This is a genomic window from Kribbella sp. NPDC050124 (assembly GCF_044460355.1).
GTDB lineage: Bacteria > Actinomycetota > Actinomycetes > Propionibacteriales > Kribbellaceae > Kribbella.
Genome location: NZ_JBITJU010000022.1, coordinates 55,804 through 111,298 on the forward strand (window position 1 = coordinate 55,804; position 55,495 = coordinate 111,298).

55 protein-coding genes (2 of these 55 running past the window's edge) are annotated in these 55,495 nt (G+C 68.8%); 30 read left to right on the plus strand and 25 right to left on the minus strand.

The window, feature by feature from the left end; genetic code table 11:
• On the minus strand, positions 1-799 hold the beginning of the coding sequence (locus ACIBL3_RS35865; protein ID WP_396358330.1) for a type 2 lanthipeptide synthetase LanM family protein. 2,147 nt of this gene lie to the left of the window's left edge; 799 of the gene's 2,946 nt are visible here — the first part of the coding sequence; the start codon lies at positions 797-799; the stop codon falls past the left edge of the window.
• A 270-nt stretch (positions 800-1,069) separates the two neighbouring features.
• Here ACIBL3_RS35865 and ACIBL3_RS35870 point away from each other — a divergent pair, with 270 nt between their 5' ends.
• Both ACIBL3_RS35870 and ACIBL3_RS35875 read left to right on the plus strand, forming a co-directional pair.
• Positions 1,070-2,140, plus strand: a complete 1,071-nt coding sequence (locus ACIBL3_RS35870) for an MsnO8 family LLM class oxidoreductase (RefSeq protein WP_396358331.1) — start codon at positions 1,070-1,072, stop codon at positions 2,138-2,140.
• Between the two features lie 22 nt (positions 2,141-2,162).
• Entirely contained in the window at positions 2,163-3,623 is a 1,461-nt protein-coding gene (locus ACIBL3_RS35875; protein WP_396358332.1) for an NAD-dependent succinate-semialdehyde dehydrogenase, read from the plus strand.
• Between the two features lie 645 nt (positions 3,624-4,268).
• On the opposite strand, the gene ACIBL3_RS35880 is transcribed toward ACIBL3_RS35875, so the two are convergent.
• From ACIBL3_RS35880 to ACIBL3_RS35895, 4 genes are read right to left on the minus strand one after another with little or no spacing between them, the layout of a single operon-like run.
• Positions 4,269-6,701 carry a glycoside hydrolase family 2 protein gene (locus tag ACIBL3_RS35880; RefSeq protein WP_396358333.1) on the minus strand — a complete coding sequence of 811 codons (2,433 nt, stop codon included), beginning with the start codon at positions 6,699-6,701 and terminating at the stop codon, positions 4,269-4,271.
• Between the two features lie 50 nt (positions 6,702-6,751).
• Complete coding sequence (locus ACIBL3_RS35885) at positions 6,752-7,360, minus strand: SGNH/GDSL hydrolase family protein (protein ID WP_396358334.1); 609 nt, start codon at positions 7,358-7,360, stop codon at positions 6,752-6,754.
• Complete coding sequence (locus ACIBL3_RS35890; RefSeq protein ID WP_396358335.1) at positions 7,357-8,454, minus strand: Gfo/Idh/MocA family protein; 1,098 nt, start codon at positions 8,452-8,454, stop codon at positions 7,357-7,359. The genes ACIBL3_RS35885 and ACIBL3_RS35890 overlap by 4 nt, the downstream gene beginning before the upstream one ends.
• On the minus strand, positions 8,451-9,200 hold the full coding sequence (locus tag ACIBL3_RS35895; RefSeq protein WP_396358336.1) for a sugar phosphate isomerase/epimerase family protein: 750 nt from the start codon (positions 9,198-9,200) through the stop codon (positions 8,451-8,453). Before ACIBL3_RS35895 ends, ACIBL3_RS35890 begins: the two co-directional genes overlap by 4 nt.
• A 276-nt stretch (positions 9,201-9,476) precedes the next feature.
• On the opposite strand from ACIBL3_RS35895, the gene ACIBL3_RS35900 reads away from it, so the two are divergent.
• A complete protein-coding gene (locus ACIBL3_RS35900) occupies positions 9,477-10,490 on the plus strand; it encodes a LacI family DNA-binding transcriptional regulator (protein WP_396358337.1) in 1,014 nt (337 codons plus the stop codon).
• Here the strand turns inward: ACIBL3_RS35900 and ACIBL3_RS35905 are convergent.
• The 3 genes from ACIBL3_RS35905 to ACIBL3_RS35915 all read right to left on the minus strand — a co-directional run bounded on the left by ACIBL3_RS35905 (position 10,487) and on the right by ACIBL3_RS35915 (position 13,809).
• A complete protein-coding gene (locus ACIBL3_RS35905) occupies positions 10,487-12,580 on the minus strand; it encodes a molybdopterin-dependent oxidoreductase (RefSeq protein ID WP_396358338.1) in 2,094 nt (697 codons plus the stop codon). The two genes, ACIBL3_RS35900 and ACIBL3_RS35905, sit on opposite strands and share 4 nt — an antisense overlap.
• Before the next feature lie 35 nt (positions 12,581-12,615).
• Positions 12,616-13,128 carry an AAA family ATPase gene (locus ACIBL3_RS35910; RefSeq protein WP_396358339.1) on the minus strand — a complete coding sequence of 171 codons (513 nt, stop codon included), beginning with the start codon at positions 13,126-13,128 and terminating at the stop codon, positions 12,616-12,618.
• A gap of 81 nt (positions 13,129-13,209) precedes the next feature.
• Positions 13,210-13,809 (minus strand): TetR/AcrR family transcriptional regulator, encoded by a 600-nt coding sequence (locus ACIBL3_RS35915; protein ID WP_396358340.1) that lies wholly within the window; start codon positions 13,807-13,809, stop codon positions 13,210-13,212.
• Between the two features lie 79 nt (positions 13,810-13,888).
• Here ACIBL3_RS35915 and ACIBL3_RS35920 point away from each other — a divergent pair, with 79 nt between their 5' ends.
• The 3 genes from ACIBL3_RS35920 to ACIBL3_RS35930 are packed head-to-tail and all read left to right on the plus strand — an operon-like array spanning position 13,889 to position 15,526.
• The gene (locus tag ACIBL3_RS35920) at positions 13,889-14,188 is read left to right on the plus strand and encodes a 2TM domain-containing protein (protein WP_396358342.1); all 300 of its coding nucleotides are present in this window, start codon (positions 13,889-13,891) and stop codon (positions 14,186-14,188) included.
• Between the two features lie 40 nt (positions 14,189-14,228).
• Positions 14,229-14,870, plus strand: coding sequence for a Pr6Pr family membrane protein (locus ACIBL3_RS35925; RefSeq protein WP_396358343.1), 642 nt, complete (start codon positions 14,229-14,231; stop codon positions 14,868-14,870).
• Between the two features lie 5 nt (positions 14,871-14,875).
• A complete protein-coding gene (locus tag ACIBL3_RS35930) occupies positions 14,876-15,526 on the plus strand; it encodes a hypothetical protein (protein WP_396358344.1) in 651 nt (216 codons plus the stop codon).
• A 166-nt stretch (positions 15,527-15,692) separates the two neighbouring features.
• Here the strand turns inward: ACIBL3_RS35930 and ACIBL3_RS35935 are convergent, their stop codons facing one another.
• The gene (locus tag ACIBL3_RS35935) at positions 15,693-16,319 is read right to left on the minus strand and encodes a transglycosylase family protein (RefSeq protein ID WP_396358345.1); all 627 of its coding nucleotides are present in this window, start codon (positions 16,317-16,319) and stop codon (positions 15,693-15,695) included.
• Positions 16,320-16,772: 453 nt separating this feature from the next.
• Here ACIBL3_RS35935 and ACIBL3_RS35940 point away from each other — a divergent pair, with 453 nt between their 5' ends.
• Positions 16,773-17,372, plus strand: coding sequence for a DNA-binding response regulator (locus tag ACIBL3_RS35940; protein ID WP_396358346.1), 600 nt, complete (start codon positions 16,773-16,775; stop codon positions 17,370-17,372).
• Here ACIBL3_RS35940 and ACIBL3_RS35945 read toward each other — a convergent pair.
• From ACIBL3_RS35945 to ACIBL3_RS35965, 5 genes are all read right to left on the minus strand, one after another.
• Complete coding sequence (locus ACIBL3_RS35945; RefSeq protein WP_396358347.1) at positions 17,351-17,584, minus strand: hypothetical protein; 234 nt, start codon at positions 17,582-17,584, stop codon at positions 17,351-17,353. The two genes, ACIBL3_RS35940 and ACIBL3_RS35945, sit on opposite strands and share 22 nt — an antisense overlap.
• 368 nt (positions 17,585-17,952) lie before the next feature.
• Positions 17,953-19,014, minus strand: coding sequence for a sulfate/molybdate ABC transporter ATP-binding protein (locus tag ACIBL3_RS35950; RefSeq protein ID WP_396358348.1), 1,062 nt, complete (start codon positions 19,012-19,014; stop codon positions 17,953-17,955).
• Positions 19,011-19,784, minus strand: coding sequence for a molybdate ABC transporter permease subunit (gene modB / locus ACIBL3_RS35955; protein WP_396358450.1), 774 nt, complete (start codon positions 19,782-19,784; stop codon positions 19,011-19,013). The genes ACIBL3_RS35950 and modB overlap by 4 nt, the downstream gene beginning before the upstream one ends.
• Before the next feature lie 29 nt (positions 19,785-19,813).
• Positions 19,814-20,590 (minus strand): molybdate ABC transporter substrate-binding protein, encoded by a 777-nt coding sequence (gene modA, locus ACIBL3_RS35960; RefSeq protein WP_396358349.1) that lies wholly within the window; start codon positions 20,588-20,590, stop codon positions 19,814-19,816.
• Positions 20,590-20,985, minus strand: a complete 396-nt coding sequence (locus ACIBL3_RS35965) for a molybdopterin-binding protein (protein WP_396358350.1) — start codon at positions 20,983-20,985, stop codon at positions 20,590-20,592. The genes modA and ACIBL3_RS35965 overlap by 1 nt, the downstream gene beginning before the upstream one ends.
• Before the next feature lie 100 nt (positions 20,986-21,085).
• On the opposite strand from ACIBL3_RS35965, the gene ACIBL3_RS35970 reads away from it, so the two are divergent.
• Both ACIBL3_RS35970 and ACIBL3_RS35975 read left to right on the plus strand, forming a co-directional pair.
• Positions 21,086-23,125 (plus strand): acyl-CoA dehydrogenase, encoded by a 2,040-nt coding sequence (locus ACIBL3_RS35970; RefSeq protein ID WP_396358351.1) that lies wholly within the window; start codon positions 21,086-21,088, stop codon positions 23,123-23,125.
• A complete protein-coding gene (locus tag ACIBL3_RS35975; protein ID WP_396358352.1) occupies positions 23,118-23,744 on the plus strand; it encodes a hypothetical protein in 627 nt (208 codons plus the stop codon). The genes ACIBL3_RS35970 and ACIBL3_RS35975 overlap by 8 nt, the downstream gene beginning before the upstream one ends.
• Before the next feature lie 598 nt (positions 23,745-24,342).
• Here ACIBL3_RS35975 and ACIBL3_RS35980 read toward each other — a convergent pair.
• A complete protein-coding gene (locus ACIBL3_RS35980) occupies positions 24,343-26,856 on the minus strand; it encodes a bifunctional FO biosynthesis protein CofGH (RefSeq protein ID WP_396358451.1) in 2,514 nt (837 codons plus the stop codon).
• 115 nt (positions 26,857-26,971) lie between these two features.
• Between ACIBL3_RS35980 and ACIBL3_RS35985 the strand changes: the two genes are divergently transcribed.
• Together ACIBL3_RS35985 and ACIBL3_RS35990 are read left to right on the plus strand one after the other, a co-directional pair.
• On the plus strand, positions 26,972-27,526 hold the full coding sequence (locus ACIBL3_RS35985; RefSeq protein WP_396358353.1) for a TetR/AcrR family transcriptional regulator: 555 nt from the start codon (positions 26,972-26,974) through the stop codon (positions 27,524-27,526).
• Positions 27,527-27,670: 144 nt separating this feature from the next.
• Complete coding sequence (locus ACIBL3_RS35990; protein WP_396358354.1) at positions 27,671-29,515, plus strand: FtsX-like permease family protein; 1,845 nt, start codon at positions 27,671-27,673, stop codon at positions 29,513-29,515.
• On the opposite strand, the gene ACIBL3_RS35995 is transcribed toward ACIBL3_RS35990, so the two are convergent.
• From ACIBL3_RS35995 to ACIBL3_RS36010, 4 genes are read right to left on the minus strand one after another with little or no spacing between them, the layout of a single operon-like run.
• The gene (locus ACIBL3_RS35995) at positions 29,498-30,004 is read right to left on the minus strand and encodes a DUF2867 domain-containing protein (RefSeq protein ID WP_396358355.1); all 507 of its coding nucleotides are present in this window, start codon (positions 30,002-30,004) and stop codon (positions 29,498-29,500) included. The genes ACIBL3_RS35990 and ACIBL3_RS35995 overlap by 18 nt on opposite strands.
• Positions 30,005-30,014: 10 nt before the next feature.
• Entirely contained in the window at positions 30,015-30,566 is a 552-nt protein-coding gene (locus tag ACIBL3_RS36000; protein ID WP_396358356.1) for a TetR/AcrR family transcriptional regulator, read from the minus strand.
• Between the two features lie 34 nt (positions 30,567-30,600).
• Positions 30,601-31,812, minus strand: a complete 1,212-nt coding sequence (locus ACIBL3_RS36005; RefSeq protein WP_396358357.1) for an MFS transporter — start codon at positions 31,810-31,812, stop codon at positions 30,601-30,603.
• Positions 31,809-32,255 (minus strand): MarR family winged helix-turn-helix transcriptional regulator, encoded by a 447-nt coding sequence (locus tag ACIBL3_RS36010; protein WP_396358358.1) that lies wholly within the window; start codon positions 32,253-32,255, stop codon positions 31,809-31,811. The genes ACIBL3_RS36005 and ACIBL3_RS36010 overlap by 4 nt, the downstream gene beginning before the upstream one ends.
• A 144-nt stretch (positions 32,256-32,399) precedes the next feature.
• Here ACIBL3_RS36010 and ACIBL3_RS36015 point away from each other — a divergent pair, with 144 nt between their 5' ends.
• Complete coding sequence (locus ACIBL3_RS36015) at positions 32,400-33,497, plus strand: ScyD/ScyE family protein (RefSeq protein ID WP_396358359.1); 1,098 nt, start codon at positions 32,400-32,402, stop codon at positions 33,495-33,497.
• Here ACIBL3_RS36015 and ACIBL3_RS36020 read toward each other — a convergent pair.
• Both ACIBL3_RS36020 and ACIBL3_RS36025 read right to left on the minus strand, forming a co-directional pair.
• Positions 33,475-34,083: a DUF998 domain-containing protein gene (locus ACIBL3_RS36020; RefSeq protein WP_396358360.1), complete on the minus strand. Its 609-nt coding sequence runs from the start codon at positions 34,081-34,083 to the stop codon at positions 33,475-33,477. The genes ACIBL3_RS36015 and ACIBL3_RS36020 overlap by 23 nt on opposite strands.
• A 67-nt stretch (positions 34,084-34,150) precedes the next feature.
• Positions 34,151-35,398, minus strand: coding sequence for a glycosyltransferase (locus ACIBL3_RS36025; protein WP_396358361.1), 1,248 nt, complete (start codon positions 35,396-35,398; stop codon positions 34,151-34,153).
• A gap of 38 nt (positions 35,399-35,436) precedes the next feature.
• On the opposite strand from ACIBL3_RS36025, the gene ACIBL3_RS36030 reads away from it, so the two are divergent.
• The 3 genes from ACIBL3_RS36030 to ACIBL3_RS36040 all read left to right on the plus strand — a co-directional run bounded on the left by ACIBL3_RS36030 (position 35,437) and on the right by ACIBL3_RS36040 (position 36,740).
• Positions 35,437-35,916: a MarR family winged helix-turn-helix transcriptional regulator gene (locus ACIBL3_RS36030; protein WP_396358362.1), complete on the plus strand. Its 480-nt coding sequence runs from the start codon at positions 35,437-35,439 to the stop codon at positions 35,914-35,916.
• Complete coding sequence (locus ACIBL3_RS36035) at positions 35,909-36,370, plus strand: methyltransferase family protein (protein ID WP_396358363.1); 462 nt, start codon at positions 35,909-35,911, stop codon at positions 36,368-36,370. Before ACIBL3_RS36030 ends, ACIBL3_RS36035 begins: the two co-directional genes overlap by 8 nt.
• A 70-nt stretch (positions 36,371-36,440) precedes the next feature.
• The gene (locus tag ACIBL3_RS36040) at positions 36,441-36,740 is read left to right on the plus strand and encodes an MTH1187 family thiamine-binding protein (RefSeq protein ID WP_396358364.1); all 300 of its coding nucleotides are present in this window, start codon (positions 36,441-36,443) and stop codon (positions 36,738-36,740) included.
• On the opposite strand, the gene ACIBL3_RS36045 is transcribed toward ACIBL3_RS36040, so the two are convergent.
• Together ACIBL3_RS36045 and ACIBL3_RS36050 are read right to left on the minus strand one after the other, a co-directional pair.
• Positions 36,737-37,570, minus strand: a complete 834-nt coding sequence (locus tag ACIBL3_RS36045; protein ID WP_396358365.1) for a hypothetical protein — start codon at positions 37,568-37,570, stop codon at positions 36,737-36,739. The genes ACIBL3_RS36040 and ACIBL3_RS36045 overlap by 4 nt on opposite strands.
• A gap of 33 nt (positions 37,571-37,603) precedes the next feature.
• Positions 37,604-38,347 carry an SDR family oxidoreductase gene (locus ACIBL3_RS36050; protein ID WP_396358366.1) on the minus strand — a complete coding sequence of 248 codons (744 nt, stop codon included), beginning with the start codon at positions 38,345-38,347 and terminating at the stop codon, positions 37,604-37,606.
• Between the two features lie 100 nt (positions 38,348-38,447).
• On the opposite strand from ACIBL3_RS36050, the gene ACIBL3_RS36055 reads away from it, so the two are divergent.
• Positions 38,448-39,293: a helix-turn-helix transcriptional regulator gene (locus tag ACIBL3_RS36055; RefSeq protein ID WP_396358367.1), complete on the plus strand. Its 846-nt coding sequence runs from the start codon at positions 38,448-38,450 to the stop codon at positions 39,291-39,293.
• On the opposite strand, the gene ACIBL3_RS36060 is transcribed toward ACIBL3_RS36055, so the two are convergent.
• Complete coding sequence (locus tag ACIBL3_RS36060) at positions 39,269-40,153, minus strand: bile acid:sodium symporter family protein (protein ID WP_396358368.1); 885 nt, start codon at positions 40,151-40,153, stop codon at positions 39,269-39,271. The genes ACIBL3_RS36055 and ACIBL3_RS36060 overlap by 25 nt on opposite strands.
• Positions 40,154-40,315: 162 nt before the next feature.
• Between ACIBL3_RS36060 and ACIBL3_RS36065 the strand changes: the two genes are divergently transcribed.
• The 4 genes from ACIBL3_RS36065 to ACIBL3_RS36080 all read left to right on the plus strand — a co-directional run bounded on the left by ACIBL3_RS36065 (position 40,316) and on the right by ACIBL3_RS36080 (position 45,188).
• The gene (locus ACIBL3_RS36065) at positions 40,316-41,578 is read left to right on the plus strand and encodes an RICIN domain-containing protein (protein ID WP_396358369.1); all 1,263 of its coding nucleotides are present in this window, start codon (positions 40,316-40,318) and stop codon (positions 41,576-41,578) included.
• A 20-nt stretch (positions 41,579-41,598) separates the two neighbouring features.
• Positions 41,599-42,669, plus strand: coding sequence for a WD40/YVTN/BNR-like repeat-containing protein (locus tag ACIBL3_RS36070; RefSeq protein WP_396358370.1), 1,071 nt, complete (start codon positions 41,599-41,601; stop codon positions 42,667-42,669).
• A 63-nt stretch (positions 42,670-42,732) separates the two neighbouring features.
• Positions 42,733-43,551, plus strand: a complete 819-nt coding sequence (locus tag ACIBL3_RS36075) for an endonuclease/exonuclease/phosphatase family protein (RefSeq protein WP_396358371.1) — start codon at positions 42,733-42,735, stop codon at positions 43,549-43,551.
• Positions 43,552-43,802: 251 nt separating this feature from the next.
• A complete protein-coding gene (locus ACIBL3_RS36080) occupies positions 43,803-45,188 on the plus strand; it encodes a C40 family peptidase (protein WP_396358372.1) in 1,386 nt (461 codons plus the stop codon).
• Between the two features lie 110 nt (positions 45,189-45,298).
• Here the strand turns inward: ACIBL3_RS36080 and ACIBL3_RS36085 are convergent, their stop codons facing one another.
• A complete protein-coding gene (locus ACIBL3_RS36085; protein WP_396358373.1) occupies positions 45,299-45,787 on the minus strand; it encodes an inorganic diphosphatase in 489 nt (162 codons plus the stop codon).
• A gap of 50 nt (positions 45,788-45,837) precedes the next feature.
• On the opposite strand from ACIBL3_RS36085, the gene dacB reads away from it, so the two are divergent.
• The 10 genes from dacB to folB all read left to right on the plus strand — a co-directional run.
• Positions 45,838-47,202: a D-alanyl-D-alanine carboxypeptidase/D-alanyl-D-alanine-endopeptidase gene (dacB, locus tag ACIBL3_RS36090; RefSeq protein WP_396358374.1), complete on the plus strand. Its 1,365-nt coding sequence runs from the start codon at positions 45,838-45,840 to the stop codon at positions 47,200-47,202.
• A gap of 40 nt (positions 47,203-47,242) precedes the next feature.
• Positions 47,243-48,334 carry a zinc-dependent metalloprotease gene (locus tag ACIBL3_RS36095; protein ID WP_396358375.1) on the plus strand — a complete coding sequence of 364 codons (1,092 nt, stop codon included), beginning with the start codon at positions 47,243-47,245 and terminating at the stop codon, positions 48,332-48,334.
• Complete coding sequence (tilS, locus tag ACIBL3_RS36100; RefSeq protein WP_396358376.1) at positions 48,306-49,370, plus strand: tRNA lysidine(34) synthetase TilS; 1,065 nt, start codon at positions 48,306-48,308, stop codon at positions 49,368-49,370. The genes ACIBL3_RS36095 and tilS overlap by 29 nt, the downstream gene beginning before the upstream one ends.
• A gap of 4 nt (positions 49,371-49,374) precedes the next feature.
• Positions 49,375-49,926, plus strand: a complete 552-nt coding sequence (hpt, locus tag ACIBL3_RS36105) for a hypoxanthine phosphoribosyltransferase (RefSeq protein WP_360517698.1) — start codon at positions 49,375-49,377, stop codon at positions 49,924-49,926.
• 173 nt (positions 49,927-50,099) lie between these two features.
• A complete protein-coding gene (ftsH, locus tag ACIBL3_RS36110) occupies positions 50,100-52,136 on the plus strand; it encodes an ATP-dependent zinc metalloprotease FtsH (protein ID WP_396358377.1) in 2,037 nt (678 codons plus the stop codon).
• Positions 52,137-52,197: 61 nt separating this feature from the next.
• Positions 52,198-52,770 (plus strand): GTP cyclohydrolase I FolE, encoded by a 573-nt coding sequence (folE, locus tag ACIBL3_RS36115; RefSeq protein ID WP_396358378.1) that lies wholly within the window; start codon positions 52,198-52,200, stop codon positions 52,768-52,770.
• Positions 52,771-52,900: 130 nt separating this feature from the next.
• Entirely contained in the window at positions 52,901-54,043 is a 1,143-nt protein-coding gene (locus tag ACIBL3_RS36120) for a S1 family peptidase (RefSeq protein WP_396358379.1), read from the plus strand.
• A 110-nt stretch (positions 54,044-54,153) separates the two neighbouring features.
• Complete coding sequence (folP, locus tag ACIBL3_RS36125; RefSeq protein ID WP_396358452.1) at positions 54,154-54,951, plus strand: dihydropteroate synthase; 798 nt, start codon at positions 54,154-54,156, stop codon at positions 54,949-54,951.
• Positions 54,948-55,436, plus strand: coding sequence for a nuclear transport factor 2 family protein (locus tag ACIBL3_RS36130; protein ID WP_396358380.1), 489 nt, complete (start codon positions 54,948-54,950; stop codon positions 55,434-55,436). The genes folP and ACIBL3_RS36130 overlap by 4 nt, the downstream gene beginning before the upstream one ends.
• Positions 55,433-55,495: the beginning of a dihydroneopterin aldolase gene (folB, locus tag ACIBL3_RS36135; RefSeq protein ID WP_396358381.1), read on the plus strand. Its footprint extends 351 nt past the window's final position; only the first 63 of its 414 coding nucleotides appear in the window; the start codon lies at positions 55,433-55,435; its stop codon lies off the right edge, out of view. The genes ACIBL3_RS36130 and folB overlap by 4 nt, the downstream gene beginning before the upstream one ends.

The following is a 55,495-nucleotide window of genomic DNA, read 5'->3' on the forward strand; positions in this document are numbered from 1 at the left end:
CCAGCCCGGTCTTGTCGTTCAGCCAGTGGACCAACTCGTTGAAGTGGCTGTGCAGGTCGAGTGACCGCGGCTTGTAAACAACACGTCGCCCGTCCGCAAAGGTCAGTGTGGCCGTGGACCGCCCGCCCCGGTGAGGATCACCCGCGGGGTCGATGTCGGTCAGAGCACCGGGATCACGGCCGTCCAGCAACCCCGTGACCAGCGACTCACGGTCCTCGGCGAGTCGTGCGAGCAGTTCGAGGTGACCCTCGACGCCCTGCCGGCACGACTCGCCCAGGACCCGGGCCAGCACCGGGTATGCGGCCAGGAACTCCGCCAGCTCGCTCCCTCCCACGAGCCGGCGGGTGAAGTCCAGGAAACGTTCTGCCGGAGTGTCACCGGCCAGCTCGCCACGGTCACGGGCACGGGCGAGTTCCAGCACCAAGGTGCGCGAGGCAAGCTTCACCAGCCGCAGTCCCAACCGGTGCAGGAGCTGCTCCGCCAGTACGCCGGTGTGCCCGGCGGCAGCGAGGTCGCGACGCGCGGAGTCGAGCAGGGGCTCAAGGCAACGTACAAGCGCCTGCCGCCAGTCGGCGAGCCCACCCGACGCCCCGTCAGCCCCACCTGATGTGTGGCCGCCGATGGCATCGGTCCCTGCGGGGCTGCGACCGGCGGCAGGCGCGGTCTGGGTGGTGCTGCGCTCGACATACTCGGCCCAGGCGGGGGCAGAGGTGGTCAGCTCGTGCGGGCGCATGCCCGCGGACCACCAGGCTTTACGCTGGTCGATCCGGGCCGGCCCGGCAGTCGCTGAGTTGAGCACGCGGACAGGCTGCCACCGGCAACCATCCCCAGACATGGGTATCCGGCCCCCATATTTCGCCGTGCAAGTGCGGGTTCACAGGGAGTGATGTGGTTGCCCCGGCATCCGGCAGTCGGCGGGAACGATGCCCGACCGGCCAACAGCGCGGCAAGATGTCCGAACCCCCATTTTCGAAGCCCGGCGCGCTGACCGGGAGGTAGGTGTGCACCGGTCTGAACATGGGTGCCGAACACCCATGTGCGAAGTCGCCGGCGCTGCCACGGTGGGCACGTGCTCTCCGTGACTCCTGGACTACCCGTCTCAGCGCACTCGGTGCTCGACGTCGTACCGCAGCTGCCCGGTCAGTCGGCTGCGGCCGCGCTCCGGGAGACTGCGGAGGTCGCACAGGCTGCTGACGACCTCGGATACCGCCGCTTCTGGTTAGGGGAGCAGCACGGTGTCCGAGGCGTCGGTAGCGCGACGCCGGCCGTGCTCGCGGCAGTCCTGGCCGCGCGCACTGACAGGATTCGGCTGGGGTCGGGCGGCGTGCTGCTGACCACCCACCAACCGCTCGTGGTCGCCGAGCAGTTCGCGGCGCTGGCAGCTGCCTACCCGAGCCGAATCGACCTCGGCGTGGGGCAATCGGACGCGGTGTTGCCCAGTACGGCGGCCGCGCTCGGCGAAACCGCGCGAGAAGCGTTCCCGCAGCGGCTGGACGAGTTGTGCCGTTTCCTGCGTGACGCTCTACCTGGGCGTGCACCGGTTGGCGACGTACGGCTCTCGTTGGCCGGGTTGCCGCCACCGGTGTTCGTGCTGGCCGACCAGCCGGGTGCCGCGGCGGCTGCCGCCGTACGGGGGCTGCCTCTTGTGGTGGCGCATCACCAGGCGGCGGCAACGACGGCTGCAACGGTGGCGGCGTACCAGGACCAGTTCAAGGCGACCGCGCCGACCGTGAAGCCGTATCTTGCTGTCACGGTCGCTGTGGTGGCCGCCGACTCCGACGAGGACGCGATCGTCCGGTTCGCGGAGTACGTGCGTGTGAAGACGCGTCTGGCATCCGCGGCGCCCCGAGCCACTGCGGCCGAGCTGATGGACCTGCTGGATCCGCCACTCACGGGCAGGGAGCGCAGCAAGGCTGAGCGGCTGCTTGACGACTCTGGTCACATCGTCGGCTCACGCGCCACAGTGGTGTCCGAACTGGGCAGACTCGTCGCAGCCACTGGCGCCGACGAGGTCATGCTGGTCCCGCTGGCCTTCGACGGTCTCGTGCGGTCAGCCATCCTGCGCACGATCGCGGGCGGTCTCACCGGCACGGTCCGCGCTGTTCCGCGTCACGCCCCGCCACTGATCGCCACAGCCTGAACGTCGTACCTATGGTGGGTACATGACGAGCGAACAGGAAGTCGTTGCGACGTGTCCGACCGAGCTGTTCATCGGAGGTAAGTGGCAGGCGGCCGCGGGTGGTAAGACCCTGGCAGTCGAGGACCCAGCCACCGGTACGGCGTTGTGCGAGGTCGCCGATGCGAGTCCGGCAGACGGTGTGGCCGCCCTGGACGCGGCCGTTGCCGCGCAGGCGGAGTGGGCTGCCACCGCACCACGAGAACGTGGCGAGATCCTCCGCCGTACCTATGAGCTGATGACCGAACGGGCCGACGACCTGGCGTTGCTGATGACGCTGGAGATGGGCAAGCCGGTCGCCGAGTCGAAGGGGGAGATCGCCTACGCGGCCGAGTTCTTCCGCTGGTTCGCCGAGGAGGCGGTCCGGATCGACGGCGGCTACCAGGTCGCTCCGAACGGCAAGGGCCGCTTCCTGGTGATGCGGCAGCCGGTCGGCCCGTGCCTGCTGATCACGCCGTGGAACTTCCCGGCCGCGATGGGTGCCCGCAAGATCGGCCCGGCCGTGGCCGCAGGCTGCACGATGGTGATCAAGCCGGCCGCGCAGACGCCGCTGTCGATGCTCAAGCTCGCCGAGCTGATGACCGAAGCCGGCCTGCCCGCCGGCGTGCTGAACGTGATCACCACCAGCGACTCCGGCGGCGTGATGGAGCCGCTCATCCGCGACGGGCGAGCCCGCAAGCTGTCGTTCACCGGCTCCACCCAGGTCGGCCGCAAGCTCATCGAGCAGTCAGCTGAGCAGGTGCTGCGGACCAGCATGGAGCTCGGCGGGAACGCGCCACTGCTCGTGTTCGCCGACGCCGACCTGGACAAGGCCGTCGACGGCGCGATGCTGGCCAAGATGCGCAACGGCGGCGAGGCCTGTACGGCGGCCAACCGGATCTACGTGCAGTCGTCGATCATGGACGAGTTCGCGCGCCGGCTGTCCGACCGGATGGGCGCCCTGAAGGTCGGCCGCGGCACCGAGGACGGCGTCGACGTCGGCCCGTTGATCGACGCCACCCAGCGGGACAAGGTGAAAGACCTGGTCGACGACGCGGTCGGTCTGGGCGCCCGGGTGCTCACCGGCGCATCGGTTGCGTCAGGCAACGGATACTTCTACCCGCCGACCGTGCTGGCCGACGTACCGAAGACCGCCCGGCTGCAGAAGGAGGAGATCTTCGGCCCGGTCGCACCCCTGACCGCCTTCGAGACCGAAGAGGAGGCGGTCCGGATGGCGAACGACACGGAGTACGGCCTGGTCTCCTACCTGTTCACCAGCGACCTGACCCGCGCCCTCCGCGTCTCCGAGCAACTCGAAACCGGCATGATCGGCCTCAACCAGGGCATCGTCTCCAACCCCGCCGCCCCCTTCGGCGGCGTCAAACAATCCGGCCTCGGCCGAGAAGGCGGCACCACCGGCATCGACGAATTCCTGGAAATCAAGTACATCGCCATCAACATCGACTAACCACCCCACGCGCCCGCGGGTCGAGCGCTTGCTGTGGTTGGTGAGGCGGACTGTGTGGGGGCCCGCGCACCGCAGCGGCTTGTCGCAGTGCTGTGGTTGGGGCGGCGGGCTGCGGGGAGTGGTGTCGGGCGACCTGGCCACGAGTGGGTGCCTTGCGGAGATACTGGTGGGCTTGCACAGGTTATTTCGGCTCTTGTGTTGGATGTGTGGGTGATGCGGGCGCGTCGGGTCAGCGTGCAGCTCGACAGGTAGTGCACCGCGACACGCCGTACACCCCGCAGACGCCCACGCTCAAGTGCACTACCCAGCCCCGGACACCACCTGTCCAACCGCCCTCTTGCCCGATGCCGGCCCCAAGTGGTGCGACAGTCACCGAAGGGCTGGGACAGACGCCGGAGGGTTGGGCAGCCGCCGGGGGCGTGCAAGCCCACGATGGTCTAGGTCAGCCCCCGAAAGTTGTCCCTTCCTCAGCGCCGCCGTGGGTGCGGGCGGGCGCGACGCGGGCCCCTGTGCAGCACGCGTGAGCTGACACCACATCCGCACTCATCACAGTCCGACTCACCCGCCACAGCATGCTGTCACCCGGCGGGCGACAGCACACTCACCCGGCGGGCGACAGCACGCACCCACCCCGCGCGGGTGGGGTTAGCTGACCAGGTCGTTGGCTGAGCGGAGGACCGGCACGCCGACCGCTGTCGGTGCGGACGATGCGGTGACGTGGAACGTATGGGACTCGCCCGCTGACAGCGTGATGAGGCAAGAGTCCACCCGCGCCGCCGGGTCCAGGCGATCCGGGAACAGCGCCAGGTCCTTCGTCAGCGCAATGGCCGTCACGGTCACGTCGTACCCATCGGCCGTCGGGACAACCGATGCGGCATAAGCATCGCCCCGGAGGCGCAACGCCGTGTCCTCGACGAAGTACCAGTACGCCGTGCTCCCGTCCGCGCCCCGCACCTCGAGATACTCACCCCCAGGATCACCCGGCTTCGTAACCGACTCCGGGAGCGAGCTGATGATCGCGGACCGCGGCTCGACCTCGAGGACGAAAGTCTCCCGCGCAAAGGTATCCGAGCCACCAGTCGACCGACGCGTCACCGTGACCTCGGTCGACCACACCGAATCCGTGTCGTTGTGCGCGGCAACCACCAGCTCGTTGTCCCGCGGTTGCACGGTCAGCAACCGTTCGGCGTACACCCGCTTCAACGCGAACCACAGCGGCTTCCGGATCCCGTGACCGTCAACCGCGGCCCACGACACCACCGGCCAGTTGTCGTTCAGCTGCCAGACGACCGCGCCGGTGTTCAGCGGATACAGGCTGCGGAAATGCTCGATCCCGAACACGATCGCCCGCGCCTGGTTGAGCTGCGTCGTCCAGTGCCAGTCGTCGATGTTCGACCACTTCGGCAGGTGCTCACCCAGCCCGCGCTCCAGCTTGAGGTTGCCCTCGAACGCCTTCTGGTGCACGAGCATCTGGTCGCCGTACGGATCCAGCGGCTCGTCGTGCACGACCGACGTCAGCGTCGACCACGCCGGCGGACCCTGGAACCCGAACTCCGACACGAACCGCGGCTTGTACTTGCGGTACGTCGTGTAGTCCACCTGGTTCCACACGTCCCAGATGTGCATCGTGCCGTGCCGCTCGTCGTTCGGGTGGATGAACTGGTCGAACGAGTACGGGCTCCCGTGCGAGTACGGCGTCCGCGGGTCGAGCTCGGCCACGATCTTCGGCAGTACGTCGAAGTAATAGCCCGCGCCCCACGCCCGTCCGGCCAGCGGCACCCGCCAGCCCCACTCGACGTATCCCCAGATGTTTTCGTTGTTGCCGTTCCACACCGCGAGGCTCGCGTGCCGGCTCAGCCGGGTGACCGCTTCCCGGGCCTCGGCCTCGACCTCGGCGGCCAGCACGTCGTCCTCCGAGTACGCCGCACACGCGAACAGGAAGTCCTGCCACACCAGGATTCCCAGCTCGTCGCAGATGTCGTAGAAGTCCTCGCTCTCGTAGATCCCGCCGCCCCACACGCGGAGCAGGTTCATCCCGGCATCGACCGCATCCTGGATGCTGGTCTGGTACGTCGACCTGTTGAGCCGGGTCACGAACGCGTCGTCGGGGATCCAGTTCGCGCCGCGCACGTAGATCGGCTTGTCGTTGACCGACAGCACGAACTGCGTGCCGTCCTTGTCCGGGTCGACGTTCAGCGAGACGTTCCGGAACCCGACCCGACCCTGCCACTCATCACCGTGCACGCCGACGGTCACGTCGTACAACGGCTGCTCGCCGTGCCCGCGCGGCCACCAGCGATGGACCGCGTCGATTGTGGACGTGACCTCGACCGTCGAGCTGCCAGCGGTCACAGGAAGGTCGGAGGTCGTCCCGCCGACCTCGAGCCTCACCACAACGTCGTCGGTAAATCCATCCGCCCAGGCGAGCTCGACGTGCGTGTTCAGTACGCCGCGGTCGCCGTCGACACTCGCCAGCGGACGGACCGAGGAGATCCGGACACCCGACCACGACTCGATCCGGATCGGCCGCCAGATCCCGGCGGTCGCGACATCAGGTCCCCAGTCCCAGCCGTAGTTGCTGGCCATCTTCCGCAACGCGTTGTACGGATGCAGGTTCGTGTGCGGCCAACCCCCGTATCCGGACTGTACCTCCTCCGCCGCCGTCACCGGCCCGGCGAACTCGATCACCAGTTCGTTGCCCTCGGCCACCAGCAGCCCGGTCACGTCGAACCGGTACGACCGGTGCTGGTTCGCCGTCCGGCCGAGCTCCCGCCCGTTCAGCGTCACGGTCGCCACCGTGTCGAGCCCATCGGCGACAAGCTCCTGTACGGCGTGGCCGTCAGCAGCCCAGTCGAACGTGGTCCGGTAGCTCCAGCTCGTCCGCCCGATCCAGGCCAGCGCGGACTCGTTGTCGCCGTCGAACGGGTCCGGGATCTCCCCCGCCGCAAGCAGATCGGTGTGCACCTCACCCGGGACAGTGGCCGGAATCGCCTTACCTGCAAGGGATCCTTCGAGCGCCTGCACCGTCCAGACGGCGCCGCCCTCGGTGGTCAGCGGGACTGCATTCACTGATGTCACAGGAGCTCTCCAAAGTGAACCGGTTTAGTTGGCGCACAGCGGCGCGCGTTTCAATCTTCCAGTACGACCTGTCGCCACAGGTCGGCAATCGCCCGGTGCCCGGCAGCCGTCGGGTGCACCCCGTCGTCGGCCAGTGCGGCCGCCCCAACACTCGACGCTTGCCGGTTCAGCGAGATGTCGGCCGGCACCAGGATCGCGCCGTACTCGACCGCCAGCTTGCGGACGACCTCGAGCTTGGGATCGAGGTCCTCCCGCCAGCCGCCCTGCCCGGCCTTCACCGGCAGCAGGAACGGCTCGATCAGTACGACGGGACACGTGAGCGGATCCAGCAACGCCCGGTACGACGCCTCGAACGACTCGGCCGTGGTCGGGTCGTCCTCGTCGTACCGGCGCCAGGTGTCGTTGATCCCGATCAGGATCGACACCAGCGACGGCTCGTGCGCGAGGACGTCCGTGGACCAGCGGGCCGCCAGGTCGACCGCCCGGTTGCCGCTGATCCCCGCGTTCACGATCCGCGGGCGTCGTCCCGCGAGATCGTCGTACAGGTCGCGCACGTACCCGTTGCCGAGGCCTTCGGGGTCGGTACGGCGACCGCAGTCGGTGACGGAGTCCCCGGCGAACACGACGGTCCGCCGGGGATCCAGTAGCAGTGAGGTCACAGGGTGGCCGCGTGGACGTCCCAGTCGGCCGGCAGGATCTCCGCGACCTCGACCGTGCTGGTCACGTCGACGAACGCGCCGGTCTCGATCGACTCGGTGATCGAGGCCATCACGTCGACGATGTGGAACGCCAGCGCGCCGGTGGCCCGGTGCGGCCGGTTCTCCCGGATCGCCCGCGCCATGTCCAGCACGCCGGTGCCGCGCTCGGCCGACGCCTCGGTGTTCGCGACCGTCTCCCAGTCCTCGGCGCCGCGGCGACGGATCTTGATCTCGCCGTCGAACCGGTTGGGGTCCGGTACGGCGAGGGTCGCCTCGGAGCCGGTGATCTCGACGAACCCGCCCCGCGACAAGGGCGAGTCGAAGCTGAAGATGCTCTGCGACGACTGCCCCGACTCGAACCGCGCGATCGTGCTGACGTGCGTCGGCACGGTCACGTCGAAGTCGGTGCCCGCCAGCGGGCCCGATCCGATCGTGCGCTTGTCCCGCGACTTCGAGCCGAGCCCGGCCACTGCCGCGACCGGCCCGAACAGCTGGACCAGCGTGGTCAGGTAGTACGGGCCGATGTCCCACAGCGGGCCCGCGCCCTCCTGGAACAGGAAGGCCGGGTTCGGGTGCCAGGACTCCGGGCCGGGGGACTGCATCAGGGTGAGCGCGGTCAGCGGCGTGCCGATCTCACCGCGCTCGATGATCCGCCGGGACTCCTGCAGCCCCGGCCCCAGGATGGTGTCGGGCGCGCAGCCCAGCCGCAGGCCGGCGTCCTTGGCGGTCGACAGCAGCTTCAGGCCGCTGTCCTGGTCCAGCGAGAACGGCTTCTCGCTCCACACATGCTTGCCAGCGGCAACGGCTGCCAGCGCGACCTCGACGTGTGCGATCGGGATGGTCAGGTTGACCACGATCTCGACGTCCGGGTGGCTCAGCACGGCCTCGGGACCCCCGTGGGTCCCGATGCCGTACTGCTCCGCCTTCTCCTTGGCCGCCTCCGGCCGAAGGTCGCCGATGGCGACGACCTTCAGGTCGGGGAAGCTCTGCATGCTCTTGATATAGGCGTCGGAGATGACCCCGGCGCCGATCACACCTACGCCGACAGCGGTCATGCCGGTGCGCCCTCTCCGGTGAGGAACTTGTAGCTGCCCTCGACCGCGTCGAAGATCTCGCCGCTGAAGTCGTCGAGCTCGACCACCCGCAGCGCGTTCGGTACGGCGGCCAGGATGTCCGCGACCGCGATGGTGCCGTCGCCGACCGCCACCTGGGCCTTGTTGTCCAGCGTCCCGTCGCCGTCCTTGACGTGGATCGCCTGCACCCGGTCGCCGAACTTGGCGAGCAGCGCCGGTACGTCGGCGCCGCCGACGGCGGCCCAGTAGGTGTCCACCTCGAGGATGACCTCGTCGGACAGGTTGTCGACCAGGATCTCCAGCGCGTGCACGCCGTCGACCTTCGACTCGAGCTCGAAGTGGTGGTTGTGGTACCCGACCGTGATGCCGTGGTCGGCGGCCTCGGCGGCGGCCTTGTTCAGCGCCTCCGCGGTGGCCTTGATGTCGTCGGCGGCCTGCCAGCGGGCCGGGTCGACGAACGGGTCGATGACGGTGCTGATGCCCAGCCGCTTGGCGGCGGCGTAGATCGGTGCGCTGTCCTCGCGCAGCAGGCCGGCGTGCGTGGTGGGCGCCGACAGGCCGTACTTGGGCAGCGACTCGGCCAGGCGGTCCGCGAAGGCGGTGACACCGAAGGGCTCGACCTTGGTGTAGCCGATCTCCGCGATCCGGGCCAGGGTGGCGTCGAAGTCCTCCTCGAGCTTCCCCCGGACCGTGTACAACTGGAGGGACAGGTTGTCCACTGCGACCATGGTTTCTCCTCGTCGCCCGGCGCTTCGCCCGCTGCCCTGGACTCCGCGCCGAACTTGATTGCCGAACCGGTTAAGTAACGACGGCAACCGTATCCCACCGGCGCCGCTCCCCACCACCCTCAGCCCAACCACTGGGCGGTCACCACCGGGTTTCGCGATTTGATCAGATCATTACTCTCTGCGGCCAATCAATGACACGGTGTAGAGCGCGGGTGCATACTGGAGGATTCCGGATCGGCCGTCAGCGGTCCGGTCGCCCTAGTTCAGGAGGCCGTTGTGGCCCGAGTCACCATCACGGAGATCGCCCGTCGGGCAGGCGTCTCCAAAGGCGCGGTGTCGTACGCGCTGAACAACCAGCCGGGGGTCTCCGAGGCCACCCGTGCACGTGTTCTGAAGGTCGCCGAGGAGCTGGAGTGGGTGCCCAACCGGGCCGCCCGGCAGCTGTCCGCGGCGCGCAGCGAGACGTTCGGGCTCGTTCTCGCCAGGACCGCGAAGACGCTGAGTGAGGAACCGTTCTACATGGGCTTCGTCGGTGGCGTGGAGTCCGTGCTGGCCGGCAAGTCGTACGCGCTCGCCCTCCAGGTGGTGGCGAGCCTGCCCGAAGAGCTGGCGACGTACCGGAAGTGGGCCGCGGAGCGCCGGGTCGACGGCGTGATCGTGGTGGACCTGCGGGTCGACGACCCGCGGATCCCCCTGCTGCGAAGACTCGGGCTGCCTGCGGTGCTGGTCGGCCACCCGTCCTTGACGGACGGGATGGCCTGCGTCTGGACCGACGGGACGTCAGCGATGAACGCCGCGGTCGAGCACGTCGCCTCACTCGGGCACCGCAGGGTCGCCCGGGTCGCCGGTACACCGGAACACGGCTTCGTCTGGATCCGGGACAAGGCGTTCGCGGCCGCGAGCCGGCGACTGAGCCTGGAGACCGAGGTGGTGCACACCGATTTCTCCGCCGAGGAAGGCGCCGCGGCGACACGTGCGCTGATGGGCGCCGACCCCCGGCCGACCGCGATCATCTACGACAACGACCTGATGGCGGTGGCCGGCCTGGGGGTCGTCCAGGAGTTCGGACTGCGGTCGCCGTACGACGTCACGCTGGTCGCCTGGGACGACTCGACGCTCTGCCGGCACACGCATCCGACCCTGAGCGCGATGAGTCACAACATCGTCGCGTACGGCGCCGAGGTCGCCAGCCGCCTCCTCGACCTGCTCGAAGGCGCGCGACCACAGGCGCACCTGTACGCGACCCCGCTCCTGATCGTCCGCGACAGCTCCGGACCGCCACCCACCTAACAGGCGGTCACAGTCACCGGTACGCCGTTCACCGCGGCAGTGCCCGCCACGGTGTCGGTCAGCTCGGCGTCGGTCACGTCGTTGGCGCTCGGCCCGGCGACCTGGTTCGCGACCGACAGCCGGGCGCCCGGCCGGCCGTGCCCGAACCCGTGCGGCAGGCTGACCACGCCCGGCATCATGTCATTGCTCGCAGCAACCTCTACCGCGACGCTGCCGGCCGCCGAGCTGACGTTCACCAGCTGGCCGTCGGTGAGGTCGCGCTTGGCGAGGTCGTCGGGATTCATCAGCAGTTGGTGCCGTGGCTTGCCCTTCACCAGCCGGGCCGAGTTGTGCATCCAGGAGTTGTTGTTGCGCAGGTGCCGGCGGCCGATCAGCAGCAGCTCACCGTCATTACCGGTCGCGAGCGCCTCCAGCCGGGGCAGGTCGTCCAGGATCATCCGCTGGGCGAGGTCGATCCGCTTGGTCTTGTGGTGGAGCGCCCCCGGCAGCGCGGGCTGGAGCGGTCCGAGGTCGAGCCCGCCCGGCGACTTCCGCAGTTTGCCCAAGGACAACCGGTACGGCCCGATCCGCAGCCCGAGGTCGACGATCCGCCGCGGCGTCAACCGCAGCCGCGCCGACGCCAGCGCCTTCCGCCGGCTCATCGGTGCTCGGCTCAGCAGTCGCAGTCCGAGGTCGCGGAAGATCTCCCAGTCGTGCCGGGCCTGCGGCGGCTTCGGCAGTACGGCGTCGTTCCAGCGGGCCGTGTTCCGTACGGCGAGCTGGTGGAAGATCACGTCGTAGTGGTCCCGCTCCAGCGGCGGCGCCGGCGGCAGGATCACGTCGGCGTGCCGGGTGGTCTCGTTGATGTACGGATCGACCGCGACCATGAAGTCCAGCGAGTCGAGGGCCTCGTCGAGGCGGCGCCCGTTCGGCGTGGACAGCACTGGGTTGCCTGCGACCGTCACCATCGCCCGGATCCGGCCGTCGCCGGGCGTCAGGATCTCCTCGGCCATCGTCGAGACCGGCAGCTCACCGCCGAACTCGGGCAGCCCGCGGACCCGGCTCTTCCAGACGCCGACGTGCCCGCGACCGAGACCGAGGAGTGGGTTCACGGCCGGTCGCGGGAACATCGTCCCGCCGGGGCGGTCGAGGTTGCCGGTGATGATGTTCAGCACCTGGATCGCCCACTGGCACACCGCCCCGAACTGCTGCGTCGAGACCCCGACCCGCCCGTAGCAGGCGGCCCGGTCGGCGGTCGCGAACTCGCGCGCGATCCGCCGGATCACGTCCGCCTCGATGCCGGTGATCCCGGCCGCGCGCTCCGGCGTCCACGCCTCGACCGCTTCCTCGACCGCCTCGAAGCCGTCGACGTACGACGCCGGCCGAGCATGGCCGTCCGCGATCACCTGGTGGATGAGCGCCAGCAGGAACGCCGCGTCGGTCCCGGGCCGGACGAAGTGATGCTCGTCAGCGACCGCGGCCGTCTCGGTCCGCCGCGGATCGAGGACGACGACCTTGCCGTCACGCTTCTGCAGGTCCTTGAGCCGCCGGTGGAAGCCGGGCGCCGTCATCATGCTGCCGTTGGAGGCGAGCGGGTTGGCGCCGAGCATCAGCAGGTACGACGTCCGGTCGATGTCCGGGACCGCGACCATCAACTGGTGCCCGTAGAGCAGGTACGACGCAAGCATGTGGGGGAGCTGGTCGATCGAGGTGGCGCTGAACCGGTTCCGGGTCCGGAGCTGCTTCACCATCGTCGGCATGTGGGTCAGCGCGCCGAGGCTGTGCACGTTCGGGTTGCCGAGATATACGCCGACCGCGTTCCGGCCGTGCTCCCGCTGGATCTCGGTCAGCCGGCCGACGACCAGGTCGTACGCCGCGTCCCAGCCGATCTCTTGCCAGCCGTCGGCGGTTCGTCGTACCGGTGTCGTCAGCCGGTCGGGGTCGTCCTGGAGGTCGCGCAGAGCGACCGCCTTCGGGCAGATGTGACCGCGGGAGAGCGGGTCGGACTCGTCACCGCGGATGTCGGTCACCCGGCCGTCCTCGACGGTCACGAGCACACCGCAGATCGCTTCACACAGGTTGCAGGAGGTCCGCCGTACTGTGGTCGCCATTCACTCAAACTACCCCCGGGTAGCCTGTTCGGCCATCAGTCGAAGCGTGCCTCGTCCAGCCGGCCCAGGATGGCGTCGACGGTCTCGCCGGCGGACAGGTCGGAGTTGTCGAGCCAGAGTCCGCGGCGCGGGCTGAACGCGTGCAGCTCGTAGTCGAGCTCGTCGACCAGGTGGTACGCCCCGCCCAGCCGGCTCGAGATGACGTCCGGGCGCGGCGTGAGTACGACGAGGTAGCGCGGGCGGGTCTGGATGCCGTCCAGGAACTCGCGCAGCAGCTCGCCGATCACGACGTCCTGGAGGACGACGGTGAAACCGGCCCCGGCGTACCCGTCGGCGGCCTGGCAGGCGAGCCGGTAGCGGAGCTGGAGCTGCCGCTGCGCCTCCTTGCTGTCGTCGGCCATCGAGGCCTGTCCGCTGACGATCATCCGGCGGAAAACGTCGCCGCGGAGATGGACGCCGTACTGGAATCGCTCGGCCAGTAACTGTGAGACCGTCGACTTCCCGGCCGCCATGATTCCACTGACGACGATCACCCCCTCGGACTCCATGCTGGTGATCGTGCCACGCGGGACAAGGTTTTAGTCCGGTCCCGGCGATTCTTGTCCGAAAACCCTCGTTTGCAAGGGCTTTCAGGCCAGCATGCCGTCGAGGTGGTGGCGCAGGATCTGCCGGACCCGAGTCGGTGTGGTGCGGTCGGGCTGGATCGAGGCGTGCAGGGCGAGCCCGTCGATCAAGGCATGCAAACGTTCGACCTCGCGGCGCAGGTCGGTCCCCTCCCGGAGCACGCCTTCCCGGGCCAGCGCCTGCAGCAGCATCTCGCACAGCTCGCGCAGGCCGTCGTGCACCTTGTCGACGTGCTCGCGCAGCCCGCCGGCGCCGGATTCGGCCTGCGCCTGGGCCATGAACGACATCCAGATGTCGAACTCGGAGCGCCGCTCGGCGTCGAGCGGGATCACCTCCTCGAGATAGCGCAGTACGGCGGTCGGCGCGTCGCCCTTCGGCTGCAGCGCGCTGATCCGCTCGGTCACCCGGCGGGAGACCAGGTCCATCGCGAAGCTGAGCAGACCGGCCTGGTCCGGGAAGTAGTAGCGGACGGCGCCGGCCGACCAGCCGGCCTCGGCGGCGATGGTCCGGACCGAGGCGGCCCGGATCCCGTCCCGGCGGACCACCCGCCAGAGCGCCTCGGCGATCTCCTCGCGGCGGGTCTCGTGGTCGACGATCTTCGGCACGCGACCTTTTTAGCACAGCTGTGTTACTGTCTTGTTCTGACACAGTCGTACTGAAAACGTCTGGGGAGGGTGAACCACTGTGCTGCTCGCTGTGATCGCCGCGTGTGAAGTCGGCGGCGCGCCGCGCCCGGTCAAACCGCCGAAGTCGGAGCGGGCCCGTCGCGAGCGCGCCGGCTGGTACCGCCACCTGCTCGCGTACGGCGTGGGCGTCGGCATCATGATCGGCCTCGGCCTGCTCTCGGGTCGCGGGTACGACGCCGCCCTCGGCCCGGCGTGGACCTGGACGATCGTGCTGGTCATCGATGCGGTCGTGTCGTTCAGCCACAGCTTCGAGGGCTCGGACTCCGAGGAGGAGGCGCGGGAGAAGCAGTCCGTCTGACGTCCCCGGTCGGGAGGCCGGGCCGTCGTACATTGCGTTCATGACTACGGGTGGACGGGTGTGGGCTGGGGTCACCGCACTGGTGGTGGCTTGCGGCATCGTCGTACAGCTCTTCGTGACGGCGAACGGGGATGCCGGCTTCTTCCCGGACAACCCCGAGCGCGTGTTCAACGTGTTCGCGTACTTCACCATCCAGTCGAACCTGTTGCTCGGTGGCACGACGCTGGTGCTGGCGTTGTGGCCGGACCGTCCGCAGAGCACGCTGTTCAAGACCTTGCGACTGAACGGCGTGCTCTGCATCGCCGTCACCGGGATCGTCTACCACCTGGTGCTGGCCGGGTTGGACGAGCTGTCCGGGTGGGCGGCGGTGGCGAACTTCCTGCTGCACACCGCGGCGCCGGTGGTCGGCGTACTGGGGTGGTTGCTGTTCGGGCCGCGCGGGCGGACCGATCCGCAGGTCGTTGCCTGGTCGATCGTGTTTCCGCTGCTGTGGTTGGCGTTCACGCTGGTCCGTGGCGAGTTCGTCGGGTTCTACCCGTACCCGTTCGTCGACGTCGCCGAGCACGGGTACGCACGGGTGCTGCTGAACTGTCTGCTGGTCGCGGTACTGTTCCTGGCTCTGGCGGCGGGGGCTACCGCGCTCGACCGCCGGTTGCACCGGAAGACGACCGTCGAAAGGTAAGACCTGTGCTGGTGACCTCTCGCTCGTACGCCGAGTACGAAGCGATGTTCGACCTGTCCGTACTGCCCGACTCGATCCTCGACTGCTGCGCGGGGGGTGCGAGCTTCACCGCGGAGGCTGCCGCACGCGGCGTGGACGCGATCGCCGCCGACCCGGCCTACAAGCTGGAGCCCGCCGAGCTCGTCGACACGGTCCGCAAGAGCCTGCCGGCCGGGTCCGGGATCGTCGACGAACACGCGGGCAGCTTCGTCTGGCACTGGTACGGGTCACCGGAACGACGCGACGAGCTCCGCATCGACGCGGCCGACCGCTTCCTGCAGGACGTCGCCACCGCGCCGGAGCGCTACATCGCCGCCGAGCTCCCCGATCTCCCCTTCGGAGACAGGCGTTTCGAGCTGGTGCTGTGCTCCCACCTGCTCTTCACCTGGGCCGACAAGTTCGACCGCGACTGGCACCTGGCCGCGCTCCGCGAACTCGTCCGCGTCTCCAACTCCGAGGTCCGCATCTTCCCCCTGGTCCTGCAGGGCACCGGAGCCCCGGTGGATTTCCTGCCCGAGCTGTTGGATGCCTTGGACAACATCACCTGGGAAACCCGCAAAGTTCCCTACGAGTTCCAGGCCGGCGCCAACGAAATGCTGGTGCTCACTCGCAGCTGACGTCTGGTGCCTCCCACCCGGCGTGGTCACGGGTGAGTGCGCCACTGACCCGTCACGCGGGGTGGGAGGCGCCAAACGCCAGCTGCCCACGTGGGGTGGCGTCGAACGGACCGGTCGGGCGAGCGGAAGGAACGGTCTACCGCCCGCCCCTACCGGCCGGAGGGCGTCAGCGGAGGTAGCGGCCGCAGACCGGCCACGGCTGTGCGCCGCGCTGGGCGTACAGCTTCTTCGCGCGCATCAACTGCTCGGCCGCCGACGCCTTCGCCGGGTTGCCGGAGCCGCCGACGCTGCGCCACGTCTGCAGGTCGAACTGGAAGAGCCCGTAGTAACCGGCCGGGTTCACCGCTCGCGGGTTACCGCCGGACTCACACTGGGCGACCTTGCGCCACGCGGCGCTCATGCTCACATTCGACGAGGACCGGTCCTCGGAGCGGCTGGTGCGCGCCTTGCGCTCGGTCTTGCGTTCGGTCTTGCGGACCTTCTTGGTCTCGGTCTTCTTCGCGGTGGCCTTGCGCGGCGCGGTGGCCTTCTTCACACCGTCCAGCGTCAGGGTCTGACCGATCAGGATCAGGTCCGGATCCTTCAGGTTGTTGATCTCGGCAAGCTCGCGCCAGTCGGCGCCGTTGGCCTGGGCGATTTCGGAGAGGGTGTCGCCGGCCTTGACCTTGTAGTCGGTCGCGAACGCCGCGCCGGCGCCGGCGGCGGTGATACCGGCCCCGAGACCGGCAATGGAGATGGTCCGGGCCACCCGGCGGGCACTTCGCCGGGGGCGCGCATGTCGGGCTTTGGACATCAGAAGTGCGCTCCTCGTGAGCTTGGGCATGGTGGAACTCACCAGGCCCCCCGTGCAGGGGAGGGGGCATCCGGGCAGGTCACAGGACAGCGTCCGAACGGTCACGCCACGGTAACGACGCGACCTCAGTCATCCTGTGCGACCTGGGCCGGGAGCGCAAGGGCATTCGGCCGATCTGCCCCACATTTTTTCTGCCCCTGAACGACCGAAACCCCAACAACAGAACGGTTTCCGGCTCCGAAACAGCCGGTTTGGGCGGCGCGAGACCGGGGTAGTCAAACGCTCGAAACAGGCCGGTTTCCAGCGCGGACCGATCGGTTTCCCAGCGTCCTGCGTGCCCTCCGGGCGGCTGAGTCGTTGATGAGATACGGGCACCGCCGTCCGGCTGTCGTGAGACCACGTCGCGCGGGGGTGGCCGGCGGATGAGGCGACGGACGCGATGGGGGCGTAGCGGTGATCCGAGTGGCTCTCGGCCATCGCGGCACGATGGTGCGTGGTGCACTGGCCGCGGTGCTGGCAAGGGAGAACGATCTGGACGTGGTGGCCGAGCTGGATCGCTCGGAGGACGTCCTGCAGGTGGCTGGGCGGCGGCCGCACGTCGTCCTGCTCGATCCGCAGTTGCCCGGGCGGATCCGGGTCGAGGACCTGTGCCGCAAGCTGACCGGGCCCGGCGTGCTGGTTCTGATCGACCACGAGGCGATCGCCGCGACCAGCCTGGCCCTGGTGAAGCAGGCTCCGCGGATCGGCCTGATCGGGACGGACGCGACGACAGACCAACTGGTGCAGGCAGTACGCGACGTGGCGAAGGGGTTGCCGGTGGTCGACGTACGGCTTGCTGTCGCCGCGTTGAAGGCCGGTGACAATCCGCTGACCGATCGCGAGTGCGACGTGCTCCGGCAGGTCAGCACCGGCGCCACCGCGCAAGAGGTTGCCCGCACGCTGAGTCTGAGCACGGGAACGGTGCGCAACTACTTGTCCCGCATCCTTGCCAAGACCGGTTCACGCAGCCGGATCGAGGCGGTCCGGAAGGCTCAGGACGCCGGCTGGATCTGACGTCGCTGCGGGATGGGCGGCGTCCAGTGGCCGTGCAGCTCGCGGTACTGGCGGGATGTGCGCATCAGCAGCGCGTGTGTACCGATAGTTGCCTTGTTCCCGTCCAGCACCAGGATGCGTCGAGCGCGGAGCGCGGAGCTGATCCGGTGCGCGATCACAATCAGCGTCCCGCCACGCTTCGCGAACGCCTCCTCGGCCTGGCCCCTGGCCACCCACCTAACCACCGCCCTGACCGAAGGCACAGCCCGCGCCCACTGCGTAGGCCTAGGCATAGACCCCCTAACCTTCGCCACCGACCTCCTAACCGTCCTCTCCCTCGACTCCACCATCTTCGACGCCCTGTTCCCCGAAGTTGTCCAAGGCAACGATGAGGGCCAGGTCCTAGAACCCAAACCCTTCACCGCCGAGGCCATAGCCGGCTACGTCCACCACAAACCCCTCCAGTCCGCCGGCGCCGCCCTCCTCCAACTCGCCTGGAACCACCAACTCGACTGAACCTCTCACCGAGTTGTGGGTTCTGGTCGAGATCACCCGGTTTCGTGAACAAAGATCCACAACTCGACGCAGCGTTGGGTGCTGGTCAGCTGGGGTAGGTGTGGATTTCGGTGGCTTTTAGGGTGGCGTGGAGGGGTTGGCCGGGGGTTAGGCGGAGGTCGGCTACGGCGGCGGGGGTGATGTCGGCCAGGAGGGTGTCGGGGCCGGTGGGGGTTGCGGTGAGGCGGACTCGGACGGTGTGGGCGTGTTGCTCGATGCCGGTGACGGTCGCGGGCCAGGTGTTGCGGGGGCTTCCGGACGGCGGGTCGACGTACAGGCTGACGGCTGTGGGTGGGAAGGCGACGTGCACCGGGCCGCTGGCGGGTTCGGCGAGGGTTATGGTGCCGCCGTTGGCCAGGCTGACTGTCGTGCCGGACGCCGTACCGCGGTAGAGGTTGAGGCCGACCAGTTGGGCGACGTAGTCGGTGCGGGGGCGGCGGGAGATGTCGGTGGGGCGGCCCTGTTGGACGATGCGGCCGTTCTCGACGATGACCAGGCGGTCTGCGAGGACCATGGCATCGAGCGGGTCGTGGGTGACGAGCAGGGTGCGACCAGGGAAGCGTCGGAGGTGCTGGGCGAGCTCTGCGCGTACGTGGATCGTCGTGCCGGCGTCCAATGCGGCCAAGGGCTCGTCCAGCAACAACAGCTCCGGGTCTGTGGCCAGGGCTCGCGCCAGCGCCACGCGTTGGGCTTGGCCGCCTGACAACAAGCGAGGACGAGTACGCGCGTACGACGCCAACCCAACCGCCTCCAGCCAACGCATGGCCTCGGCCCGGGCAGCATGCTTGTCGACCCCGCGGGCCCGCAGTCCGAAGGCCACGTTCTCCAAGCAGGTCAGGTGATTGAAGAGCAGGTAGTCCTGGAACACCACTCCGATCGGCCGCTGGTCCGCCGTACGGAAGACTCGTGGTGGCTCGTCCCATACCTGGTCGTCCAGCGCGATGCGCCCCGCGCCGACCGGCAGGAGCCCAGCAATGGCTCGCAGTGTGGTGCTCTTGCCGGCTCCGTTAGGCCCAAGCAAGGCCACCACCTCACCCGGCTCGACATACACCTCGAGGGAGAGGTCGAAGTCCCCACGCTGCACCCGCACGTCCGCATGCAGAGTCATCGCAACCCACTGATCCAACGCTCGCGCAGGGACGCCAGTACGACGACTGACACGAGCAGCAGCACGAGACTCAGTACGACGGCCACGTCCGGGTCGGTCTCCAACGCTAGATACACCGCCAGCGGCATCGTCGTCGTACGGCCGGGGAAGTTGCCCGCAAACGTGATGGTCGCGCCGAACTCACCCAATGCCCGAGCCCAGCACAGTACGGTGCCCGCCACGACACCCGGCGCAATCGACGGCAGGGTGACGCGTCGGAACGTCAGCCAGCGACTGGCGCCGAGCGTCGCCGCGGCCTCCTCATAGCGAGGGTCTGCAGCACGCAGTGCGCCTTCCACTGAGATCACCAGGAACGGCATGGCGACGAACGCTTCCGCAACGATCACTCCGGCTGTTGTGAAGGGCAAGGAGATCCCGAACCACAGGTCCAGCCGCTCACCGATCAGTCCGCGCCGTCCAAGCACCAGCAACAGCGCCACACCGCCCACCACTGGTGGCAGCACGAGCGGGACAGTGACCAGCGCCCTGATGAGACCGCGACCGGGCACAGAGCCTCTGGCCAGCAACCACGCCAGCGGGATACCCAACAGCAGGCACAGCACGGTCGCCGCTGTCGCACACACGAGGGACAGCCGCAGAGCCGTCCAGACCTCCGCACTGAACAGGCGGCTCGGCAGCGTTGCCCACGGCGCTCTGAGAAGCAGACCGAGCAGTGGGATCAGTAGGAACGCCAGGCCGAGCAGCGCAGGCAGCAGGAGCACGAGGGGCAGTCGCCCGCTCGTGCTCCTGCTCCTGCGGCTCACGGTGCGGCGAAGCCGGCAGCGGTGAGGACTGCCTTGCCCTGGTCGGAGAGGACGTACTCGACGAACGCCTTGGCGCCGTCCGGGTTCGGTGCCTTCGACAGCGTGGCGATCGGGTACTCGTTGATCGCCTTGTCCGCCTCCGGGAAGGCGATGCCCTCCACCTTGTCCTTCGACGCCAGCACGTCGGTCTTGTAGACGAGCGCCGCGTCGACCTCACCGAGGCTGACCTTCGTCAGCGCGGCCTTGACGTCCTGCTCCAGGCTGTCCGGCTGCGGCGTGATGCCGACCGCCTTGAACACCTTGTCCGCCGCGGCCCCACAGGGCACCTGTACGGCGCACAACGCGATCTTCTTGTTCTTGTCCGCGAAGTCCTGCAGTCCGGTGATCTTGCCCGGGTTCCCCGCCGGTACGGCGATCTCGAGCGTGTTCTGCACGAACACCGTCGGTGTGTTCTTGTCGGTCACCTGATCCATGTTCTTCGGCGCCGCCGAGGCGAACACGTCGGCCGGCGCACCCTGGTTGATCTGCTGCGCCAGCGCCGAGCTGCCGGCGAAGTTGAACACCACCTTGACCCCTGGGTTGGCCTTCTCGAAGTCCTTGCCGATCTGAGTGAAGGAGCCGGTCAGCGACGCGGCCGCGAACACGTTGACGGTCCCGGACAACGACGGCGTACTGGTGTCGCCCGATGATGCCGCCGGGGCGTCGTCACCGCAGCCTGCGAAGGTGAGCGCGGCAACGGCGGCGAGTGCGGCGATCGCGGAACGGCGGAACATCAGGCCTCCGGGATTTCGACGACGACATGGGTGGACTTGATCGAGGCGACGGCGACCACACCCGGCTCCAGGCCGAGCTCGTCGGCGGCCTCGCGACTCATCAGCGACACGACGCGGAACGGCCCGGCCTGCATCTCGACCTGGGCCATCACACCGTCCTTCAGCACGCGGGTGACGATCCCCCGCATGCGGTTGCGTGCCGAGGCGGCGGTGGTGTTGCCCGGCTCGGGCGACTCCGCCAGCTGCTGGGCGAAGGCGGCGAGCTCACGCCCGTCCACTGCCATCCGCCCGCCGTCCTGGATCGACGGCAACCGGCCCTGCTCGACCCACCGGCGCACGGTGTCATCACTGACCCCGAGAAGCGCGGCAGCCTCACTGATCCGCAATTTCGGCATGATCGACAGTCTAGTGCCGCAGATGCGGATCCTGACGCGAGTTTTCCACAGTCATGAAGTGGTGACGGAAAGTGCCCGCCGATCCGCATAGGTTATGGGCATGACGACATCGGGGATGCGGGACTACCTGGACGGGCCGTACAAGGCGGCCCGCGACGTCGTGCGCGCCGGGCTGGCCGCAGACGCGGAGCTGTTCGACCTGGCCGTCACCCTGCCGCGGGACGAGTACCGCGACCGGGTGCTCGGGCTGCTCGAGCGGATCACGGCTGAGGGCCATCCGGCGCGCGGCTTCCCGAAGGAGAACGGCGGTGGCGGCGACCTCGGCGGGTTCATCGCCGGATTCGAGATGCTCGCCTTCGGGGACCTCTCGCTGATGGTGAAGGCGGGTGTGCAGTTCGGGTTGTTTGCCGGCGCGATCCTGCACCTGGGGACCGAGCGGCACCACGAGAAGTACCTCGCCGACGCGATCAGCGGCCGGCTGCTGGGCTGCTTCGCGATGACCGAGACCGGCCACGGCTCGAACGTCCAGGCGCTCGGGACGACGGCGACGTACGACGCCTCGACCGGGGAGTTCGTCGTACACACTCCGAGTCCGGCCGCCCGGAAGGACTACATCGGCAATGCGGCGCGGCACGGCCGGATGGCGGCGGTGTTTGCGCAGCTCGTGGTCGGTAGTGAGAACCATGGCGTGCACTGCCTGCTGGTGCCGATCCGGTCGGAGGACGGTCAGCCGCTGCCGGGCGTCACCTTGTCCGACTGCGGGCCGAAGCTTGGGCTGAATGGGGTGGACAACGGGCGGATCGTGTTCGACCAGGTCCGGGTGCCCCGGGATGCGCTGCTCGACCGGTATGCGGAGGTTGATGTCAAGGGCAACTACGTGAGTGAGATCGAGAACCCGGACCGGCGGTTCTTCACCATGCTCGGGACGCTGGTCCAGGGCCGGGTGTCGGTCGGTGGAGCCGCGATCAACGCGAGCAAGGTGGCACTCGCGATCGCGATTCGGTACGGCGATCAGCGCCGGCAGTTCGGGGCGCCGGGGAGTGCCGAGGAGGCGTTGTTGCTCGACTACCGGATGCATCAACGACGACTGCTGCCGTTGCTCGCCCGGACCTACGCGCTGCACTTCGCTCAAGCCGAGCTGGTGGACGAGTTCGTCCGGATCTTCGACGACAAAACCAACGAAAAGCAGCCGACCTCCGGCCGGGTCGTGGAGGCGCAGCACGACGCCCGGTCGGTGGAGGGGGAGCATGACGCCCGGGTGGTGGAGGGGGAGCATGACGCCCGGGTGGTGGAGGGGGAGCATGATCGGCGGGCGCTTGAGGCGCAGGCGGCGGGGACCAAGGCGGTGGGGACGTGGCATGCGACTGAGACGATCCAGGCCTGCCGGGAGGCGTGCGGTGGTGCCGGCTACCTGGCGGAGAACCGGCTGGCGACGCTGAAGGCGGACACCGATGTGTTCACCACCTTCGAGGGGGACAACACCGTCCTCCTGCAGTTGGTCGCGAAGGGTCTGCTGACCGACTACCGGGAGTCGTTCGGGAAGCTCGACCCGCTCGGGACCGCTCGGTTCATCGCGGCGCAGGCGGTCGAGGTCGCAGTCGAGAAGGCGGCTCTGCGACCGCTGGTCGAGCGGCTGCGCGACGCCGTACCGAACCGGAGTGACACGGCGGATCCGGATGCCGGGTTGCGGGACGACGCGTACCACTCCGGCATGCTGCGGTTCCGCGAGCAGCACATTCTGTCCGGGGTGGCGCGGCGGCTGAAGGCGGGGATCGACGCGGGGGACGAGCCGTTCGACGTGTTCAACCGGTGCCAGGACCATGTGATCGCGGCCGGCCGGGCGCACGTGGACCGGGTCGTGCTGGAGGCTTTCCAGTCCGCCGTACGGAATGCACCGGAGGAGATTCGCGAGCGGTTGAAGGATGTGTACGACCTGCACGCGCTGGCGACGATCGAGTCGGAGCGGGCCTGGTACCTCGAGCACGGGCGGTTGTCGCCCGGCCGCTCGAAGGCGATCACGGCGCTGGTGAACGAGCTGTGCGCCGCGGTCCGGCCGGTCGCGGTGGACCTCGTCGACGCGTTCGGCATACCGGGCGCGGCGGTCGAGGTGCCGATGGTTGTACCGTCGCAGCATGAGTGAGCCGATCGAACCCGCGTCGGCCGCCGAGGCCGCCCGTGAACTCGCCCGGGTGCTGCTGGAGCAGGCCGACGCTCTGGACCTGCACGACCTGCGGGCCACCGGCGCGATCGAGAACGTCCGGGTCCAGGCCCGGGCGCTCGCGGACGCCGTGCACGAACGAGGCTGGGGCGACATCTTCCTCGGGATCGACTCCTACGATCCCGACGAGCTCGACGACCTGCCGCTCGGGCCGGACGACTTCGACGACCCCGAGGACTACCGGGAGATCGTCGAGGGCGGCAGTCTCGACGACCTCGAGGAGTTGGAGGAGCCGCTGCTGCCGGAGGATGGCATCCGGCTCAGCTACCAGGCGCGCTACGACTACGTGGTGACCGACCCGGAGGCGTTCGTGCAGTACGTGCGCAGCCGCGCGGACGAGGCGCAGAACGACGAGGTCGTCGACGACATCGAGGACGCCCAGTCGGCCTTCGAGCTGCTGTGCTACCTCGACGGCCTCGGATCGAAGGACTACGACAACGCCGGCCTCACCCCGGCCGGCGGCGAGGAGTCGCACAAGATCGTCGAGTTCTCCCTCTGGGACCTCGACCCCACCCGCCGCGACGACACCTACCCGTACTGACCCCAGCCCCTCAGCGGCCTGCCCGAGCGACCTCGGGCAGGCCGTTGTCGTCTGTGCACAAGGGATCTGGCATAGACCTTTTGGTCATTCGCTACAGGCGACTCAGGTGGTTGAGCTCGCAGTGTTCCTGTTGTTGCGGAAGGCAACAGATGTACGGAAAGTGAGGATTCGTTCACTCAGTGTTGCCTTGTTCAAAGGCAATGCAAATGTTTGATCCGGGGGATGGTCCGGCGCTGTGGCCGCATGACAACGTTCTGCTGTCGGCGACGGACGGGTCGCCGACACAGGCTCCAGGTGGAACCCGGAAGTGCTCCCGTCCGGGACCGGACTGTACCTCCCCTGCCGGTCACGGAATGAGACACCGGGCCCGCCCTCCTTCGGGCCGACTGCCCTCTCGGGGCAACAGCAGGACGCCGGCCGTGCCGTTACGGTGCCGGTCGCCAGTGAGGTGGCGACCGACACCAGGCGCGGCCGGCGTTTCCCCTGTTGAGCAAGCAGCCTGCATCCCTCGACCAGTAGCGGGCTGTTGCACCGGTGGCGGGTTGTAGCACGCCATCGGTCACATAACCCGCCACCGAGCAAGCCTGGCCGGCGGGGTTCAGGCGAGTTCGAGTGCCGGGCGGGACGGGACCTCGCCGTACGTCGTGGTGCGCTGGCGGGCCGGGCGGCCGGCGGCGGTGGCCATCGCGGTGAGCTCGGCGATCGACTTGCGGGAGCCGTGCTTGGAGCCGGCCATCCGGCTGATCGTCTCCTCCATCAGCGTGCCGCCGATATCGTTGACGCCGCCGTTCAGCACCGCGACGCAGCCGTCGACGCCGAGCTTCACCCACGAGCACTGGATGTTGTCGATCCGCCCGTGCAGCATGATCCGCGCCATCGCGTGCACCGCGCGGTTCTCGTCGTACGTCGGACCCGGCCGGGCGACCCCGGCCAGGTAGATCGGCGAGTTCTGGTGGATGAACGGCAGCAGCACGAACTCGGTGAACCCGCCGGTCCGGTCCTGGACGGCGGCGATCGTGCGCAGGTGCTGCACCCAATGGTGCGGCGCGTCCACGTGGCCGTACATCATCGTCGAGCTCGATGGCAGCCCGACCTTGTGCGCGGTGCTGATCACCTCGACCCAGGTTGCCGTCGGCAACTTCCCCTTGGTGAGGATCCAGCGCACGTCGTCGTCGAGGATCTCGGCCGCGGTGCCGGGGATGCTGTCCAGCCCGGCCTCCTTCACCGAGATCAGGAAGTCCTCGATCGACAGCCCGGTCCGGACCGAGCCGTTGACGATCTCCATCGGCGAGTACGCGTGGACGTGCATCTCGGGGACCCGGTCCTTGACCGCGCGGACGAGGTCGGCGTACGCCGTCCCCGGCAGGTCCGGGTGGATGCCGCCTTGCATGCAGACCTCGGTGGCGCCGATCACCCAGGCTTCCTCGGCGCGCTGGCCGACCTCGTCCATCGACAGCGAGTAGGCGTCGGCGTCGGTCCGCCGCTGGGCGAACGCGCAGAACCGGCAGCCCGTGTAGCAGACGTTGGTGAAGTTGATGTTCCGGTTGACCACGTACGTGACGTCGTCGCCGACCGTTGCCTTCCGCAAGTCGTCCGCGATCCGCGCCAGTTCGTCCAGCGCGGGACCGGTTGCCGTCATCAACGTCAGCGCCTGGGCGTCGGAGAGGCCAGCGGGGTCGCGCTCGGCGGCCGCGAGTGCAGCCCTCACCTCGGCGTCGATCCGCTCCGGCGATGCGCCGGCAGCGACACCCGCCTCGGCGGCCCGGCGCGCCTCGACGTCTTCGCGCAGCACATCCCAATCGCCATAAGCGGCGTCGAAGTCCGAGCGAGTCTCGGTACGGCGACCCTCGGTGTCGATCGCCGTGTGCAGGTCGGTCCGGCCAACGCTGTCCCAGCCGCCGTCCGGCTCCTGCCACGGCAGACCGACCGGGAGCGCCGACTCGTTCGCCAACCCGGTCGCTGGATCGACCAGCGCCTCGACGTGCGAGATCAACCGCGGGTCGAGCCACGGTTCACGCAAGTACTCCGGGTGCGCGGTCAGCCGCTCCCGCAACACGAACCCGGCGTCCGCACTCACCTTCGCGAGGTCGTCGATCTGCGGCCACGGCCGCTCGGGGTTCACATGGTCCGGCGTCAGCGGCGACACCCCGCCGAAGTCGTCGATCCCCGCGTCGAGCAGCGCCCGGCACTCCGCCAGGTCGACCAGGTTCGGCGGCGCCTGGACGCGCACCCGCGGCCCGAGCACGATCCGGGTGACCGCGATCGCGGCCAGCCACTCGTCCAGCGGTACGTCGTCGTCGTTCCGCATCGCGGTGTCCGGCTTCACCCGGAACCCCTGGATGATGACTTCCTGGATCCCGTTGTACTGCCGGGCGATCTTGCGCAGCGCGAAGATCGAGTCGGCACGCTCGGTCAGGTTCTCGCCGATGCCGATCAGCAGCCCGGTGGTGAACGGGACGTTCGACCGGCCGGCGTCCTCCAGCACCCGCAGCCGGATCGCCGGGTCCTTGTCGGGCGAGCCGAAGTGCGGCTGGCCCTTCTCCTCGAACAGCCGGCGCGACGTGGTCTCCAGCATCATGCCCATGCTCGGCGCGACCGGCTTCAGCCGCTGCAGGTCCTGCCACTTCATCACGCCCGGGTTCAGGTGCGGCAGCAGCCCGGTCTCCTCGAGCACCCGGATCGCCATCGCCCGCACGTAGTCGAGCGTGCTGTCGTACCCGGCCTCCTCGAGCCACGTGCGCGCCGCGTCCCAGCGCTCCTCGGGCGCGTCGCCGAGGGTGAAGAGCGCCTCCTTGCAGCCGAGCGCCGCACCTTGCCGCGCGATCTCCAGCACTTCGTCCGGCGAGAGGTACGGCGAGTGCACGCGACCCGGCGTGGTCGCGAACGTGCAGTAGTGGCACCGGTCCCGGCACAACCGGGTCAGCGGGATGAACACCTTCTTCGAGTAGGTGACGATCCCGGTCCGGCCGGCGTCGGCCAGGCCCTGGTCGCGGACCCGCGCCGCGGTCGCCATCAAGGCGGTCAGCGCGTCGCCGGTGGCGGCGAGCAGGACCTCCGCCTCGGCCGGGTCGAGTGTCTTGCCGTCGTCCGCACGCTTGAGTGCTCGGCGCATCGCCGTACTGATGTCGTTGGCCACGAAATCCGAGCCTAAGCGCCGGAAACCGGGCGTTCCCGCGATTCCGGGGACCAAAAACAATCCGTACAAACGTCCTGATAGTTTGCTGTTCGTGCAGGTCAGACGGGGTGTCGACGGCCGCCGGATGCGTGGTGAGCAGCGGCGGGGCGAGCTGCTGCGGGCGACGCTGGCCGTCGTCGAGCGCGACGGAGTCGCAGGTGTGAGCCATCGCGCGGTGGCCGCGGAGGCGGATGTGTCGGTCGCGTCGATCACGTACCACTTCCCGACGCTGGACGATCTGCTGGTCGATGCGCTGACCTGGGCGGCGGAGGATCTCGCGGCCGAGCTGCACGAGTGGGGGAGCGAGTTGGGCGCCCGGCCGGCGGACGAGTTGGCGCGGGTGATCGAGCACAGCCTGGGACGTCGGCGTGGGCGGACCCTCGCGGTCTACGAGCTCTACCTGTACGCCGCCCGCCGGCCGGACCTTCGCGAGGTCGCCGGAGCCTGGCTCGAACCCCTGACCGAGATCGCCCGGGCCTTCACCGCCGACCCGCACAAAGCACGCTTGCTGGTGGCCGCCCTCGACGGACTCCTCCTCCAGGCACTGATCGGTGCCCACGAGGTGGCCCCAGCCGACCTCTCCGCACTCCTGGAGGTCCTGCGGTAGCCACCTTGTGCACGGATCGAGCATCTTGGCGGCGCCAGGATGCTCGGTTGGAGCACAAAGTCGGTGGGGTGGTAGCGCGCGGGCTACCACGGGTGGGGTTCGCGGGACCGGGTGGAGTCGGCTGCGGCGCGGTTGGCTGGACGCATGCTGAGGTTGTCGGTTGGGGCGATGCGGGACAGGTGGCAGTTGTTTGCGGGGGCCGTGGTCGCTGTCGCGCTCGGGGTCGGGTTGGTGCAGTCCGGCATGCAGGTGCTGGCGGCGACGGATCGGCCGGTCTTGCCGTCCGGGCTGTCTGCCTACGAGCGCGTCCGGGTGCGCGAGGGGTACGTCGGCGCAGCCACGTTGATGGGGATGTCGGTGATGCTGGCGGTGTTTCTCACCGTGTTCATCGTCAGCACGACCTTCGGGTTCACTGTGGTGCAGCGGCGGCGTGAGCTCGGGCTGCTGAGGCTCATCGGAGCGCAGCGTGGATACGTCAGTCTGATGCTGATGTGTGAGGCAGTGCTGCTCGGTCTGCTGGGGACCGCGATCGGCGTACTCATCGGACTGCTCGGCACCTGGGCGCAGTCCAACCTGCTGATCGAGCTCGGCATGCTTCCGGAGTGGTTCCACGCGCCCTGGGAGCAGGGTGCGATGTGGTCCGCGATGATCGTCGGCATGAGTACGGCGCTGATCGGCGTACTCACTGCTGCGTGGCGCGCCTCGAGAGTCAGTGCGCTCGACGCAATCACCGACTCACCCAGGGCGATGCGAGTGATGACCGCGTGGCGTTGGTTCTGGGGACTCTCGGCGGCAGCGTGCACGGTGTTGCTGGTGATCGCCGCGCAGGCGGCGCGTGATCTCGTCGCCGGGTTGATGATCGGCCTCGTCGTGATGATCAGCGGCTCGATCGCCCTCAGTCAGCTCAGCCCGGTCGTCGTACCGCTGGCCGGCCGCCTCCCCGCTGCCGTTCTCCGCGGCAACCTGATCACCGACCTCGCCCGAGCCGGCATCCTTCATGCGGTACGGCGAAGTGCTGCCACCGCAGCGCCCCTGATCGTGTTGGTCAGTCTCGTGGTCGGCTTGTGGGGAACGTTCGGGTCGCTGGCCAAAGCGGTCGGCGTGGAGCAGGAGCGACTGATCACCGCCGATCTCGTCGTCGACCACGCAGTCCCGGCCGGACCGGGGATCGAGGTCGCCTCACCGCAGACCGCCGTACCGGTCGCTGTCACGCGCGGAACGCGGACCATCTACTCCGAGGCGATCGGGATCGATCCCGCTGCCTACCAGCAGACGCACAAGCTCCGGCCGCGCAAGGGATCGCTCGATCGCCTCGTCGGACGAACGATTGCCATCGGCCCCGGAATGGCTGCCGAGGGCTACAAACTCGGCTCGACGCTGACCATTGCGCTCGGCAACAGAAAGCTGCCGGTCAAGGTGGTTGCGATCATGCCGGAGACGCTGGACGTCAGCGAGAACTTCTTTGTCCCGCGCACCCTGCTGCCCGCCGGCGGCCGGACCGAGACGCTTGTGAAGGTTGCTCCGGGCCACGAAATCGCCGACGCGCAGACCGTCGAGCAATGGGCTCGGGAGAGGGGTGAAGCGCAGCAGCGCAGCAACTCCGGTCTCTTCGCCGCGTTGATGGGCCTCGCCGGGATCTTCACCGCCGTTGCCGTCGTCAATGCCGTGGTGATGTCCACGGCCGACCGGCGGCGCGAGTTCGCGCTCGCCAGGATGGCCGGTCTGACCAGAGGCCAGGTCGTCCAGGTCGCGTTGGTCGAATCCGCGGCCGTCGTGATCATCGGCGTACTGCTTGGGTCACTCGTCGCCGGCGCGGCGCTGGCTGGCATCGCCGCGGGGCCGTACGGCCTTGCAGCATTGGCGATTCCGTGGCGCCTGCTGGGTCTGATCTTCGCCGCCGCGATGGTCGTGGTCGGCGCCGCAGCGGCCGTGACCGCGCATCGAGCCACGAACCCGCAGCCGATCTCCCTGCTAGCGGGACGCGAGTGACCTGGCGCCCACGCGAGCCATGCTGAACACCACGACATGGTGGAACGGCCGGATCAGGTTGTAGTAGAGCCTTCCGGCCGTCCGCAGGTACTTGACCAGCGTGACGACCTTGAACTCGCTCACCGGCTGGGCGTTGTCGGTGATGATCGCCAGCCAGCCGGTCAGGTGGTTGTCCTGGATCTCGAGCAGGAGGTAGTGATCCTCCTCCCCGCGGACGACAGTGAAGAACGACGCCTTGTCGCCCGGCGTGAAGCTGACGGTCTCCGGCCGCAGCCGGCGCGAGTCCGGGATCCCGGTCGTGTCGAGGCGAAGCACCTGCGCCACCACCATCCGGACCGCGAACAACCCCTTGATCCACAGCGGCGAGTACCCCAACGCGCCCGCGGTGAACTCACGCAACGACACCGAGCCACGCACAGTCTTCACATCGACGACGTCGACGTCAGCCAGCAGGTCCTCGATCTCAGGCAAGTCGGTGCGAGTCGGCATGGCGGGCCTCCTAGTCGATCAGCGTCTCGCCGGTCGCGAGTCGCAGGGTCATCGCGTAGATCTCGCGCAGGTCGTCCTTCCGCACCGACGGCAGCACCTGTTCGGCGCCGATCAGGATCAGGTAGAGCAACTCGGCGAAGCGGTCCGGATCCACGTCCGTCGTCAGCCCACGGCAGAGACCCTTCAGGTACTCCGTCCGGGCCCGGTCCACCCGCTCCTGCGCAGCACGGACTTCGGAATCCTGCAGGGCCCACGCCCGTACGGCGATCTCCAACTCGGCGCTGTCCGGATCCGCCAGCACCAGCTTCATCAGGTGCTGCAACTTGGCCCGGGGCTCCGCGTCCGGCGCACTCTCCACGGTGTCGATCAACCGCGTGGTGAACTGTGCCTCGAAGTACGCCAAGAGCGCCGTCCGGAACCCGGCGGCGCCCTTGAAGTGGTGGTAGTACGACCCCTTGGTGACCCCAAGCTTCCCGGTGAGGCGCTCAATAGTCACCGCCGGCGCCCCCTCCGCCGCCAGCAACTCCAACCCAGCCTCGAGCCACTCGGTCCGCGTCACCACGCTCGGACCGTACCATACCGTTTGGTATGGCTCCTCAGGCGTCGGCGGCGGTGAGGGCTTGGGCTTCGAGCTTTGAGTGGGTGGTTGGGGTGCGGAGGTGGGAGAGGGGCTTCCAGCCGGTGGCGAGGGTGGCTACGGCGAGGACTACGGCGAAGGCGCCGACGTAGAAGGGGATCTGGACGTTGAGCTCCTCGCCGAGTTTGCCGGCCAGCCAGGGGGCGATGGCGCCGCCGGAGAAGCGGACGAAGGAGTACGCCGCCGACGCCGTGCCGCGTTCGACCGGGGCGGCTGCCATCACGGCCTCGGTGATCAGGGTGTTGTTGATGCCGAGGAACAGGCCCGCGACGATCACGCCGACCGCGAGGACCGCCTTGTGGTGTGCGTACACGCCCATCACCGCGAGGTCCGCGGCGAACAGCAGCAATGCCGTCATCACCACCGGCAGCGTGCCGAACCAGCGCTGCAGCCGCGGCGCCACGAACACCGAGGTGACCGCGAGCCCGATGCCCCAGCCGAAGAAGATCAGCCCGATCTGCCGCGCCGACATCGCCAACGGGAACGGCGTGAACGCGAGCAACGTGAAGAACCCGAAGTTGTAGAGCAGTGCCGTGATCGCGACCGTCGCCAAAGACCTGTGCCGCAACGCCTTCAGCGGCTCGACGATCGACGTACGGCGTTGTGCCGGTGGCGACGCGGGGAGCAGGAAGGCCGTGGCCGTGAGCGCGATGGTCATCAGTACGGCGACGCCGAAGAACGGACCGCGCCACGAGATCGTCCCGAGCTCGCCGCCGACGAGTGGGCCGGCCGCGATGCCGACGCCGAGCGCGGCCTCGTACAGGATGATCGCCTCGGCGACCGAACCGCTGGCCGAGTTGACGATCGTGGCCAGCGCGGTCGCGATGAACAACGCGTTGCCGAGGCCCCAGCCGGCCCGGAAGGCGACGATCGCGCCGATCGAGTCGGACAGGCCGGCCAGGGCGCTGAACACGACGATGATGGCCAGGCCGATGAGCAGGGTGCGCTTGGCGCCGATCCGGCTGGAGACCGCGCCGGTGATCAGCATCGCGACACCGATGACCGCCATGTAGCTGGTGAACAGCAGCGACACCTGCGACGGGCTGGCGTGCAACTGCTCGGCGATCGGCTTCAGGATCGGGTCGACCAGGCCGATGCCCATGAACGCGATCACGCAGGCGAACGCGACCGCCCAGACGGACTTGGGTTGCTTCAGAAACGAGTTGCTCACCGGGGCGAGGCCTCCAATGACTCGAGGTTGAGGATCTTGTGCACGATGGCGACCGAGGCTTCGAGGGTGGCGAGGTCGGTCGCGGGGAGTTGTCGGAGGCGGGCGGCGACGGCCGCGCCGGCTTCCTGACGGGCGCGCTGCAGTTCGGCGTACCCGGCGTCGGTGAGGCTGATCAGGCTGGCGCGGGAGTCGGCCGGATCGGGCTCGCGCCGTACCCAGCCCTGGTCTTCCTGGCGTTGCACGAGGTTGGACATCGTCGGCTGGGAGCACCGGTCGGCCTTGGCCAGCTCACTGATCCGAGTCGGCCCGAGCTCGTCCAGCCGCCCCAGCAACCGCATCGCCGCATGCGGCAACGCACTCACATCCCGCGCCGCCAACCGCGTCAACCGCGCCGAGGCCACCACCAACTCCACACCCAGCCGCGTCAGCTCACTCTCACTCACGTCCACCCAATATACATAGCAATACTATGCATCTCCAGCAGTCGCCGCGTGACCCAGGTCAAGCACGTCGCGAACCCGTGACGGCAGGGACGAACTCGCGCAGACTCGGGAGTGACAGGGGGTTGTCACACCTTGGGAGGGGACATGTTCCGACGCTTGGTGGTCTTGGTCACAGCACTGATGACGGGGTTGAGTCTCGCCGTCCTGCCGGTCGTGCCGGCCGGCGCACACGGGACTGCGTGGCGGGTGATCGCCTCCGGCCTCGACAGTCCGCGCGGCCTGGGATTCGCTCCGAACGGGACGCTCTACGTCGCCGAGGCAGGTGTCGGCGGCGCCGGGCCCTGTATCCCGCATCCGCTCGGGCAGATCTGCTACGGCGCCACCGGCGCAGTCACCCAGGTGAAACGAGGGCATCAAACCCGAGTCCTCACTGGACTCCCGTCCTTCGTCCTGCAGGGCACGGACGAGGTGTTCGGACCGTCCGACGTGGGGCTGAACGGTTCCGGCAACCTGTACGTGACGCTCGGTCTCGGCGACGACCCGGGCCTCCGGAGTCAGCTGCCTGCGAACGGACAGCTTGCCGGGACACTGATTCGTGCGAAGGCGTCCAAGGGAACGTTCAAGCTGGTCGCGGACATCGGCGCGTACGAGCTCTCCGCCAACCCGGACGGCGGACTGCCGGACACCAATCCGCAGGGCCTGCTGGTGACGAAGGGTGGTCAGGTCGTCGCGGATGCCGGCGGGAACTCTCTGCTCGGGGTGCGCTCGCACGGACGCATCTCCACGCTGGCCGTCTTCCCGACCCGGCTGGTGCCGAATCCGTTCGGCGGCCCGGACATCCCGATGCAGGCGGTGCCGACGACGGTGACCCGCGGCCCGGACGGCGCGCTCTATGTCGGTCAGCTCACCGGGTTCCCGTTCCCGGTCGGAGGCGCGAACGTCTACCGGATCGGGTCCGGCGGACAGCCCGAGGTAGTGGCCGGCGGATTCACCAACATCATCGACATCGCGTTCGGACCGGACCGTGCACTCTACGTGCTGGAGATCGCGCACAACGGCCTGCTGTCGGGTGACCCGACCGGTGCACTCATCCGGGTCGGCAAGAACGGCGAGCGGACGGTCGTCGCGAGCACAGGCCTGACGATGCCCACCGGCCTGGCGATCAGGGACGGCAAGGCGTACATCTCCAACTGCGGCGTCTGCGCCGACGTTGGCCAGGTCATCGCAATCCCGCTGCACTGATCTGGGTCTGCAACGAGCCCGGTGGGGCGCAGATCGCGGCCAGGAAGGCGAACTGGATCGCGGTTGCGATGACGAGGCGGATGCTGAGAGTGTCGAGGTTTGGCCAGGCGGCGATGGTGACTGTCAGCGCGATGACAGCGACGGTTGACCATCTCGCCAGGCCGGTGGTGCGTTTGGCGACGGTGAGGGCTGTGGCGAGCCAGGCGAGTTGGACGATGGCGAAGCCGACCTCGTGCAGTATGCCGTGCCAGCTTGGATCGACCCGCCCTTCGGGGGCTCCGGCGGGGAAGCCGGCGCCGGGGTCGGTGACGAAGACGCCGGCTGCGATGAGGCCGAAGCCGAGGGTGGCGACGAAGCGTGGTAGCCAGCGGCCTTGGTCGCGCAGCCCGATTGCCGCGGTGACGAACAGGGCGCCGGTGATGGCGAAGTTTGCGATCTGGATCCAGCCGGCGCTGCCGAGGGCGAGCAAGCTGAGTGGGTGTCGGCTGGGATCGAAGCCGTCCCGGCTGAAGGCCTGTGCAGCCCACAGGGCAAGGAAAAACGGTCCGGCCGCGATGCCGCAGACGCGAAGCGGGGTGACGTTCATGAGGTCGTCCTCTCTGCTGGGGTTGTCAGCAGAGACGTCGAAGGATCCAGGCCGAACCGGACAGAACTCAGACCTGCCGGGCGATGATCTCCGCGGCCAGGCTCGGGCCGTCGACGGCGGCGTACAGCTTCTGGATTCGCTCGGCGGCGGCGAGGTGGCTCTTGTCGTCGAGCATCCGGGTGGCGAGGTCGGCCAGGATGGCGGAGCGGCCGAGGCGGCGGGCTGCGCCGAGGCGTTCGACGAGTACGACGTTCAGGTCCTGCTCGATGTGCAGGGGGATACCGAGCAGCGGCGTACCGGAGGCCATCGCCGTCTGCACGCTGCCCTGGCCGCCGGTGGTGACCGCGAGGTCGACCTGCGGCATCACGAGATGGCTGGGCAGCACGCCGTGGATCATGATCCGGTCGGTGGCGAGGTCGCTGAGGTCGTGGATCGTGCCCGCGACCAGGAGCCGTACGTCGAGGCGGCTGAGCTCGGCGATCGCCGTACGCACGGCTGCCGGTGGGGTCGAGGTCATCGCGAGGTAGACCACCGGTCCCGGCTTGTCGAGGAACTGCTGCACCTCGGGCGGCACTCCAACGTCGAGATGCGCGTACAACGGGCCGGCCGTGCGGAGCGCCGAGCCCGGGCGATAGCCCTTCCCCGGACGCCAGGCGGCCACCTCCTCGGCCGAGACGCCCAGCACCTCGGGGATCTCCGGCACGATTGAGAGATCCCCGAGCAACAGCGCGGCCAGGCTGGGAATCCCGTCGATGCCGAGCGATGCAGCCACCCGGTTGAAGCCGCCGCAGTACGCCGTGGTGCGGTGCATCGCCCCGTTCACGAGGAACCGCGCGAGCCAGTCAGGAGCGTGCGCCAGCCGCGGGTCCACCGGATGCGTCGGCGCCGGCAGGAGGCGGCGCGCGAAGACCGGCGGGACGAAGCTGCCCGCGTGCTCGGTGATCACGCGTACGTCGGCCAGCCGCGAGGACAGCAGCGTGGTCACGGTGAAGCCGGTGACGGCGACAGTGATCCCGTGGGCCCGGAAGTAGTCCGCCTCGGCCAGCACGTACGTGCCCATCTCGGCGTCGTCGTACATGCTCTGCCGGGGATCGCCGAGGCCGGCGGCCGAACCGACGAAGGCGGCCGCGCGGGCGGCGGACATGCCTGGGCCGAGGACGTCGTACTCGATCCCGGTCGCGGCGAGCAGGCGCTCGTGCGGACCTCCGTGAGTCGCGACGCGGACCCGGAGTCCGAGCGCGGTCAGGGCTCGATGGAGCTCGAGCATCCGCGAGGTCTCGGACAGGTAGGCGCAGTGCGGCAGCAGGCAGATCATCATTGCCCCCTTCGGCGATGATAGGTAATATATTGCCTATGTCATCGTCCAGCAAGACCCCCGAGCTGTTCGGGATCGGCGCGGGCTCGCCGTTGCCGCCGTCGGTGCAGGCGTTCCGGACGACCCTGATGCTCGCCCAGAAGCTGCGGTACGCGATGGACGAGCGGCTGCGGGCGGACGGGCTCACCACTCAGCAGGCCGCCCTGATCACGGTGGTGACGGCGATGGGGAGGCCGTCGCTGGCCGAGGCAGCCGCCGCGTTGGGGAGCACGCATCAGAACGTCGCGCAGATCGTCGCCGCCTTGGTTCGCAAGGACCTGCTGCAGGTCGAGCCCGATCCCGCCGACCGGCGGCGCAAGTTGTTGTCAGCAACGAACCACAGTGCGGAGTACTGGCGGGAGCGTGACAGTGGTGACTTCGCCGCGGTGGCCGATTGGTTCGCCGACCTGAGTCCGGCCGAGCTCGAGATGTTCTGTGAGTTGTCCGGCCGGGTGATCGCGAGGCTCGACGATGCTTAAGGCCGTGCTGGGCAGTACGGCGTTTTTCTTCGCCGCGCCCTGTGTCGTCGGTGGGCTGATCCCCTGGTGGATCAGCGGATGGGCCGCGCCCCGGTTCTGGCCCGGTCTGGTGCTGGTGGCCGCCGGCGCGTACGTCGTACTGCGTGCGTTCGTGCGCTTCGTCCGGGAGGGGCGCGGTACGCCGGCGCCCGTCGCGCCCACCGAGGAGCTCGTGGTCGGCGGCGACTACCGCTTCGTCCGCAACCCCATGTATGTCGGCGTCGTCACGGCGATCCTCGGCCAGGCCCTGACCTTCCTGGATCCCTGGATTCTCGGGTACGGCGTGCTCGCGTGGGCCGTGATGGCGTCCTTCGTCCGGTGGTACGAGGAGCCCGTGCTGCTCGAGCGGTACGGCGCTCAGTACGAGCAGTACCGCCGTACCGTCCCTGCTTGGCTGCCGCGGCTCAAGCGGTGAATCCTGCAGGACTGCAAGATTTCAGCGTTAGTCGTGCGGCTGAAGAGGAAGAGGCTGGCAAGCTGGATGCATGATCGTTGCATTCAGCATCAGCCCGTCCGGTGGTGACGAGACCGGGGGCGTGAGTCAGGCGGTGGCCGAGGCCGTCCGCGTGGTCCGCGCCTCCGGCTTGCCGAACGAAACCAACGCGATGTTCACCAATATCGAGGGGGAGTGGGACGAGGTGATGGCCGTGGTCAAGCAGGCGGTCGATGCGGTCGCGGCCGTGTCGCCTCGGGTCAGCCTGGTGCTCAAGGCCGACATTCGGCCGGGGTACACCGGTCAGCTCGCCGCCAAGGTCGAACGCATCGAGCAGGAGCTGTCCGACTAGTTGTGTGCTGACCGTAGTTCGTCCAGCCGACGTCGACCCTCCTGGGTCGGGGGTCGCCAGTCGGCGGGGAACAGGCGGGAGCGCTCGACGGCCGTGGCGAGCGGTACTTCGGACAGCAGCTCCCACAGGAGGCTCCAGCGTTCGTGCCGGGCGAGGCCGGCACTGAGCTCGGTGAACTGCTCGCCGCGCAGCAGGGCGGCGAACTCACCGGGGTCCTCCACCATCCGGCGAAGGAACTCGAAGAGGCCACCGTCGATCGCCGCGCTCCGTAAGCGGGCCCGCACCTCGCCGTCGGCCGCCGCGTAGGCCGCAGCCGCCGCCGCGCCGTACGGATCGGCGCGGCGGTACCTGTCGTACTCACCCGTCATCAGCCAGAAAACGGCCCGCCGAGCCGGCTCGGACGGCGTCAGGTCATGCTCCCGGCAGAAGTCGGCGAGCCGTGGCACGTGGTCCGCGAGCTCGTACACCTCGTCGACGAGGGTCTGGTCGCCGGCGGCCAAGATCTTGCGCTGGGCGATCCGGGCGACCGGATGATCGCCCAGCGCGGCGGCCACGACCACGACCCGGCGCATCTCCGTGGTCAGCTCGTCCTCGGCCGGGTGCAGCACGAGCAGCGTGAGGTCGGCGACTACTCGCTCTTCCGATTCCTGCTCGTGGCCGGGGTCGTCCCGGTACAGGTGCGCCCGCAGGGCCGGACCGCCGTTGGCGTCGATGAGCTCCCTGCACACGGTGTCGAAGGGCTCGGCGGGCGGCTGGAAACGACGCCTCCACCAGCGCAGCAGGTGGCGGGCACGAGTCTCGCGCCCGATCGTCTCCGCCACACGCCTCACCGCCCCCGATTCTGCGTACTCACCAAGTATGGTTCAGCGCGAGTGGTTCAGGGCAGCGACTGTTGTGTCGTAGCGGTTCTCGCGTTCGGCGTCGCGGAGGAAACGGACCCGGTTGACCAGGATCTCCTCGGCGTCCGGCTGGTCCTGGATGAGCTTGACCGACTCGTCGACGAACTCGTCGAGCGGCATCCACTCCGGATTCGGTACGCCGTTCAGCAGGCCGGTCTGGACGGCCGGTGGCACCAGCTCGATCACCTGGACGCCGGTGTCGGCCAGCTGGATCCGCAGGCTCTGCGTGTAGCTGTGGACGGCGGCCTTGGTCGCGCTGTACGTCGGGGTGTCCACCAGCGGCACGAACGCCAGCCCGGAGGAGACGGTCATGATCACCGCGTCCGGCTTGGTCAGCAGGTACGGCGTGAACGCGGTGAGCGTGCGGATCGTGCCGAGCAGGTTGATGTCGATGATCTGCTCGGACGTGGTCAGGTGCGCCGGGTCGCGGAGGTCCTCTTCGACCATGATCCCGGCCATCGTGACCACCACGTTGAGGTCGGGGTGCTCGGTCGTGACCGTCTCGAAGGCGGCCGTGATCGAGTCCGGGTCGGCGACGTCGAGGGTGATACCCGCGATCCCGTCCTCGGCGGCGATCCGGTCCAGCAGGTCCTTGCGGCGGCCGCTGATGATCACGGTGTTGCCGAGGTCGCGGAACCGCCGGGCCAGCTCGAGGCCGATCCCGGACGTGCCGCCGGTCAGGAAGATCGTGTTGCCAGTCGTTTTCATGGCTCCAGCCTTCGCGAGCCCGGCGACGGTAACCAGGCTGCCGTTAACCACGGATTGGCAAGCCCTGGATAACGCGGAGACGTCCGACAGACTGGATGACATGGAGTACGGCGACCTGTCAGATTTCCTGCGCAAACGACGCGAGGCCCTGCAGCCCGAGGACGTCGGGATGCCGCGCGGACGGCGTCGCCGTACGCCTGGCCTCCGACGTGAGGAGGTCGCGGCGCTGGCGTCGATGTCGGCCGACTACTACAGCCGACTCGAGGGCGGCCGAGGACCACAGCCGTCGGTCGACATGCTGGGTGCGATCGCCCGTGCGCTGCGGCTGACGACGGAGGAGCGGGACCACCTGTTCGTGCTTGCCGGTCACGGCACGCCGCCGCGGACGACGCGGGCGTGTCACGTCGACCCGGGGATGCTGCGGATCCTCGACCGGCTGCAGGACACACCGGCGATGCTGCTGAACCGCTGCGGTGACACCCTCGCGCAGACGCCGGCACACGTCGCGTTCGCCGGCGAGCAGACCAACTACGAGGGCTTCGAGCGCAGTGAGGCCTACCGGTGGTTCACCGATCCGGCGTCCCGGACGCTGTACCTGGAGCAGGAGGTCGCGACCCACAGCCGGATGCTGGTCTCGATGCTCCGCTCGGTCGCCACCGCGGACGGCCCGAAGTCGTACGCCGCCACCCTCGTCAAGGCGCTGCAGAAGCTCAGCCCCGAGTTCGCCGAGCTTTGGGACCGGCACGAAGTCGGCGTCGCGCACAGCCGGACCAAGCACTTCAACCACCCGGTGGTCGGCGAGCTCGAGCTGTACTGCGAGGTCATCGACAACCGTGATCAGCAGCAGACGCTCGTCGTGTTCACCGCGACGCCGGGCAGCGAGAGCGCGGAGAAGCTGCAGCTCCTGTCGGTGCTGGGAAGTCAGACACTCGATCCGGCGCGCTGAACCGCCGTCCGGCGACTCAGGTAGAACGCGAAGAGCGCGGTCGGGAAGAACATCACGATGCCGTAGACGGCCACCGGGATGGACATCTCGCTGTTGCCGAGCAGCGCCGGGCTCAGCGCGATCGTGAGTGCGAGTGTCGCGTTGTGGATGCCGATCTCCATCGAGCAGGCGATCGACTGCCGCTCACTCAGGTTGGCCAGCCGCGGTACGGCGTACCCGAGAGCGAGACTGAGGACGTTCAGCAGTACGGCGACCACGCCCACCGCGGCGAGGTAGTCGAGGAAGTTGTCGCGCTCGCTGTAGATCGCGGCGAAGATCACCAGCACCAGGACCACGATCGAGCCGATCTTCACCGGACGCGTCATCCGGTCGGCGAACGCGGGCAGCTTGCTGCGGATCAGCATGCCGAGGGCGACCGGGACCAGCACGATCGCGAACACCTGCAGCATCTTCGCCGGTTGCAGGCCGATCTCGCCGTCGCCGAGGAAGTGGTCGAGGGACAGGTTGACCACGATCGGCAGGGTGATCACGGCGAGGACCGAGTTCACCGCGGTCAGGGTGACGTTGAGCGCGACGTCGCCGCCGGCCAGGTGGCTGAACAGGTTGGCCGTCGTACCGCCGGGGGAGGCGGCCAGCAGCATCATGCCGACGGCCAGGGCCGGCTCCAGATCGAAGAGCTTGACCAGGCCGAAGCAGATCAGCGGCACCAGGATCACCTGGACGCCGAGTGCCACCAGGACCGCTCGCGGCATCCGTAGTACCCGGCTGAAGTCCGCGACGGTCAGCGTGAGGCCGAGGCCGAGCATGATGATCACGAGAGCGATCGGCAGTAGGACCGAGGTGAGCACGGACTCGTCCACGGAAGGGGCCCCCTTCGAACGTCGGTGGCTCAGGGTGACAGCGGCACGGTCGGACGGCAAGAGTTCCGGGACCGGCGGGCTCTTTACCGGGTTTTCGTCATGAGTTAATTTAAGTTCTGAAATCTCACTGCGTAACTACTCCGTGACTGAGGGGATCCGCCCATGCCCGCTCGGAAACTGCTGCCTGCCCTGATTGCGATGCTGCTCTGCCTGGTCTCGGGCAGTACGGCGGTCGCGCAACCGGCCGCGACCTTCACCGTGCTCGCGTTCTACAGCGGCACCTGGGATCCCGCGCACATCGACTTCGTGAAGGAGGCGAACCAGCGGTTCCCGCAGTTCGGGGCCCAGAACGGGTTCACCTACACGGCGACCAGCAACTGGGACCAGCTGAACAACCTGAGCGCCTCGCAGTACCAGGTGGTGATGTTTCTCGACGACTCGCCGCACACCGACGCGCAGCGGACCGGGTTCCAGCGGTACATGAACAGCGGCGGCGCCTTCTTCGGTTTCCACGTGACCGCGTACAACGACGCGAGCGGCGGGTGGCCGTGGTTCAACAACACCTTCCTCGGCACCGGGCGGTTCAAGTCGAACACCTGGGGACCGACCGCGGTCACGCTGAAGGCCGAGAACCGGACGCACCCGTCGCTGGTGAACACCGGCGCGACGTTCCGCTCGTCGGTGAGCGAGTGGTACAGCTGGCAGAACGACCTGCGGACCAACGCCGACATCCAGATCCTGGCCTCGATCGACCCGTCCAGCTTCCCGGTCGGCACCGACCCGAACCAGACCTGGTACAGCGGCTACTACCCGATCGTCTGGACCAACAAGAACTACAAGATGATCTACGCCAACTTCGGCCACAACGCGATGAACTACGAGACCGACACCCGGCTCTCCTCGACCTTCGACAGCCCGGCCCAGAACCAGTTCATGATGGACGCGCTCAAGTGGCTCGGCGGCGCCGGTACGACGCCGCCGGTGGACCAGCCGTCACCGACCACGTGGTACTCGATCGCCAACAAGGGCAACGGAAAGTGCGTCGACGCCCGCGCCGCCGGGACCGCGAACGGGACTGTCATCCAGCAGTACAGCTGCAACGGCACGCAGGCACAGCAGTACCAGTTCCAGCCCACGTCCGACGGATTCACCCGGGTCAACAACCGCAACGACGCCACCAAGTCGATCGACGTCACCAACGTGTCGTCCGCCGACAATGCCGGCCTGCAGTTGTGGACGTACGGCGGCGGCGCGAACCAGCAGTGGAAAGCAGTATCGGAAGGCGACGGCTATTTCCACTTCGTCAGCCGCCTCAGCAACAAATGCCTGACCGTCCCGAACGGCTCCACCGCCGACAGCACCCAATTGGTCCAACTGACCTGCAACGGCAATTCTGCTCAGTCTTTCCGGCTGACCGGGGTGTGAATCTGGGCTAGGTTCCCGGCATGAGAATCCTGCGTGTGGCCGCTGTTGCGGCAGGAGGTCTGCTGTTGATGTCTCAGCTCGTCCCCGCCCAGGCGAGCGGCGGGCCGTCGTACAAGTGGGAGCTGACGCCGACCGGGAGTACGGCGCAGTTCCGCGGGCTGGCCGCGGTGAGCAATGACGTCGCGTGGGTCGGCGGGTCCGGCGGGCAGGTGCTGCGGACCGTCGACGGCGGCAAGAGCTGGCAGAACGTCAGCCCAGCCGGGGCGGAGACCGTGCAGTTCCGCGACGTCGAGGCGTTCGACGCGAAGCGCGCGGTGGTGCTGTCGATCGGGAACGGCACGGACTCGCGGGTCTACCGGACCGTGGACGGCGGGAAGTCGTGGACCGAGACGTTCCGCAACCCCGACCCGAACGCGTTCTACGACTGCCTCGACTTCTGGGACAACAAGCGTGGCCTGGCGTTGAGCGACCCGGTCGACGGCAAGTTCCGGATCCTGGCGACCGCGGACGGCGGCAAGTCGTGGACGGTGCAGCCCACGGCGGGGATGCCGGCCGCGCTGCCGGGTGAGTTCGCGTTCGCGGCCAGCGGGACCTGCCTGGTCACGGGCTCCGGGCGTACGGCGTGGTTCGCGACCGGCGGCGGCGATCGGCCGCGCGTGTTCCGGACCGTTGACGGAGGCAAGCACTGGACGGTCGCCGACTCCCCGATGGCCAGCGGTGAGGCGGCCGGCATCTTCAGCCTCGCCTTCCGCAACTCGCTGTTCGGCGTCGCGGTCGGCGGTGACTTCCTGAAACCGACCGAGGCGGTGAAGGCCGCGTCGGTGACGTCCGACGGGGGCCGCAGCTGGCAGCTGGTCCCGGCCGACAAGGCGCCGAAGGGCTACCGGAGTGGGTCCGCGTTCGTGCCGAACACTCCCGCTACCGTCGTCGCCGTGGGTCCGTCGGGCAGCGATGTCAGCTACGACGGCGGACGCAGCTGGAAGCAGTTCTACGACGGCAGCTTCGACAGCGTCGAGTGCGCCGGGTACGGGAGCAAGGCGGGTTGCTGGGCGTCCGGCGCCAAGGGCGCGGTCGCTCGGCTGACGCGCTGATGTTCAGGTCGGCGACACCCGTACGTCGTGCGGGGGTCGCCGACGACCCGACAGGATGAGGGCATGCGCAAACTGGTGCTGGGGACTGTTGCGGGATTGTTGATGCTCTTACCTACTGCGGCCGCCGCCGAGGCGGACACGACCGGCCGGCCCGGTCGTCCGCTGACCGTGGCGACCTACAACATCCACCACGGCGCCGGGATCGACGGCGTCCTGGATCTCGAGCGGATCGCCGTACTGCTTGAGAAGTCCGGTGCGGACGTGATCGGGCTGCAGGAGGTGGACCGGCACTGGAGCGAGCGGAGCAACTGGGTCGACCAGCCGGCCTGGTTCGCCCAGCGGCTGAAGATGCACTACGGGTACGCCGCCAACCTCGACCTGCCGCCGTTGAACCCGGGCGAGCCGCGCCGTCAGTACGGTACGGCGATCCTGTCGAAGTACCCGATCAAGGACTTCACCAACACCCTGCTGCCGCTCTACCCGACCGGTGAGCAGCGCGGACTCTCGGTCGCGACGCTGAAGGTGCGTGGGGCGGAACTGCGGTTCGCGAACACCCACCTGACGCACAACAACAACGCCGAGCGGCTGGAACAGGCTCAGAAGGTGGTCGAGCTGCTGGGCGCCTCGAAGCAGCCGACCATGCTGGTCGGCGACCTGAACGCCAGGCCGGACACGCCGGAGATCAAGACGCTGACCGCGCTGCTGGGCGACACCTGGCCGGCAGTCGGGACCGGACCCGGCTACACCTCTCCGGCGGAGAACCCGACCGCCCGGATCGACTATCTGCTGCACAGCGCCCAGTTGCGCCCGACGAAGGTGTCCGTCCCGGTCTCGCCGGCGTCCGACCACCTCCCGGTCGTCGCCTCCTACACCCTGCGCTGATCGCTTCGACCGCGATACGGCGCCCTCCGGCTGATGCCGGACGGGCGCCGTTTCGTTGCGCCCGGTGACCATTTCGCGGAATTACAAGCTTGTAGTTTGTCAAGTCGACACGCAGGTGAAACAAAGTTACTTGTGTGAAAAGTGTTCCCAATGGGGCTGCAGGCAATTAGTGTCACGTATGTGGTCCAGGAGGACCAAAAGTTCACGAACCCTGGGGAAGGGGTTCGTGACCGGCGGAAGGAACGACCCCGATGCGGACGCCCTCGAGGGCCTCGTCCGGCGGGCGGGTCGCGAGCACCGGGAAGACCGGCAGAGCGCTGCTCTCCGGGGTGCTCGCGGTCTGTCTGGCCGGCTCGACGGCCGTGATTCCGGTCCAGGCCGAGGCCAAGCCGAAGCCGCCGGTGATTCCGTCCAAGGCCGCGGTCGAGCGGGCCAAGCAGGCCGCCACCGCGAAGGCCGTCCAGGTGAAGGCGATCGAGAACCAGCTGGCCGCCGCGAACGCCCGGCTCGAGCAGCTCGGAGTCGCGTCCGGGATCGCCGACGAGGCGTACAACGGCGCCGTCTACCGGCTGGAGCAGGCGAAGACCGAGGCCGCGCAGGCGGCCGCCCGGGCGGCCAAGGCGCAGCAGACGCTGAGGGCGCAGCGGGAGCAGATCGGCCGGTTCGCCGCGGCGTCGTACCAGGGTGGTGGGGACGTGGCGAAGCTCGCGCCGCTGTTCACCGCGGAAGGTCCGCAGCAGCTCCTCGACTCGGCCGGCGCGGCTCGTTCGGTGTCGGCCGCGATGCAAGGCTCGTACCTGCGCTTCACCGCGACGCAGGTGATGGCGAACCTGTTCAAGGTGCAGGCCGACGAGGCCGTCAAGAAGGTCAAGAAGGCGACCGACGACGCGGCCAAGGCGAAGGCCGCGGCCGAGGCGGCCGAGCAGGCGCAGGCGTCCGCGGTGACCGCGATGGGCGTCCAGCGGAAGCAGGCGATCACGCAGCTCGCCGTACTGCAGAACACGTCGGTCCAGGTGGCCGCCCAGCGGCAGCGGGGGCTCGAGGAGCTTGCGCGCCAGCGAGCCGCCGCCATCGCCGCGAAGAAGGCGGCCGAGCTGCGCCGCCGGATCGCCGCCCGGGAGGCCGCCGAGCGGGCCCGGGAAGCGGCCGAGCGCGCTCGCGAGGAGCGTGCGCGGCGCGAGGAGCAGCGGGAGCAGCGAGAGAACCCGACCAAGAAGCCGCCGCAGAAGACGCAGCCCGACCGGCCGCGCGAGGACGACCGTCCGACTCGGAGGGGGGCGAGTGCCGCGATCGAGTTCGCGCTGGACCAGATCGGTGACATGTACCTGTGGGGTGGCACCGGGCCGTCGCGCTGGGACTGCTCCGGCCTGACCCAGGGCGCCTGGGCGAAGGCCGGGGTGTACCTGCCGCACTACAGCGTCGCGCAGTACGAGCAGGTCCGGCACATCGACGAGGACGAGTTACGGCCGGGCGACCTGATCTTCTGGTCGACCGACCCCGACGACCCGGGCACGATCCACCACGTCGCGATGTACCTCGGCGACGGGCGGATGGTGCACGCGCCGCGCACCGGCACGCGGGTGCGGATCGACAGCGTGTACTACTGGGAACCGCCGGACTTCTTCGGCCGCCCGTGATGAAACTCTTGTGCAGCAAGGCGAAACTCGCCTCCGCGATGCCCCGGGTCCGGCGCCGCCGGCCGGACGCTACGCCGTACTCGCTGATCGGCTGGTAGCCCGGCCGGTGCTCAGTGGCCTTCGGTCTTGAGCCGCTCGAACGAGGCGCTGATCTCGGCCTCGGCGTCGGCGCGGCCGACCCAGGTCGCGCCCTCGACGGACTTGCCCGGCTCCAGGTCCTTGTAGACCTCGAAGAAGTGCTGGATCTCCAGCCGGTCGAACTCTGGCACGTGGTGGATGTCGCGCAGGTGCTCCTGCCGCGGGTCGCCGGCCGGGACGCAGAGGACCTTGTCGTCCGGGCCCTTCTCGTCGGTCATCCGGAACATGCCGATCGCGCGGGCGCGGATCAGGCACCCGGGGAAGGTTGGCTCGGTGAGCAGCACCAGCGCGTCCAGGGGGTCGCCGTCCTGGCCCAGGGTGTCCTCGATGAATCCGTAGTCGGAGGGGTACTGAGTGGCCGTGAACAGGGTCCGGTCCAGCCGGAGCCGGTTGGTCTTGTGGTCCAGCTCGTACTTGTTGCGGGTGCCCTTGGGAATCTCGATGAAGACGTCGAACTCCATACGGCAGATACTGTCACGGTTCCGACCGACGAATTGACAGGAGCAGCCCGGTGGTCCGTCCTCCTCGTGCGGCGTTCGTCACGCTGCTCGCCACAGCGCTCAGCGTGAGCCTGGCGGGCGGAGCAGGCGCCGTACCCGGATCTGTCCCGACCGCGCAGGTCCAGGCGCCGGTGGTGCTGGCCCCGGCGAAGGCGGAGGGCGTCGCGCCGACCGCGGCCGGCGTGCAGAAGGCGGTGGCCGCGATCCTCAGCGACCCGGCGCTGGGCAAGCACCGGGGCATCTACGTGTACGACGCCTCGCGCGGCAAGCCGGTGTTCTCGGTCGGGTCCGCGACGCCGTACGTGCCGGCCTCGACGCTGAAGTTGCTGACGACGGTGTCCGCGCTGGAGACGCTCGGCGCCGACCACACGTTCGCCACGAAGGTGGTCAGCGCCGCGAAGGGCTCCATCGTCCTGGTCGGCGGTGGCGACCCCCTGCTGACCGTGAAGCGCCAGACCGACCCCACCGACTACCCGACGCGGGCATCGCTGCAGACCCTGGCGGCCAGTACGGCGAAGGCGCTCAAAGCGCAGGGCATCACCAGTGTCACGCTCGGGTACGACGCCTCGCTGTTCACCGGACCTGCGGTGAATGCGAAATGGCAGCCCAACTACATCACCGAAGGCATCGCGGCTCCCACGTCGGCGCTCTGGGTCAACGAGGGCCGGGTGAGCCCAGGCATGGCTAAGCGTGCGCCCTCCCCGTCGCAGGCGGCGGCCACCGCGTTCGCGGCCCAGCTCAAGGCCTCCGGGATCAAGGTGGCGGGTGCGGTGAAGCGTGCGGTCGCACCGACGACCGCTACGCCGCTTGCGCAGGTCACGTCGCCCACGGTCGGGGAGATCGTCGAGTACGTGAACCTGCACAGCGACAACGACGGTGCCGAGGTCCTGCTCCGGCACGTCGGCCTGGCGACCAAGAACGGCGGCTCGTACGCCGGTGGAGTCCTGGGTGTGAAGGCAACGCTGACCAAGCTCGGCCTGAACGTGAGCAAGGCCACCATCGAGGACGGGAGCGGCCTGTCGCGCACGAACCACGTCCCGCTGGACGTGCTCGCTGGTGCGGTCCGGGTGGCCGCGTCCGAGGACCACCCGGAGCTGCGGCACCTGCTGACCGGCCTGCCGGTCGCTGGGTTCACCGGTAGCCTCGAGGACCGGTTCGGCGTGGCCGGCACTGGTCCGGGCACCGGACTGGTCCGGGCGAAGACCGGCACGCTCACCGGAGTCCACAGCCTGGCCGGGATGGTCCGGGACCGCACCGGCACGCTCCTGGTGTTCGCTGTCGCGTCCGACAGCGTGCCGGTCCCCAAGACGCTGGCTGCCAGGGCAGCCCTCGACAGAGCTGCCGCAGCCCTGGCCAATTGCGGCTGCGCGGTCTGAACGGCGGGCGCATGTTGGGACATACGACTAGGGTCGGAACATGAGTACGGAAGGCCCGACTGCGGCGGAGATGGTCGACTGGCAGCTGGCGACGGGAGTGGCGCGCAAGCTGCTCCGGCCCGGTCCGGCGGTCAGCCGCGCCGAGGCGGATCAGGTGGTGGCCGAGCTGCGCCAGTTCGCGGCCGACTCGGAGCACCACGTGCGCGAGTTCACCGGGCTGCAGGCCACCTCGGCCACCGCGCCCGTGGTGATCGTGGACCGGCCTGGCTGGGTGCAGGCGAACGCGGACGGCTTCCGCACCGTCCTGCAGCCGCTGGCGGACAAGCTGCGCGAGAAGGCCGAGCGGACCGGCGGGCTGTCGTCCGCGGTCGGCTCGCGGGTGACGGCGATCGAGGCTGGTGCGCTGCTCGCGTTCCTGTCCTCCCGGGTGCTGGGGCAGTTCGACCCGTTCTACCCGTCCCAGCCCGATCCGGACCGGCCCGGGCTCACCGGACGGCTGCTGCTGGTCGCGCCCAACGTGATGCACGTCGAGTCCGAGCTCGGCGTCGTACCGCGAGACTTCCGGCTGTGGGTGTGCCTGCACGAGGAGACCCACCGGGTGCAGTTCACCGCGGTGCCGTGGCTGCGCGACCACTTGCGGTCGGAGATCGCGCTGTTCCTCGACCAGGCCGAGCTGGACCCGTCGGCGTACGCAGCGATGTTCCGGGAGGCCGTGCAGCGGCTGGGGCGGTCGGTGCGGGGTGAGGCCGAGCTGAGCCTGGTCGACCTGATGCAGTCGCCCGAGCAGCGGGCGGTGCTGGACCGGCTGACTGCGGTCATGTCGTTGCTGGAAGGCCACGCCGACTTCGTGATGGACGGGGTCGGGCCGTCGGTGATCCCGACCGTGGACACCATCCGGTCCAAGTTCACCTCCCGCCGGCAGAGCGGCAACCCGGTGGACCAGCTGCTGAAGCGGCTGCTCGGGCTGGACGCCAAGCTGCGGCAGTACAAGGACGGTGCGGCGTTCGTCCGCCGCGTGGTCGACCAGGTCGGCATGGAGGGCTTCAACCGGGTCTGGACCGGGCCGAACACCCTTCCCACCAAGCACGAGATCGCGAATCCCGATGCCTGGGTCACCCGACTCCACGGCTGAGCCGCCGAGCCGGTCGGCCGCCGAGGAACTCGTCGAGCACCGGAGGGGAAAGCTGCACCCCGCCGTAGCCCGGACGCGGGAGGCCGTGCGCCTCACGCTGTCCGAGCTGCCCCAGGGCACCATCGTTCTGGTCGCTTGCTCCGGCGGCACCGACTCGCTGGCCCTTGCTGCCGCCACCGCGTTCGAGGCTTCAAAGCTCAAGCTGCGGGCAGGCGCTGTCGTCGTCGACCACGGGCTGCAGGCCGACTCCGCCGAGACAGCGGAGGTCGCTGCCGGCCAGTGTCGGTCGCTGGGCCTCGATCCGGTCCAGGTGCGAGCCGTCGAGGTCGGCACGGAGGGCGGTCCCGAGGGAGCCGCCAGGACAGCCCGGTACGACGCTCTGCGCGACGCGGCCGACGAGTTCGGGGCGGACGTCGTACTGCTCGCACACACTCGAGACGACCAGGCCGAGACCGTGTTGCTGGGGCTTGCCAGGGGCTCGGGTGCGCGCTCGCTCGCCGGGATGGCGCCGATCGCCGGTCTGCTGCGTCGGCCATTTCTGGAGCTGCCGCGGGCGACCACGGCCGCTGCGTGCATCGCGTCCGGGCTGCGGCCGTGGCACGACCCGCACAACGAGGACCCGCAGTACATCCGGGTCCGGGTGCGCCACGAGGTGCTTCCGGTGCTCGAGGAGGCGCTCGGACCAGGCGTGATCGACGCACTGGCCCGTACGGCGGGACTGCTGCGGGCGGATGCGGATGCGCTGGACATGCTCGCGGCGGACGCTGCGGAGACGTCGGTACGTCGTACTGACAATGAGGTGCACTGTGACGTCGGCACGCTCGCTGCCGAGCCGGACGCCGTACGGACCCGGGTGCTGCGGCAGGCTGCGCTGGAGGCTGGGTGCCGGGCGACGGATCTGACCGCCGGGCACATCGCCGCCGTCGACGCGCTGGTCACCGGCTGGCGGGGGCAGCGCTGGATCGACCTGCCGCAGGGCGTCCGGGCGGCAAGACGGGGCGGATTCATCGTCCTGGGCCCGGATGTGACAGGCTGATCGCGTGGATGCGGCGGACATCGAGAAGGACCTGACCAAGATCCATTACACCGAGGACCAGATCCAGGCGAAGCTGCGGGAACTGGCCGGACGGATCGAGCGGGACTACGAGGGCAAGGACCTGCTCCTGGTCGGCGTCCTGCGCGGTGCGGTGATGGTGATGGCCGACCTGGCCCGGTCGTTCAACCGGCACGTGGAGATGGACTGGATGGCCATCTCGTCGTACGGGTCGGGCACCAAGTCGTCCGGGGTGGTCCGGATCCAGAAGGACCTGGACACCGACATCACCAACCGGCACGTGCTGATCGTCGAGGACATCATCGATACCGGGCTGACGCTGAGCTGGCTGGTCAGCAACCTGGAGTCGCGCAAACCCGCCTCGCTGGAGCTGTGCACCGCGTTCGTGAAGCCGGACGCGGCCAAGATGGCGGTCCCGGTGAAGTACGTCGGGCTGGAGCTGCCGGACGAGTTCGTCGTCGGGTACGGGCTCGACTACGCAGAGAAGTACCGGAACCTGCGCTGCGTCGCGACGCTGGCTCCGCACGTCTACTCCTAGAAGGCCCTGCAGGGCAGACTTGGTGACAGCCTGTACAACAGGTCGTACCGTCCTTTGGTGACCCTCGTGCTGTGTTGTCTTGTGCGGCACGAGACACTTGGACTGGTGTTACCGTCTCAAGCCCGCATACCCGGGCCTGCCGAGCTAGGAGGGACGGGGCTGAGGCCTCGATCATGGACGTGAAGCGCATCTTCCGCGGACCCCTGTTCTGGATCGTCGTCGCCTTCCTGGGCGTACTGGTGATCGGACAGCTCCTGACCGGCTCGACCGGGTACAAGACCGAGCCGACCGGCCAGGTCGTGCAGCTCATCCAGCAGGCCACCGACTCGTCGGACAAGTCGATCAAGTCGGTCACGCTGATCGACCCCGACCAGGAGATCCGGGTCGAGAAGACCGACGGCACCAAGGTCCGGGCGCACTGGGTCGACGGCCAGGCGAACACGCTCGGCCAGGCCGTGCAGAAGCTCTACGACGACAAGAAGATCGAGCGGTACGACGTCGAGAACCCGAAGCCGAGCTTCATCGGCCAGGTGTTCTCCACGCTGATCCCGTTCCTGCTGATCGCGGTCGTGTTCATCTTCTTGATGAACTCCATGCAGGGCGGCGGCTCCCGGGTGATGAGCTTCGCCAAGTCGAAGGCCAAGCTGATCACCAAGGACACCCCGAAGACCACCTTCGCGGACGTGGCCGGCTGTGACGAGGCGATCGAGGAGCTCGGCGAGATCAAGGAGTTCCTCCAGGAGCCGGGCAAGTTCCAGGCGGTCGGCGCGAAGATCCCGAAGGGCGTGCTGCTGTACGGCCAGCCGGGTACCGGTAAGACCCTGCTGGCCCGCGCGGTGGCCGGCGAGGCCGGGGTGCCGTTCTACTCGATCTCCGGCTCGGACTTCGTCGAGATGTTCGTCGGTGTCGGCGCCTCCCGGGTCCGCGACCTGTTCGAGCAGGCCAAGACGAACGCGCCGGCGATCGTGTTCATCGACGAGATCGACGCCGTCGGCCGGCACCGGGGCGCGGGCCTCGGCGGTGGTCACGACGAGCGCGAGCAGACCCTGAACCAGCTGCTGGTCGAGATGGACGGCTTCGACGTCCGCGGCGGTGTGATCCTGATCGCAGCCACCAACCGGCCCGACGTCCTCGACCCGGCGCTGCTGCGGCCCGGCCGGTTCGACCGGCAGATCGCCGTCGACGCGCCGGACCTGCCCGGTCGCGAGCAGATCCTGAAGGTGCACGCCCGCGGCAAGCCGATGGCGCCGGACGTGGACCTGACCGCCGTCGCCCGCCGGACCCCGGGCTTCACCGGCGCCGACCTGGCCAACGTGCTGAACGAGGCGGCCCTGCTGACCGCCCGCTCGAACATGCAGGTGATCGACAACAAGGCGCTGGACGAGGCGATCGACCGCGTCATCGCCGGCCCGCAGCGCCGGACCCGGCTGATGTCGGACAAGGAGAAGGTGCTGACGGCGTACCACGAGGGCGGGCACGCCCTGGTCGCCGCCGCGCTGCCGCACTCCGACCCGGTCCAGAAGGTGACGATCCTGCCGCGAGGCCGGGCGCTCGGCTACACGATGGTGATGCCGGACGAGGACAAGTACTCGACCACCCGGTCCGAGATGCTGGACAAGCTGGCCTACATGCTCGGTGGCCGCGCGGCCGAGGAGATGGTCTTCCACGACCCGACCACCGGCGCCAGCAACGACATCGAGAAGGCGACCGCACTGGCCCGCGCGATGGTCACGCAGTACGGCATGACCGAGCGGCTCGGCGCGATCAAGTTCGGCCAGGACAGCAGCGAGCCGTTCCTGGGCCGCGACCTGGGCAGCCAGCGGAACTACTCCGAGGAGATCGCGGCCGCGGTCGACGAGGAGGTCGGCAAGCTGATCCTGAACGCGCACCAGGAGGCCTTCGACATCCTCGCCGAGAACCGGGCGGTCCTGGACCACCTGGTCGAGGAGCTGCTGGAGAAGGAGACCCTGGACAAGAACGAGATCGCCCGGGTCTTCGCGCCGGTGGTGAAGCGGGAGCGGCGGCCGGCCTGGACCGGCTCGTCCACCCGGGTCCCGTCGGACCAGCCGCCGGTGATGCCGGTGCCGACGCGCGGCGAGCAGAACGGCTCGCTGTCCGACGTGCTGCCGGGCGGAGCGGTCGGCCCCGACGAGGCCGTCAAGCCCCCGAACTACGGCAGCGGTCCCACGCCGCCTTCGCCGAAGGACTGAACCGAACGCCGTCACCTGCTCAGGTGACGGCGTTCGTGTTTCCCGGACCTAGAGTGGCGGGATGACGTCGCCGAAGTTCGACCATGCGCGGGCTGAGCGGGCCGTGCGGGAGCTGCTGATCGCGATCGGGGAGGACCCCGACCGCGAGGGCCTCCAGGACACCCCGGCCCGGGTGGCACGCTCGTACGCCGAGATGACCGGCGGACTCGGTCAGCGCGCCGAGGACGTGCTCACCACCACGTTCGACATCGGCCACGACGAGATGGTCCTGGTGAAGGACATCGAGGTGTGGAGCCTCTGCGAGCACCACCTGGTGCCGTTCACCGGGGTCGCGCATGTCGGGTACATCCCGAGCCTGGAGGGCCGCATCACCGGCCTGTCGAAGCTGGCCCGGCTGGTCGACGTGTACGCCAAGCGCCCGCAGGTGCAGGAACGCCTGACCACCCAGGTCGCCGACTCCCTGCTCGAGCTGCTCGAGCCGCGCGGCGTGATCGTCGTGATCGAGTGCGAGCACCTCTGCATGACCATGCGCGGCGTTCGCAAACCCGGCGCCAAGACGATCACCTCTGCGGTCCGCGGCCAGCTCCGCAACCCGGTCACCCGGTCCGAGGCGATGAGCCTGATCGTCGGCTGACCGTAGCCCCGAAGCTCCTCGTTCGTTGGGGTTTGAGAGCCGATGTCTGTGGACATTCTGTCGCTGAGCGTTTACTTTCCGTAGTGGTGCTCGGCCGACGGGGATCGGGCACCGGCGTGAGGAGGACTGGATGTCAGGGCGTTACCGGGTCGGCGCCGCACTTGCCGGGGCCGTCGTACTCACGGCGGCTGGGCTCGTCGCGGCGAACTGGGCCAACGCCGAGTCCCGCGGCGATCGGCAGACCGCCACGACGGGTCCGGTCGACCAGGTGACAGGGCAGTCTCCGCTGCTGGCGGAGGCGGTGGAGACGCAGCTCGGGTCCAAGGCCGTCGGGAGCTACTACGACGAAGCCGGCGAGTTGGTGGTCGCGGTGTCCGATCTGGCGACCGCGCAGCTGGTCCGCGAGGCCGGCGCGATCCCGAGGCTCGTCCGCTTCACGGCCGACCAGCTGAACGCCGTACAGGGCGAGCTGAACCGGCTGGCGAGCAGCTCCAGCGCGGGCAAGGTCCGGTCCTGGTACGTCGACCCGATCTCGGGGACCGTGGTCGTCAGCGTGCCGAAGGGCGCGCACGACCTGATCACCGAGCGGTTCCTCGAGCGCGCCAAGGCCAACGGCGACCAGGTGACGATCCGGACCGTGACCGGCCAGGTGACGACGACCGCGGACGACTTCGGTCTGCGTGGCGGCGTCCAGGTGGACAAGAACACCGGGTACGTCTGCTCGCTCGGGTTCAACGCCCGCACCACCAAGGGCACCCGGATCTTCCTGACCGCGGGGCACTGCACGGCCGGCAAGCCGTCGTTCTCCCGGAACGGGTACGTGCTCGGCAACACGCGGACGTCGAGCTTCCCGGGCAACGACTTCGGCACCGTCAGCGTGATCGAGGGCTGGGACCAGCAGGGGTACGTCGAGGGCTGGGGAGCCGGGAACGTCGCGGTGAAGGGGATCGGGAACGCGACCGTCGGGTCGACGCTGTGCAAGTCGGGCAAGAGCACCGGCTGGACCTGCGGGCGGATCGTCGCGCGCAACGTGACCGTGAACTACGGGAACAACAAGGTCGTCCGCGGGCTGTTCCAGCACACCGCCTGCACCGAGGCCGGCGACTCCGGCGGGGCGAACATGACCGGCAACTACGCCCAGGGCATCTCCAGCGGCGCCGCCCTGATCAACGGCCAGTGCCTGGAGAAGCACGGCCAGACCAACGAGTCCTACGCCCAACCGGTGGGGGAAGCCCTGAAAGCCACCAAGTCGCGGTTGGTTCTCAGTAACTAACTGATCTGGGTGGCTCCCCGTGTGTCGGTGCGGGCTACTAGTGTGTGTGGGTGGGAACTGAGCCGTGGGTTGACGTCGACGGGTTGCCGAAGCTGAACCGGTGCCTGGTGATGGGGGTTGTCAACGTCACGCCGGACTCGTTCTCCGACGGCGGGGAGTGGTACGAGCCGGCGGCGGCGATCAAGCATGGTCGCGAGTTGCTGGCCGAGGGGGCCGACCTGCTGGATGTCGGCGGGGAGTCCACCCGCCCCGGCGCTGAGCGACCGGCGCCGGAGGAGGAGATCCGCCGGGTGCTCCCGGTGATCGAGACGCTCGCGGCAGAGGGTGCGCTGATCTCGGTCGACACGATGCGGGCCCACGTGGCCGAGCTCGCCCTCGACGCCGGCGCGGTGATGATCAACGACGTGTCCGGCGGCCAGGCCGATCCGGACATGCTCCCGCTGGTGGCCGACCGCCGTACGCCGTATGTCTGCATGCACTGGCGCGGCCACTCGATCGACATGCAGAACAAGGCCGAGTACGACGACGTGGTCGCCGAGGTGATCGCCGAGCTCGCCGAGCGGATCGACGCGATGCGCCGGGCCGGCCTCGACCTGAGCCGGGTCGCCCTCGACCCCGGGCTCGGTTTCGCGAAGAACGCGGACCACAACTGGGAGATCCTGCGCCGGCTGCGGGAATTCTCCGTACTGGGTAGACCGTTGCTGATCGGTGCGTCCCGGAAGGCGTTCCTCGGTAGGCTGCTCGCCGACGAGCAGACCGGTGAACCCAGACCGGCCGTACGACGAGACGACGCGAGCGCGGCTGTTTCCGCCCTGGCCGCCGCAGCGGGAGCCTGGTGTGTCCGGGCCCACGCGGTGGCGCCCAGCGCGGACGCGGTCCGGGTGGCGAAGAGATGGGGAACGGTATGACGGACGGAACCGGCGGCGGTTCGCGGCACGGCACCAATGGTGAAGGTGCGCGCGGCGCCACGGTCGAGGACGTCGTGCTGTCCGCCAACACCGCGTTCTACAACGCGTTCGAGGCCGGTGACCTGGACCTGATGGCGGCGGTCTGGCTGCCGGAGCCGGACCCGGTCTGCATCCATCCGGGGAACGCGGCGATTTCCGGGTACTCGGAGATGATGCGGGCCTGGGCGATGATCTTCGCGAACACGCCGTACATCCAGTTCTTCCTGACCGATGTCCAGGTACGGGTGGATGAAGACGTGGCTTACGTCACGTGTACGGAAAATGTCCTGTCGTCGGGGGAGGGTGCTCCCGAGGAGGGGTTCGCCGGGGGCAAGGCACTGGCCACGAACGTCTTCCGCCGAACTTCGTCCGGCTGGCGGTTGTGGATCCACCACGCCTCCCCGGTACTGTCGTCGTCTGGGGGCCGACAGGAGGAGGCGCCGTGAGCGAGCGGAGCGAGGTCACCATTCAGCACAGCGCCCTTCCTGCGGACGTGATCGAGATC

What these genes read in the sequence shown, in the direction of transcription:
- ACIBL3_RS35875 (WP_396358332.1), top strand. Translation starts at nt 2,163, where the DNA reads ATGACGAGCGAACAGGAAGTCGTTGCGACGTGTCCGACCGAGCTGTTC.
- ACIBL3_RS35890 (WP_396358335.1), bottom strand. Translation starts at nt 8,454, where the DNA reads ATGACCGCTGTCGGCGTAGGTGTGATCGGCGCCGGGGTCATCTCCGAC.
- ACIBL3_RS35895 (WP_396358336.1), bottom strand. Translation starts at nt 9,200, where the DNA reads ATGGTCGCAGTGGACAACCTGTCCCTCCAGTTGTACACGGTCCGGGGG.
- ACIBL3_RS35905 (WP_396358338.1), bottom strand. Translation starts at nt 12,580, where the DNA reads ATGGCGACCACAGTACGGCGGACCTCCTGCAACCTGTGTGAAGCGATC.
- ACIBL3_RS35910 (WP_396358339.1), bottom strand. Translation starts at nt 13,128, where the DNA reads ATGGAGTCCGAGGGGGTGATCGTCGTCAGTGGAATCATGGCGGCCGGG.
- ACIBL3_RS35925 (WP_396358343.1), top strand. Translation starts at nt 14,229, where the DNA reads ATGACTACGGGTGGACGGGTGTGGGCTGGGGTCACCGCACTGGTGGTG.
- ACIBL3_RS35935 (WP_396358345.1), bottom strand. Translation starts at nt 16,319, where the DNA reads ATGTCCAAAGCCCGACATGCGCGCCCCCGGCGAAGTGCCCGCCGGGTG.
- ACIBL3_RS35950 (WP_396358348.1), bottom strand. Translation starts at nt 19,014, where the DNA reads ATGACTCTGCATGCGGACGTGCGGGTGCAGCGTGGGGACTTCGACCTC.
- modA (WP_396358349.1), bottom strand. Translation starts at nt 20,590, where the DNA reads ATGTTCCGCCGTTCCGCGATCGCCGCACTCGCCGCCGTTGCCGCGCTC.
- ACIBL3_RS35965 (WP_396358350.1), bottom strand. Translation starts at nt 20,985, where the DNA reads ATGCCGAAATTGCGGATCAGTGAGGCTGCCGCGCTTCTCGGGGTCAGT.
- ACIBL3_RS35970 (WP_396358351.1), top strand. Translation starts at nt 21,086, where the DNA reads ATGACGACATCGGGGATGCGGGACTACCTGGACGGGCCGTACAAGGCG.
- ACIBL3_RS35975 (WP_396358352.1), top strand. Translation starts at nt 23,118, where the DNA reads ATGAGTGAGCCGATCGAACCCGCGTCGGCCGCCGAGGCCGCCCGTGAA.
- ACIBL3_RS35980 (WP_396358451.1), bottom strand. Translation starts at nt 26,856, where the DNA reads ATGCGCCGAGCACTCAAGCGTGCGGACGACGGCAAGACACTCGACCCG.
- ACIBL3_RS35990 (WP_396358354.1), top strand. Translation starts at nt 27,671, where the DNA reads ATGCTGAGGTTGTCGGTTGGGGCGATGCGGGACAGGTGGCAGTTGTTT.
- ACIBL3_RS35995 (WP_396358355.1), bottom strand. Translation starts at nt 30,004, where the DNA reads ATGCCGACTCGCACCGACTTGCCTGAGATCGAGGACCTGCTGGCTGAC.
- ACIBL3_RS36015 (WP_396358359.1), top strand. Translation starts at nt 32,400, where the DNA reads ATGTTCCGACGCTTGGTGGTCTTGGTCACAGCACTGATGACGGGGTTG.
- ACIBL3_RS36020 (WP_396358360.1), bottom strand. Translation starts at nt 34,083, where the DNA reads ATGAACGTCACCCCGCTTCGCGTCTGCGGCATCGCGGCCGGACCGTTT.
- ACIBL3_RS36025 (WP_396358361.1), bottom strand. Translation starts at nt 35,398, where the DNA reads ATGATCTGCCTGCTGCCGCACTGCGCCTACCTGTCCGAGACCTCGCGG.
- ACIBL3_RS36030 (WP_396358362.1), top strand. Translation starts at nt 35,437, where the DNA reads ATGTCATCGTCCAGCAAGACCCCCGAGCTGTTCGGGATCGGCGCGGGC.
- ACIBL3_RS36035 (WP_396358363.1), top strand. Translation starts at nt 35,909, where the DNA reads ATGCTTAAGGCCGTGCTGGGCAGTACGGCGTTTTTCTTCGCCGCGCCC.
- ACIBL3_RS36040 (WP_396358364.1), top strand. Translation starts at nt 36,441, where the DNA reads ATGATCGTTGCATTCAGCATCAGCCCGTCCGGTGGTGACGAGACCGGG.
- ACIBL3_RS36050 (WP_396358366.1), bottom strand. Translation starts at nt 38,347, where the DNA reads ATGAAAACGACTGGCAACACGATCTTCCTGACCGGCGGCACGTCCGGG.
- ACIBL3_RS36055 (WP_396358367.1), top strand. Translation starts at nt 38,448, where the DNA reads ATGGAGTACGGCGACCTGTCAGATTTCCTGCGCAAACGACGCGAGGCC.
- ACIBL3_RS36065 (WP_396358369.1), top strand. Translation starts at nt 40,316, where the DNA reads ATGCCCGCTCGGAAACTGCTGCCTGCCCTGATTGCGATGCTGCTCTGC.
- ACIBL3_RS36070 (WP_396358370.1), top strand. Translation starts at nt 41,599, where the DNA reads ATGAGAATCCTGCGTGTGGCCGCTGTTGCGGCAGGAGGTCTGCTGTTG.
- ACIBL3_RS36075 (WP_396358371.1), top strand. Translation starts at nt 42,733, where the DNA reads ATGCGCAAACTGGTGCTGGGGACTGTTGCGGGATTGTTGATGCTCTTA.
- ACIBL3_RS36080 (WP_396358372.1), top strand. Translation starts at nt 43,803, where the DNA reads ATGCGGACGCCCTCGAGGGCCTCGTCCGGCGGGCGGGTCGCGAGCACC.
- ACIBL3_RS36085 (WP_396358373.1), bottom strand. Translation starts at nt 45,787, where the DNA reads ATGGAGTTCGACGTCTTCATCGAGATTCCCAAGGGCACCCGCAACAAG.
- ACIBL3_RS36095 (WP_396358375.1), top strand. Translation starts at nt 47,243, where the DNA reads ATGAGTACGGAAGGCCCGACTGCGGCGGAGATGGTCGACTGGCAGCTG.
- tilS (WP_396358376.1), top strand. Translation starts at nt 48,306, where the DNA reads ATGCCTGGGTCACCCGACTCCACGGCTGAGCCGCCGAGCCGGTCGGCC.
- ftsH (WP_396358377.1), top strand. Translation starts at nt 50,100, where the DNA reads ATGGACGTGAAGCGCATCTTCCGCGGACCCCTGTTCTGGATCGTCGTC.
- folE (WP_396358378.1), top strand. Translation starts at nt 52,198, where the DNA reads ATGACGTCGCCGAAGTTCGACCATGCGCGGGCTGAGCGGGCCGTGCGG.
- ACIBL3_RS36120 (WP_396358379.1), top strand. Translation starts at nt 52,901, where the DNA reads ATGTCAGGGCGTTACCGGGTCGGCGCCGCACTTGCCGGGGCCGTCGTA.
- folP (WP_396358452.1), top strand. Translation starts at nt 54,154, where the DNA reads ATGGGGGTTGTCAACGTCACGCCGGACTCGTTCTCCGACGGCGGGGAG.
- ACIBL3_RS36130 (WP_396358380.1), top strand. Translation starts at nt 54,948, where the DNA reads ATGACGGACGGAACCGGCGGCGGTTCGCGGCACGGCACCAATGGTGAA.